Source organism: Mucilaginibacter sp. A5337 (assembly GCF_059690695.1).
Genome location: NZ_JCAWEC010000015.1, coordinates 1 through 57,671 on the forward strand (window position 1 = coordinate 1; position 57,671 = coordinate 57,671).

Here is a 57,671-nt window from a genome sequence, read left to right on the forward strand (position 1 = left end):
GGGTAATGTCGATGTTCTTTAATAATGATCTTTTCCACTGTGTTTACTTTAATGTAAACCCATTTCCGGACAAGACATGCTCTTTGCCCCAGAGGGGCATAACACGACGTCTTACCGTTAAGCGACAAGTAATTTTGCGAGTTAACTTAAATCTGCGAGAGACCCTGATGGGACAAAAATTACTACTCGCCGGGAAGCGAATGGCGGCGGGGGGGGGGTTAACAGGGTTAACAGAAATCGGGGCTATTTGCACATATTATACTGACAATCAGTTATATAAACTAAAAATAGTGTTAACCCCCAAAAGCTGCCATCCGGCCGGAGCCCAATGGCGGCAAAATGATTTTTATTGTCCTATTAAAACAAAAATCCGAAAGCTGAATTTCAACTTTCGGACTTACGGACATCGGACTTTCCGACTAAAATAAAAACTTAATTCTTCGAATATCCACCATCATCCTGCACATTGGCAGCAACTTCACCGGCCGATACTTTTAACATGGCCCCTACCGGCGCGCGGTTAGTTTTAAGATGGTTCCAAACTTTTAGATCAGATACCTCACAACCGAACATATCAGCTATAGAAGCAAGTGTTTCTCCTCTTTTCACTTTATGATGGGTGGGCATTCTGCGCTCAGACTTAGCCGGAGAATATTGGACAGCAGCGTATGTAGCGGGCCTTGCTGCAACGGGCGATACAGGGGCATCACCACCATTCAATACATTATACAATGCAGCATAATTATCTTTCGCTGTTTGTGGAATAATAAGCCTGCGTGGTGTTTTAGGGCTGCCGTTAACCACCGCCATCCTGTACGATGGATTAAGAATGGTGATCTCCCTCAAACTCACATCAAGCGCCTGGGCAACATTGCTTAGCGGTACTACCCTTTTTACCATCACTGTATCGGTACGGGTAGAAAAATTACAGGCCTGCGCAACGATGTTATACTTATTAAAATAATGCATCACGTAATTCATTGCGATGAAAGCGGGTACGTAACCGCGGGTTTCAACAGGCAGATATTGGCGGATGCTCCAGAAATCAGTTACACCACCGGCTTTTTCAACCGCACGCTCCACATTGCTTTTACCGCAATTGTATGAAGCAATGGCCAGCAGCCAGTCGCCAAATTCCTGGTAGGCATCTTTTAAATAGGCGGCAGCAGCATAGCTCGACTGGATAGGATCACGGCGCTCATCAATATAGTTATCCATATTTAAACCGTAGGTTTTAGCAGTGGTACCCATAAACTGCCACAAACCAGTTGCCCCTACTCTCGAAACCGCATTAGGATCAAGCTTTGATTCAACTATCGACAGGAATTTTATTTCTTCAGGGATGCCCGCTTCGCGGAAAGCTTTTTCGTAAATAGGAAAGTAATATTTGGTTAAACCTGCAACCTGGCCCATTTCATCACGATTGTGCATATACAGGTCAATGTAAGCCTGCACATACTCATTATAATCAAGCTGGATATCTTTACGGATAGAATCTAACCTGCGTTTGTATAAACCGCCGTACGTACTTAACGGCAACGACTGATTAAGTACCGGCAGAATAGTAGTGTCGGCATTAACAGCATCGGGGTTAAATTTGGTTACCCGGTTTATTTGCTTGAATGATTTTGCCGAAGTTATTGTTGTTTCGGCTTGTAAAAGTTGGAGTGATAAGAGGCAAATGGTCAGCGTAAATAATCTCTTCATTTATTAAGGGATTTGATTAATTTATAATGCCCAAAGCATCAGCATATTTACTAAAATATCATTTTTATTACAGATCGAGAAAATATTTGGCAAAATCTAACAGTTGCTGCTCGCCAAAGTGCTTTGTTAATAACTGTAAACCTAACGGCAAACCGTTGCTGTTATTGCCCGTAGGTATTGATATAGCCGGAACACCGGTTAGTGAGGCTTGTACGGTAAAAATATCAGAAAGATACATTACTACCGGATCTTTCTCTTCTTTACCTATTTCAAAAGCCGGTTCGGGCGCCGATGGCACCAGTATAAAATCATACTCTTCCAGTATTTCATTAGTTTTTTCCTGGATCAGCCTTCGTACCTTTTGCGCTTTAGCGTAGTAAGCGTCATAGTAGCCTGCGCTTAAAACAAAGGTACCGGTCATGATACGGCGCTTTACTTCCTTACCAAACCCTTCAGAGCGGGAACGTTTATAGGTTGATTGCAGATCGGTAGCCAGCGGGCTGCGATAGCCATAATGCACACCATCATACCTTGCCAGGTTTGATGAAGCTTCGGCCATAGCCAGGATATAATAAGTTGGCACCAGATATTCCAGCAGCTCAAAAGCTATTGGGGTAACTGTATGCCCATCGGCACGCAGTTTATCAATATATTGTACAAGATTATCTTTTACTTCGTTATCAACGCCGGGACTTGATATCGCTTCCTGAAGATAGGCTATCTTCTTTTTCCCCGGCTTTTGAAGGTTAGTGTATGATGCAGGCGGCGGAGTTTGTGACAGTGTGCTGTCGAAATCATCCGGACCGGCGAGTACTTCAAGCAATAATGCCGCATCTTCAACCGACTTGGTAATGGGCCCTACCTGGTCAAACGATGAAGCATAAGCAATAATGCCATGCCTTGAAATTGTTCCGTAAGTTGGCTTTAAACCTACAACACCGCAAAAAGAGGCCGGTTGCCTTACCGAACCGCCGGTATCAGTACCCAGCGCGGCATGGCACATTCCGGCCTGCACAGCTACAGCCGAACCACCTGACGAACCACCGGCTACCTTAGTTTCATCAGCATGATTTTTCACCGGGCCAAAATATGACGACTCATTCGTGGCGCCCATAGCAAACTCATCGCAATTGCAACGCCCAATGATCACCGCGTCTTCCGCCAGCAGGCGTTCAACTACGGTTGACGAAAAAATGGAAGTGAAACCGGTTAAAATTTTTGATGAGGCACTAACCCGGTGCCCTTTATAGCAAATATTATCTTTAATTCCGATAACCATACCGGCTAATTTACCGGCAGTACCATTTTTTATTTTGTTATCAACATTTTGTGCGGCAATCAATGCTTCATTAGCAAACACTTCATTAAAAGCGTTTAAATGAGCATTTTTTTCAATCTCGATCAAATAGCCTTTTACAAGACCTTCAACAGTAATTTCTGCACGTTGCAACCCACTCTTTATTTCGGTTAAAGAGGAATAAATATTAGCCATGGGGCTAAAATAAAAAACTTATCCGTTGAAATAAGAAATAAATCAACAGATAAGTTCATATACTAAATAAAAATGGCACTAAAACCTAATCCCCGTTAGGGTATTAAGCTTTTTTTTCTTCAGATGATGAAGAAGATGAGCCTTCGCCGTTTTGCGCGTCTTTAAATTCCTTAACGCCTTTTCCTAAGCCTCTCATTAGTTCAGGGATTTTTTTACCGCCGAATAATAAAAGTATCGCAATGATGATCAGAATAATTTCTGGTGCGCCTAATCCACCCATGATTTTAAGTTTTTATGTATGATTAAATTATATTAAGATTTGTATTCTTCGTGTTTTTCGGTTTCTGAATGATTTTCAGTAGTACCTTTATCTAAATTGATATGGCTATGATGTTCCGGCTCCGTAGGAGTATTTACATGATAACCACTCATTGGCATTGTATTTGGAACTGTATTTTCAATAACCGGCGTTTCATGCTCCGTTGTTGCTTCAGGAGCTTCTGAGGCTTTTTCATCTAAAAGAGGGGTTTCTTCCTTTTTAGGCTCCGGTTTTCTATCATCGTAATTATTGATCTGGTTGTTGATCTCACGTTTAACGTCTTCCGAGGCATCTTTAAAGTCGCGGATGCCTTTACCTAAGGTTTTGGCAAGTCCGGGTAACTTTTCGCCTCCAAATAGCATCAATGCTGCAAAAAGTATCAGTACCATCTCGCCCGTACCAATATTTAAAAATAACAAAACTGAACTTAACATAGCATTCTGTTTAAGGATACAAATATATACAATTAAAATTTCTTATAGTTCATAACTAATTAGTTAGGCGCCAGCCATATCTTAGGGTTAACCGGTGTTGTTCCCTTATAAATTTCAAAATGCGCCTCGGTTTCACCGGTTGACGGATCGGTAGCTACCGTGCCGATGGCTTGTTTGGTAGTTACTTTTTGACCACGCGCAACAGTTACCGACCGTAAATTACTGTATGCAGTAAAGTACTCTCCATGCAATATAATTACCAGGTATGTACCGCTCACATCTCCAACCTTCACAACCGTGCCATCAAATACAGCCCTTACAGTGCTGCCCTGGTTAGTACGGATATCAACACCGGTACTTTCGCTCCTTATGCCTTCAGGCGTAGTATAAGTACCAAAGCCCTGGGTAATTATTCCGTTAGATACCGGCCATGGCAAACCGCCACGGTTACCCAAAAAGTCGTTCGACAGCTTGGCGGCTTCAGGTGTAGCATTCAACACACTTGAATTACTGCGCGTTGCAACCGGTTTAGCGGGAGCCGGCGCAGCAGGTGCAGGCTTATTTTCGGCTTTTGCACGTGCAGCAGCCAGCCTTGCGGCTTCTTCAGCCCTGCGTCGTTCCTCTTCTTCCGCCCTTCGCCTGGCTTCCTCAATTTCCCTACGGATAGCTTCGTTAATGGCACGGGTGGTTTTAACAATCTTGGCCTGAAGGTCTTTTTGTTGTTTCTTCAAAATCCCCTCATGCTGTGACAGATCGCTTACTACTTTAACCTGGTTATTACGCTCATTACCCAGTGTTTCCTTTTCTTTTTGCTGATCCTTCAAAAGGTCATTCTTTTCGTCTTTTGTCCGGTCGAGCTCATTAATTTTAATATGCAGCTCTTTTTGCGTGCCCTGAATATAGCTTGCCTGCCGCTCGCGGTAGGTGCCAAACTGTTGTAAATATTTTAAACGCTTGTAGGCCTGGTTAAAGTCTTTTGATGCAAAAAGGAACATCATTTTATTGTAGGCACTCTGGTTGCGGTATGCAAACAGGATCATGGCCGCGTATTCCTTTTTTAGCTGGTCTAACTGTGACTGTAAACTACGTACGTTATTATTGCTCTCCGAGATTTGGTTATCCAAAAGCCTCACTTCCGAATTGATGTTTTCTATTTTTTCCTGCCTCAGGTTTATCTGCGCCTTAAGTATGCTTAATTGTTTTAATGAAGCTTTCTTGTTGTTTAAAGTTTCCTGGTAATCCTGGTTTAACTGTTCAAGCTCTTTGTTTAGCTGAGCTTTACGACGTTTCAGTTCGTCACTGCTTTGTGCGTGTACATTAACTGCTGCCAGTACCAATAGTAAAAAGAAAACTGCTTTTATAAACTTCATCAAGTAAACATATTAATTATTTGCCAGGCTCGTACCCATCAGGAATGCTGAACGGATAGTTTTGCTCTATTTCAAAATCGGCCTTAGTATAATGCAAATTAACTTGTATTTTTTTATCTTTTACTACTGATGCTATATCTATTTGTGATGGCAGTACCCGGTTTGTTGCCTGGATAAAGGTATTATTGGTAACCTGTAATGATTGTGCCTGGCTTTGGTTATCTAAATTAGTTTGTGTAACCTTATTATCCGGACCAAGTATTAGCTTGTAAACCAGATCATTCAGAACCCCGCTCAGGGTTGTATTACCATCGGCATGATCAAAGGTCGACTGTTCATTCAACAGTTCGGGCACCGCGTTGCCAATCAACAATGATTCAAGCGTTTTATAATTCACCTGTTTGCTGGCATAAGTATATATATAGCTGAACGGTTTTTTAATATAAACGCTTTGCAGGCGATTGATGATCATGATGCTATCGGGTGTTATTACTGCGCGCGCGGCTTCAATACCTAATACCGCGGTGATTGAAACCCAGATCCTCTTATCTTTAGCTATCCTGATATTGAGCGTAACATCATTACTGTTGTTATTAATGCTAAGCTTGGTTTTTGCCTTGCCTGCAAATGTTGTAAAGTTTACCTGGCTTGACCGTATGGCTGCCAGCTTACTTACGACATCATTGGTTTTTACCGTCGAATCGGCCTTACGGGCAACTAAAACCTGTTTACGCGCCTTACAGCTCACCATTACCAGCAGGCAGCAAGCTATAAGTAAACTATTCGCTATATTTTTTTTCATTTATCTTACGATCTAAAACCGGTGATTGTTCACCAAAGCCTTTCGCCTTTTTCCAGTTAGTTACAGCGGCGTCGGTGTTCCCAATAAAGAACAATATATCGCCATAATGTTCGTACTTAACGCCACTATTATCTTTATCATGCGCCAGGGCTTTCTCCATCCACTCCTTTGCCTGGGCATATTTTTTTTGTTTAAACAGTATCCAGGCATAAGTATCCTCAAACGATGCTGTATTAGGCTGCAACTCGTTGGAATGCGCCGACATTGCTGCCGCCTTTTCCAATTGCTCATTCCTTAACGATAAATAATAAGCATAATTGTTTAAAGTGAATGCATTATCCGGATTGTAGCTCAGCGCCTTCTCATAGCTCTCATCAGAACTTTTAATATTCTTCAGCTCATGATAGCAATCGCCCAATAATGAAAAACTTAACGAAAGTAGCTCCTTATCCTGAAGTTCTAATGAAGTAGCATTTTTCACATAACCAACCGCTTTATTATTATCCTTTTTTTGCGCCCAGGCAACGCCCACAAGGTAGTTCATCCAGGCCTGGTTGGGGAATAACGACAATGCGTTTTCGCCATCCTTAATAGCAGCATCAAGGTCATTGTCGCCTAATTCCAGCCGCACGAGTTGTTCCTGAACATTGTATACCTGGTTATTAAGCTGGGCCGATTTTTTAAGCACCGGCTTTGCCTCTTTGTATTTGGTATTCTGGATAAGCATATCGCCATAAATGGCATAAGCCCTGGCATCATTAGGATGGGCAACAGTTAAAATACGGCTCAGCTCAAGTGCACTCGCTTTGGCGTTGGCATCCGGGAACTTTGGAAAGTAACCCGATATAATATTGATTTTTTGATCGATGCCGATATCAGGAATGGCAAATCCCTGGGTAAGTTCATTGAAGCTGGCTTCGTTATTTTTTTTATCGCGATAGATATCGGCCAGTGCAAAATGCACCATGCCATTACGCGGATCAAGCTTTTCAGCCTGTTGCAAAGTCTTAAGGGCCTTATCTGCAAATCCGTTTGAGTTGTATATTTCGCCAAGGGCAAGGTAATAACGAATTTCGCCCGGATTAGCAGCTATCTGCTTTTCCAGTTCGGACGCAGCCTGATCAATTTTGCCCTGCTTTAGATAGATCTTTTGACGGTTGGCTAAAAGATCATCGCTTGGGCCGTTAACCTTTTCAAGCTCATCATATACTTTTAGCGCATCATCATATTTTTTTAAGATGGTGAAAGCATTGGCTTTATCAAAGTAATATTCCGACTTATCAGGGTTAAGCCTGATCAACTGGTTAAAAACATTCTCAAGCTTATCAATGGTATTTGTTTTTTCGTAGCTATCGGCCAACGCGCCCCAATACCATTCATTATCTTTATTTATAGCTACAGCCTGCTCCAAAAGGGGCTCGGAACCTGCAAAGTCATTTTGTTGACGTTTAAGGTTCGCCAGCTCATACATGGAGGCGTCATTTGCAGGGTCGGCCTGTAAAATGCGCTCAAACATTTCGGTAGCAAGCTTGTAGTTTTCAATCGTTTTTTCGCGCAGGGCCGAAAAGAAAAGCTGTTTCACTAAGGCACTGTCCTGGTAGGACATCACTTTACCTGCCGATGAAACAGTTTTATTATCGCTATTCTTTTTATGCTGAGCCTGAGAGCTTAGAGGCAAGATTTCAAGAAGCAAGAATAAAGACACAAGAAAAGCCGCTGAAAACAGATGGATTTTCAGTGTACTATCTAATTCAATATTGCTTTTTTCAATCTTCATTCGTCTTGTCTCTTGACTCTTGTAGTCTTCTTTTGCTTTCTTGCTTCCTGACTCTTATAGTCTTGATTCTAAACCTTCCCTGTGTGTCCGTAGCCGCCTTCTCCCCTTTGAGTTTCATTCAGCACCTCTACCTGTTCCCAGTCAACACGTTCGTGCTTGGCAACCACCATCTGGGCTATCCTGTCGCCGGCGTTAATCTCAAAATCGTCTGTCGAAAAATTGATCAGCAATACTTTGATCTCACCGCGATAATCGGCATCAATGGTACCCGGCGAATTAACAATGCCGATACCATGTTTAAAGGCCAGTCCGCTTCTCGGACGAATCTGCGCTTCAAAGCCTTCGGGCAATTCAATGTATAAACCTGTTGGAATCAATTTACGCTCCATTGGGTTAAGCACTATAGTAGTTTCTACGTCTGCACGCAGGTCCATACCGGCCGCATGAGCGGTTTCGTAGGCCGGTAAATTATTTTTTGATTTGTTAATTATGCGGATGATCATCGTTTAAATATAGCTTTTAACTCCTTGCGTTCAAAGTAATAAGCTCCGGCTGCAAATAACAATAAAAGCCCGTTACCAACAAAAATATTACGTTTAAATACCGTAAACGACAAAAAAACAAACAATACCGAGACAATTATATACGCAAGGTTCTTCTTTAAGTTGTAAGGGATTGGGTAATTTTTTTGTCCCCACAGATAAGATAAGATCATCATGGTAGCGTAGGCGGCAAATGAGATCCAGGCCGAAGCCATGTAGCTGTATTTAGGGATCAACAGCCAGTTTAATACAATTGTAAGTACTGCTCCTATGCCCGATATATATAAGCCATACCTGGTTTGATCAGACAATTTGTACCATACCGAGAGATTCATGTAAATACCGAGGCTCAGGTAACCAAACAATAACGGCGGCACAACACCCAGGCCCCGCCAAAAGGGATTGTAAACTATATGATGTTTTACCTCATGTGTTTCCTTCCCTACAATAAAAGTGGCAAGGATATCAACATTGGCAATAAGTGCTACGCATATAACGGCCACCATAATTACAAAGTATGTCATGATGCGGGCATAGGTTTCGCCCGAGTTTTTGTTTTTTGCATGGCTGAAGAAAAACGGCTCGGCACCTAACCTGAAAGCCTGCACAAAAAGGCTCAGGAATAACGCTATTTTGGCGCAGGTGCCATAAATGCCAACATGCGTATCGGCAATATTTTGAGGCAGCATCTGTTTCAACATCACCTTATCTAATGACTCATTGATGATGAACGATATATTGGCTATCAATACAGGCCAGCTGTATGCAAACATTTCCTTTAACATGGTGCTGTCAAACTTCAACTTCATCTGCAGCACCTCGGGCAATAGCAATAGTATGGTAAGCCCGCTTGCTATGGCGTTAGCTAAAAATACATACCCTACCCAATTGGGCCTGTACCAGCCGGCCATCCAGGCAGCGCCCGCTAAATGATGATTTATTATATACGGAACACCAAACAGGAAAAACAAATTGAGCGCCATTACCAAACCGATGTTTGAGCATTTGATAACGGCGTATTTTATCGGGCGCCCCTCGGCACGGATACGCGCAAACGGAATTACACAAAAGGCATCCAGCACCAAAATTACAAGGAAGCATTTTACATAAAATGTATAGTCGGCATGGTCTTTGGCAACACCAGCCTGCATGTAATTTACTATGGGATCTAAAAACAGTAAGCAAAAAACCAGAAAGATTAATGATACCATTATAACTACGCCAAACGCGTTATTATAAACCTGTTGTTTGTTATCTGAACGTTTTTGCAGGTACCTGAAATAGGTGGTTTCCATACCAAAGGCCAAAATAGCATTAATGATTGAGGCACTTCCGTATACAGACGTAAAAACACCATTAGCATTTACCGGTAAGGTGCGGGTATAAATAGGCGTTAAAACAAAGTAGATCATCCGGGAAATGATGGTACTTAAACCATATATGGCAGTTTGCCCGGCAAATTTTTTTATAGTAGACAATGATGATATTTATTTATGAGCGTCTTTTAACAACCTCAAAATTACGATAGTTTTTCAATTCGCCTTCATGGCTTTCAACAGCATTTACCTCGGCATCCTGGGGACCTTCGTTACACCATTCAAGAAACATATCGAGAAAAGTGTCGTCAGCCTCGGCTTCAATATACACATCGCCGTTAGGTTCATTTACTACAAAACCGCGTACACCAAGCTGGTCGGCAACGGCCTTGGTTGATTTACGGTAAAAAACGCCCTGCACTTTGCCTTTAACTGTAATATTGAGATGTTTTATCATTAGATTGACAGGTATTAATTAAGAGCTGAAAGCGGAATACACGAAGCCTAAAGCTAACAACCCTACTGGTACAAAGTTAACTTTTTTCCGGCTAAGCAACCTGCTTTACTTAATAAGCGTAATTACTACAAAATGTATAGCAGTTTAATTGATTGATAAACACCAAAATTCTGTTCTATGAAAAAAATTATTTTTTCGGCACTCATACTTGCTTTCACAGCCTTCTCGGCATTCACAATTTGGGGCAACTGGAAAGTTAAAGGAGATGAAGCGCAGGTAACCTTCGAGGGGCATAGGGTAAGCGGTTCATTCAGCGGTTTAAAGGCCGAGATCAATTTTGACAAGGACCATCCTGAGGCCGCCAAAATATCGGCTACCATTGATGTAACTACGGCAGCTACCGGTTTCTTTATTAAAACCAGTCACGTAAAGTCGGCATTAGGTGCTGATGATTACCCGACCATTAAATTTGAATCAACCTCAGTATCAAAAAATGGCAACGGTTATGTTGCCAACGGCAAGCTAACCATGAAAGGCAAAACCAACCCCGAAAGCATCCATTTTACTTTTGATGACAAAGGCAACGAAGGAGTATTTAAAGGCGATTTTAAAGTACTGCCCCCTAAATATGGCATTGACAGGAGTGGAACACCCCCCGAGGTTACTATTCATTTGACAGTGCCGGTGAGTAAAAGCTGATTAGAATTGAGCAGGAGGGATTGTCAGTCTGAGCCTGTCGAAGACTCGCGCGCAGAGGCCTGCCCACCATGCTTCGACAAGCTCAGCATGACACCCTTTTATTTACCATAGAGAATAAGAAGCAACACATTTATTCAGTAAAAGAGAAAAACCGGCTATTAGTCGGTTTTTCTCTTTTATATCAATTTCTTTACTTTAGTTTCGGGAGTGATCTTAAACCCGTCGAGGCCACTGATCAGGTTCAGGCCTGGGGTTTTACCTACATCAAGCGTGCCCTTTTCATCATTGATGCCCAGGTATTCGGCACCGTTACGGGTACCCCATTCAATAAGGCGCGGTAAATTTATGGATGGAAATTTTTGCTGAATGGCGCGCATCTCGCTCAGGATACATAGCTTATTGTTTGATGCAAGGCTATCTGTACCCAATGTGATATTAAAACCCTGATCAACAAACAGATCTATTTTAGGCAAACGCCCTTCAATATAAAGGTTAGCATTGGGGCAAAAACACCAGTTTATCAACCTGTCAAACCGTTTAATGAAGTAAATATCTTTAAGGTTGGTACAGGTATTGTGTACCAGCAAAACTTTTTGCTTGTTAGACAGTAAAGGAATAATAGATTGTACCGAGTTACGTGCCTGTGGCTTGAAGTAGGATATATCCATGCCAAAATGCTCATATAGCTCTAAAAACGCACCAAGCTTATAGCGGTAAAATTTATTCTCGTCCTCACACTCCTGGTTGTGGATGCTGATAAGGTTATTATCGGCAGTATCACTATGTTTTTTGATGAGTTTGAACAACTCTTTTGATACCGAATAAGGGGCATGGGGGGTTACCGAACATGAACCTGGCTTAAATTCATTGAGCAGGGCCAGCGCCTTTTCAAAAACTTCGGTTGCCTTTTCGGGCAAAAAGCCGAAAGTTTCAACAAAAGTATGATAGTATAATTTGCTTTGCTTTTTCATCGCAACACTGTTATTAGTGTTGGAGATATCACCAACGGCTACAATGCCATTATCGTACATTTCCTGATCGGCCCTGGCAATAGCATCAAGAACTTGTTGCTGATCGGTATTGCGTAATGATTGTACGTCTTTTATAAAATTTACCAGGCCGCCTTTAGGTTTTACTTTATCTTTTAAGTGGGAAAGTTCGGTGTGGCAATGCGTGTTAATAAATCCGGGACAAATAACTCCGCTTACCTGTTGTACTTGCCCGTTTGGAGGCTTATTGCTATCGGTAACGGTGATGATCTTACCCTGATCATCAACAGTTACTATACCATTTTTAATCGGATCGGCATAAACAGGAAAAACGTAATCGGCTCTAAAACTTTTCATTAAAATTTAAACTTGGTATCGTAACACATAACGTTTTTCAAAACAAACTGTCCTGCAAAATAAGTACAATTAACTTTTAGTTATTGTTTTTTATTGAGCCAAAAAGAATGACTTTAAAAAAAGATAGATTTTTTTAAATTTAAGTACTTTTGCATTGTGAACAATACAAAACATAAAATTGACATCCGTAGCCTGAGCCTGAATGCATTACAGGAGCATTTTATCCGTATGGATGAAAAAGGCTTCAGGGCAAAACAGGTGTATGAATGGCTTTGGAAAAAATCTTGCTTTTCTTTCAACGAGATGAGCAATATTTCAAAAGAACTCCGTGCTAAACTGGATGCAAATTTTGTAATTAATAACGTAAAAATTAATTCTTCACAGGTTAGTGCTGATAAAACTATAAAAAATTCTTTTATTTTACATGATAACCATCTAATTGAGGGCGTATTAATACCTACTCCCGGCCGTATGACAGCCTGTGTATCATCGCAGGTGGGTTGCAGCCTTACCTGTAAATTTTGCGCTACCGGTTATATGGAGCGCAAAAGGAACCTCAACCCCGATGAAATTTACGATCAGGTAGTTTTGATTGATCAGCAAGCCCGCGAAAATTACGGTCAGCCTTTATCAAATATTGTTTACATGGGTATGGGCGAGCCATTGCTTAATTATGCCAACATGATGAAATCAATTGAGCGCATCACCTCCGAAGATGGGCTTAATATGGCAGCCAAACGTATTACCGTATCAACCGCCGGCATTGCCAAAATGATCAAAAAACTGGGCGACGACCAGGTGAAATTTAACCTCGCCCTTTCCCTGCATGCGGCAAACGATGAAAAGCGTAATACCATTATGCCCATCAACGAGCAAAACTCGTTAAAGGCATTGGCCGAGGCGTTGAAATATTACTATGCCAAAACCAAAAACCCGGTAACTTACGAGTACATTATTTTTGATGGTGTAAACGATGGTATCCAGGACGCTATGGAACTGGCTAAATTTTGCAAGCACCTGCCCTGCAAGGTAAATATCATTGAATATAACCCCATTGCCTTTGCCAGCTACATCAACGCAGGCGAAGATAAAGTTGAGGCATTTGCAGATTACCTTACTAAACAGGGCATCAACACACACCTTCGCCGCAGCCGTGGTAAGGATATTGATGCAGCTTGTGGCCAACTTGCTATCAAAGAAAAAGATAAACTGGCCGAAGTTTAAAAAATCCGTATTAAATTGAGGGCATGAATATACTGCGTGCCTATCTTGCCGATTTTGCGGCCCTGCTGTTCCCGGAACTTTGCCCGGCCTGCCAGGCAAGTTTAGTAGCCGGTGAACACATCATTTGTAGTGATTGCCGTTTCAATTTGCCTTTTACTAATTTTCACCAGCAGCCTGCCAACATTGTAGCCCAGCAGTTTTGGGGTAAAATCAATATCGAAGCAGCTTATGCACTTTATTATTTCCATAAGGGCGGCAAAATCCAGAACCTGATGCACCACTTTAAATACAAGGGCATGCAGCAAATAGGCAACATGCTTGGCAATATAGCCGGGGTTCAGCTGACTGAAAATGATATTTTCAATACCGCAGATGTAATAATCCCCGTTCCGCTACATAAACGCCGCCTGCGCGAACGCGGCTACAACCAAAGCGCCTGCTTTGCTTACGGCCTTGCCGAAAAACTAAATGCTGTTGTTGATGAGCATAGCCTCGTACGTACAGTGGCTACAAAAACGCAAACCCAACGATCACGCTTTGCCCGGTTCGAAAACATGCAGAATGTTTTTGCCGTTAAAGATCCTGCGACACTTGCAGGCAAACATGTTTTGCTTGTTGATGATATAGTAACCACCGGCTCAACCCTCGAAGCCTGCGGTGCTGAATTATTGAAAGTACCGGGATTGAAGTTGAGTATAGCTGCGATAGCTTACGCGGTGTAAACCCGTTAATATTTTAACCTATGTCATTGTTGTAAGGAGCGAAACAGGAATAAATTTGAGGGTAACGAGCCAAATCGCATGCTATACAGAAGATCTGCTTCCGTGCGATTGTCGCGCTATTACCTATAATGACATGATCGTAAACCGTTGATTATAAGGAATATTTCGATTAATTTTATAATATGGGCGTTGCCTGCGGCCCGGGCTGTACGCTCATACTGCACAAGGCATTAGCCACAGGCCGGTATCCGCTCCCATCCCTAACGCTGCCCCATGCGCCATTAGAAGAACAAGAAAACGCAAATCAAAACTCCCCCTTCAGGGGGTTGGGAGGCTACTGTTGCTGATACCTGCTTAGTTTATCGTAAAGCACCCTTGGATCGAAAGGCTTAAGGATGTAATCATTCATGCCGGCGTCGTTGATCTCACCCATTTGATTACTGAGCATAGAAGCCGTAAGAGCAATAATTGGCAATTGCTGGAAATAAGTATCTGTTTTAGAACGAATGATACCGGCAGCTTCCAAACCGCCCATTTCTGGCATATGGATATCCATCAGTACCACGTTATAGTTGCGGTTTACTTCAACCTTTTCAATAGCCTCAATGCCGTTTTCGGCAAAATCAGCATTGGCACCCCACTTCTTCAATATTTTATTAATGAGCAGGCGGTTTATCTGGTTGTCATCCACTACCAAAACATTTATTTTAAGTCCTTCTTCCACGTTATTGCTATTTCTGTTTAACTGGTAATCACCCTTTTTAAAACCTATGGTAAACCAAAAGGTTGAACCTTGTCCCGGCACGCTGTCAACATTTATGCGCGAGTCATGCAGCTCGATTAATCGCTTGCTGATAGCCAGGCCAAGGCCTGTGCCTCCATATTTACGCGTGGTATCCATTTCGGCCTGCTTAAACTGCTCAAATATGGTGCCCAGTTTATTGGCCGCAATGCCTATGCCCGTATCAATTACAGCAAACCGTATACGCACATCCTGTTCGGTCTCTTGTATCACCCGCAGGTCGATAGTGACACCACCTTTATTGGTAAATTTAATAGCATTACCAACCAGGTTTAATAATATCTGGATCAGCCGGGTGCGGTCGCCCAAAACAACTTTGGGTATGGCCTCATCGATGCTTTTGCTAATATATATATTTTTTTCGCCGGCTTTATATTGCATCGAACTTGTTATGCTTTGAACAAGCTCCGTTAAATCAACCCGCGCCTTTTCAAGCTCCACATTTCCGGTTTCGATCTTGGCAAAATCCAGCACATCGTTAATCAGTGTCATCAGGTTTTCGGCCGAAAACTTCAGGATATTCAAATTTTCCTTCTGCCCTTCAGGCGGATCATCCTCCAGTAACAAATGCGACATGCCAATTACAGCATTCAGCGGCGTACGGATTTCGTGGCTCATCACCGATATGAACATATCTTTGGCGCGACTTAGCTGTATGGCTTCTTCGCGGGCAGTGATCAGTTCAATTTCGGCCTTCTTTTTAGCAGTTATGTCGATGATAACCTCTATATATTTATCAACTTCGCCCTTGCTGTTAATGATTACCGAGTTGATAACCGAGATCCATAAAGGCTGCCTGTCCTTTCGGTAAACCAACAGATCCACCTCAAATGATTGTTTGTTGCGGGACAGTTCGCGCGCCTTTTGAATAATGGATACATCCGTAAGCTCGCCTTTAAGCACATCACCAAGATGGTTGTTCTCTACATCAAGCAAAGTATAGCCTGTAATCTGTTCAAAGGCTTTATTCACCCATTCAACCTTGCCATCGCTATTGTTAATTACAACACCGCTGGCCGTACTGCTGGCCACCAACGAAAGCATGGTTACCTGCTCTTCGGTTTTCTTGCGCTCTGTAATATCAACCATGACAGCTATCTGCCTTTCAACATTGCCTATTTCATTAAACAGCGGACTATTCGACAAAAACACCCAGATTGGTGTCTTATCTTTTTTATATATTTTTATTTCAATCTCATAGCCCCGTTTTTCCTCTACAGCTTTTACCGCCGCATTAAATACATTAAGGTCGGTATCTTCGCCCAGTAACATGGTACCAAACATTTTACCCTGCATTTCATTAAAGGTATAGCCGATTATGTTCTCGAGGGCTTCGTTCATCCAGACCACTTCGCCGGTATTACTGCGGATCAAAATACCGCTTGGCGATTTGCGGGCAGCAAACGAAAGGATCTCCAGGTCTTGCTCAATTTTTTTTCGCTGGGTTATATCAATGATAACCCTGATAAATTTATCAGTTTGCCCGGCACTATCGCGGATCACCGAATTAAATACCGAGATCCAAACAGGTTCGCCATCTTTTTTATCTATCAACAAGTCAACCTCATAAGATACCTGTTTACGGATGGCTTCATCAAGCCGTTTTACTGCTTCGGCATCCAGCGGCACGCCTTTAAGCACATCGCGCAAGCGCCGGTTTTCAACATCGGCCTGATTATAGCCCGTTATTTGCTCAAAAGCTTCATTGGTCCACATCACTTCATCGGCCGCATTGCTGATCACCACACCGCTGGTAACTTTACTTGCTACCAGCGATAATAACGCCAGTTCATCGGCCACCTTCTTCTGATAGCTGATATCGCGCCCACCGGCAAACCATTTATCATTTTTAAAACTTACCGTCCAACTAATGCATTTGATATCGCCGGATGGCGTTATAATATGTGCTTCTATTTCAAAATAGCGCTGCTGCCTGCTTAAGCCATTTTTTATTATCGACAATGATTTAGCCCGCTCTTCTTCCTGAAAAAAGCTCCAGATAGGTTTACCTATAACCTCGACAGGCGAATAACCTAAAACATTTTTGACAGAACGGTTGATTTGCTCGATATTAAAATCCCTGTCCATTATACAATGAACATCAGGAGAGCTATCAAAGAGATTGTGAAATTCCTGGTGGCTTTTGAGCGTTTGCTCCAGCTCCAATTTTTGCTTACGGAGCAGCAGGTGCGACATTACTTCATCTGCTAATGTGCGGAGTGCATCACGTTGTTCGGCAGTGAGTTTTCGGGGTTTTGTATCAATCACACATAACGAGCCAAGCCTGTGACCATCCGGGTCTATTAATGGTGCGCCGGCATAAAAGCGAACGCCCATTTCATTGGCTATGGGGTTATCCTTAAACTCCTCATCCTGTTTGGAATCGGTTATTTCAAGAATGGTGTCTGATTGGATAGTGCGGTTACAAAAAGCGTCGGCGCGGGGTGTTTCCCCCACGTCGACGCCGTATGTTGATTTAAACCATTGCCTTTCGGCATCAAGCAGCGATATCAGCGCTACCGGTACCTGGCATATATAAGAAGCTAAACGCGTGATAGCATCGTACTCCTTTTCGGGCATGGTATCCAAAACATTATATGATTTAAGCGCGGCCAAACGCTTATTTTCTATGTTTGATGGATCTTCCTGCCTTGGTGTCATTTTTTTACTCTGTGTCCTTATCTCTGTACAACGGAAAGTCGTACATTAACTTGTGAACCCTTTTACGGATTTTCTTGATAGAATGTTCATTTTCAGGATCAGTAATTACAGCATCTATCAATTCAACAATATGTTCCATATGTTTTTCCTTCATGCCGCGGGTAGTGATAGCCGCAGTACCCACACGGATACCTGAAGTTACAAATGGTGATTTATCATCATATGGCACCATGTTTTTGTTCACAGTGATATCGGCAGTTACCAATGCGTTTTCGGCAGCTTTACCGGTGATATTTTTGTTACGAAGATCGATTAGCATTAGGTGGTTATCGGTACCGCCAGATATGATCTGGTAGCCCAGTTTCACAAATGCTTCGGCCATAGCGTCGGCATTCTTTTTAACCTGTACAATATATTTCATGTAGTTTTCGCTCAAAGCTTCGCCAAAAGCAACAGCTTTAGCGGCAATGATATGCTCCAACGGACCACCCTGTGTACCTGGGAATACAGCCATATCCAACAATGACGACATCATCCTGATCTCGCCTTTTGGAGTTTTGATACCGAATGGGTTTTCAAAATCCTTACCCATCATAATTAAACCACCACGCGGACCACGTAAAGTTTTGTGGGTAGTGGTAGTAACAATGTGGCAATGCGGCAGTGGATCGGTCAATAAACCGCGGGCAATTAAACCTGCAGGGTGTGAAATATCAGCCAGAACCAAAGCACCAACTTCATCAGCTACCTTACGGATAAATTCATAATCCCAATCGCGCGAGTATGCCGAAGCACCTGCGATGATCAGTTTTGGTTTTTCGCGCAGGGCTACTTCTTTTAACTGATCATAGTCAACCAAACCGGTTTCTTTATTTACACCATAAAAATGGGGCTCATACAACTTACCCGAAAAGTTAACAGGCGAACCATGTGTTAAGTGACCACCATGAGAAAGGTCAAAACCTAATATTTTATCGCCCGGCTGCAATACAGCAAGCATAACTGCCGCGTTTGCCTGTGCACCTGAATGCGGTTGTACGTTAACCCACTCGGCATTAAACAATTGCTTAGCGCGCTCGATAGCTATGGTTTCAATTTCGTCAACCACCTGGCAGCCGCCATAATAGCGCTTGCCCGGTAAACCTTCGGCATATTTGTTGGTTGCAACAGAACCTGCAGCTTCCATAACCTGCCTGCTTACAAAATTCTCAGATGCTATAAGTTCAATGCCTTCTTCCTGGCGTTGCTGCTCTTCATCCAATAGCTTAAATATCAGTTTGTCTCTTTTCATTGTGTGTTTTTAACGGCGCTAAGTTAAGCAATTGATATAGATTTGAGATGTGAGATGTGAGATTTGAGACAGGGCAATGTTAGATTTTACTTAATCAAAAGCAAACGCAATATTATTTGCCAATCAGGTATTTACGGCGAATAAATTACCAGAATTTTATGATATCATGCTATTGAATAGCAAACAACTTCACCCATTGAGAAATCTTGACTTTATTTTTTCCATCACTTGATAATGAACAATGCCTTCACCCCCGATCAAGTTGTTCTTTAGCTTTTTGAATAGCCTGCTTGATTTCTTTGGGAACATCAGTCCAAAAATCAGCCTATGATAAACTAACCGGTGGCTTTAGCTTTTGTAAAACACCCGACTTTTTTTGTCTCAAATCTAATATCTCATATCTCTTTAGGCGAGATCCAAAAATTATTATATCCCAATCCTATCTGAATATCAATTAAATCCTGTTGCAGCATTTCCAGCACAGCTAAAAAATTGTACACAAAATGCACCTTATTTTCAGATTCTTTTGCGATGGCTTTAAAATCGAGCATTTTGTTGATCCTGAGTAAATCGGCAACTGCTTTCTTTTGTTTTTCGATGGTATAGGGATATTGCACAACCGTATGTTTCACTTCTTCGCTGCGCCGGGTAAAATTGCGGAGCATCCGTTCGTAAACAACCATGAGGCGGTAAAGGGTTAGTTCGGATAGTTCTTCGCCGGGAATGGCAACTTTTTCAACCAGCTCAAGGTCATGTATAATATTGCCCCGCTTTTCCTGCTTAAAGCGCTCGTCCTCCATCGGCCTGATCTCTTCACACACCTCCTTGAATTTTTTGTATTCGATGAGTTTCCTGATCAGGTTTTCTTTGGTGTCCGGGTCATCGGCCGCTTCTTCGGTACCGTAGCGCGGCAGCAACATTTTGGCCTTGATACGCATAAGCGTCGCCGCAACGAAAATAAATTCGCTGGCAATTTCCATGTTGAGGCTTGACATCTGGTGCAGGTAGTTCAGAAAATCATCGGCAATTTTGGCTATCGGGATATCGTGGATATCCAGCTCATCGCGTTCAATGAAAAACAGCAGCAGATCAAACGGGCCTTCAAACTGGGGTAACCTAATGGCAAAACTATCTTCGGTCATAAAGGGTCAAAAATAAGCATTTTACAACATCAAGTGATTACCAATAAGTTGTTAGTCGAAAGTCTTAAGTTCTAAGTCAAAAAAGAACAATTTTAACTTTTGACTTAAGACTTAGTACTATTAACTTTACACTACTTGTTATAAGGATATTCATTTACCCAATGAAAGCCGCGGTTAATGAGCCTGAAATTTTTCATGTCGAATTTCTTCATGCTGATCTTAATCGAATCCAGACCAAGCTTTCCTTTCAGTATCAGGCTGTCTTTCGCAGGTTCAAAATAAGTAAAATGATACTTGGCAGATGTATCAGCATCAGTAAACATCACTATGGTATGTGCCTTAATGTCCTCTCTGAAAGTATAATTCTGCGTGCTGTCGTTCATTTTTTTAACAGTTGAGCGGCCGAAGTTCCCTACTATCAGTTTACGCCATCGTTCTGCATTGGTAGTTAGCGGCGCAATGGTGTCTTTATTCACAACATAGCTTTGAATATCATAAATACCGTAAAAGTGCGGCTTCACAGCAGCCTCTCCGTATTGGGCAGCGGCTTTTATATCGCCATCAATGTTTGATATCAGCAGGTAAACAAGCAAAACATATTTAACAACAGAAAGCGTAATATTTTTCCATTTCCGCCTAAACCTGTGCGGTTCAATTTCGGATGGATGTGCAGTTTTGTTAAGGAAAAAGAAATTGACAAGCCGGTGGGCATCCTTTGCAAGCAAAAACAGCGACATAAGCACCAGTGTGGTCGACAATAACTTAACCGGCACATCAAAACAATAATTTATAGCCATAATATTACCCGCAACTACTAAGCCCAGCACTGCGCCCAGCGTTGTGGTTTTACGAAAAAACAAGAACAAACCACAAGAAACCTCCGCTATGCCGGTGAAATAGTTAAAGCCGGTTGAGTAGCCCATGTATGTCCAGGCCAGGCCCATGGGCGAAGCATTACCAAATGATTGCAGTAATCGCCCGGGCGACGGAGAGGGAAACTGTAGTTTAATAATCTTTACAAAACCATAGCTAAGCATGGTTATCCCCACGTAATACCGCAAAATCACACAAAGCCAATAAAATAACTTGTTATAATTTCGGGCTTTTCGGTCAAGTGCCGACCATATTACTGTCGCTATTGCAGATACGGTTGCTATGAATAAAATAACAAGATAATCATACGTAGTATCGCCGCTGCCATTTGTAAAAGTGGTAATGGGTTGCGGCATGTGCAATAAATTTTTAGACAGCCAGGGAATAATGATGTGGAAAGGCTGGATAAGATATTCGGCGATAACATCGGTGTAAGGCAATACTCCATTGGGATTAAAAAAGATGTATAATATGAATAATAAGAGGAAAAATCTCAATGCTATTTTTTGCAGGGCCGACCAATAAAGCGGGGCTACGGTAGTCTCGGTCATATGATAACAAGGTTGACGGTTTGGATAAGGCTAAATATAATAAATTACGCTAACCCAGGCAGATAAATATTTTACCTACTTTAAACTAACCGGGTACTATTGCACTTTATCCTGTATCTGGCAGGCCTGCAAAACAATTAATACATTTATATGTCCTTATTTTAACAATAATTAGTTTATTTTGCAGGTTAAATATCCTTACGAATGTCAATGCAGGTACCGGCCGGGAATTTATTACAAAAAATAAATTATCCATCTGATTTAAAGCTACTTAATGAAACAGAGCTTGAACAGGTATGCAAAGAGCTACGCCAGTATATTATTGACGTAGTATCTGTTAATGGCGGGCACTTTGCCGCCAGCCTGGGAGTGGTTGAACTTACGGTAGCTTTACAATATATACTCAATACACCTTACGATCAGTTAGTTTGGGACGTTGGCCACCAGGCTTACGGCCACAAAATACTTACCGGCCGCCGGGATGAGTTTCACACCAACCGTATCCACGGCGGTATCAGCGGCTTTCCAAAACGTTCGGAAAGTGAATATGACACTTTCGGTGTAGGCCATTCATCAACTTCTATATCTGCAGCATTGGGTATGGCTGTCGCTTCGCATTATAAAGGCGAAACCGACAGGCAACATGTAGCCGTAATTGGCGATGGTGCGATGACCGCGGGTATGGCTTTTGAAGCGCTTAACCATGCAGGTATTGAAAACTCCAACCTGCTGGTGATCCTGAATGATAATAATATGGCCATCGACCCTAACGTTGGTGCATTGAAAGAATACCTGACTGATATTACCATCTCAAAGCCATATAACCGCTTCAGAGACGATATTGCCCATGTACTGGCCAAATTATCATCAATTGGCCCGGATGCCTTTAAGATAGCCCAAAAGCTTGAAAAGAGCATCAAAGGCACCTTACTTAAACGCAGCAACTTTTTTGAGGCGCTTAAGTTCCGTTATTTTGGCCCTATTGACGGTCACGATGTCAACCATCTGGTAAAAGTATTAAAGGACCTGCGCGATATTCCGGGCCCTAAATTATTGCATTGCATCACTGTAAAAGGTAAAGGCTATGCCCTTGCCGAAAAGGATCAAACCAAATGGCATGCTCCCGGTTTATTCGACAAAATCACCGGTGAGATCAAAAAAGCCAAATATGACAAGCCACAGCCTCCTAAATACCAGGATGTGTTTGGGCACAGTATCATTGAACTGGCCGAGCAAAACCCCAAGATCATGGGTATTACTCCGGCCATGCCATCAGGCTGTTCATTAAACCTCATGATGAAGGCCATGCCAAACCGTGCGTTTGACGTGGGCATTGCCGAACAGCATGCGGTAACTTTCTCTGCCGGTTTAGCGACACAAGGGCTTGTTCCGTTTTGTAATATATATTCCAGCTTTATGCAACGGGCTTATGACCAGGTGATCCATGACGTGGCCATACAAAAGCTCAATGTAGTATTTTGCCTTGACCGTGCCGGATTTGCCGGAGCTGACGGCGCTACACACCACGGTGCTTATGACATGGCATATATGCGTTGTATCCCTAACATGGTTGTATCTGCCCCAATGAACGAGGAAGAACTGCGAAACCTGATGTTTACCGCACAGCAGGAAAACATGGGACCATTCGTGATCAGATATCCACGCGGTAATGGCGTTATGGTTGACTGGCAACGTCCGTTCAAGGTTATCCCTGTAGGCAAAGGCCGTAAGGTTTGTGATGGCGATGATGTGGCGATCCTATCTATAGGTGCCATCGGTAACGAAGTTGTTAAAGCCATCGCCGAACTTAATGCCGAAGGTTATAACCCGGCTCATTACGATTTACGTTTTGTAAAACCGCTTGATGAAGCTTTATTGCATGACGTGTTCAAAAACTTTAGTAAAGTAATTACCGTTGAGGATGGTTGCATTGAAGGCGGTGCAGGCAGCGCAGTGCTTGAATTTATGGCTGATAATGGCTACACCAATATCCAGGTTAAACGCCTGGGGATCCCTGATAAGTTCATTGAACACGGCGACCAACCCGAACTTTGGGCCGACTGCGGCTTTGATGCCAACGGCATAGCCCGGCAAGTGAGGAATATGGCCGAAAAGCGGAATGTGAATAATATAGCGTCATAATAAAATATGATGACATTATAACATAAAAAAAGCGACTGACAGTCGCTTTTTTTATGTTCATTAATTTCTCAAATTAAATAATTCCTAATATCGGGAATATCATCAATGAACCTTATAGCTCACCAGATCATTATATACAGCCCGGAATGAACTGCGGATACCAAATGTCAGCATCGATGTTTTATCATTAAACTGGTTGTTCTTATCCCGGCGCACCAAGCCTCCAAGCTCAAACCTTAAATTATACTTTGGATTAATTAAATAAGCTACTTTTCCTTCCAGGTAAACCATATTGGTGGTTAAGCCCTGTCCTGTATAGTTACCATTCTGTCGCGCCGGGTCCTGGTATGCAAGGTAAAGGTCTTTGCCATAGTTAAGGCCATTGATATTTAAACCATAATGGCCGTAGTCAACCTCGCCGGTAAAATCGAACCGTTTATATGAGTAGTTCAGCAAAGCAACCGCTTCGCGGAAATTGGCCCCCCAGGGATGCCCAAGCGGCTCACCATTTTCGGCATAATTAAGTACGGATGCACGTTCTGAGTAGGTATATGGCTTTACATTATTAGTTTCGAGCAAATAGTTTAAGCCTTTAACGTTAAACAGGTTTGCTCCTCTTATGCCCAACTGAAAACCGTATTTATTGCGTGAGCTGCCCTTACTTGAAAAAAAGCTTGATGATTCAAATTCATCAAGTGCAAACTGACCATAAGCCGTAATACCATCTGTTAGCTTATACTTTCCTGTAAAGCCAATCAAAGCGTTATCAGGTGAGCCATTTGAGGCCTCAACAGGCCTTAAAAATATTACAGGGTTTATGTAAGTAAAGTCAAATCCGCGTTTATGGCCCTGATCATCTTTGGCCGCCCATATTACTGCGTCAAAGAAACCGAATGATAACCTGTCAGATACATTCCAGTCTAAATAATGAAATACACCAAATTTTTTTCTATCTCCATTATCCACTTTTACCGATAGCGGATCATTGAAATAAGCCCACATAGCCATATAACGTACATTGCCCAGCGTAGCTGTTAACTTAAAAAATGGATATGGCGATGCATAATCAGATAATAACAATGAACGATAGCCGTCGCCAACAAAAGTTTTATCGCGGCCGGCGCTGATGTTCAAAAACTTTATCGGGGTGTAGGATACATTAGCCGTAATGTATGACCAGCGGTATTCGTTACCATAAATACCCGCGAATGCCTGCCCGGGAGCTATCCCAACCTGGTTAACATAAGTTTGCAGGTAATTGGGCAATACCGCGCGGTTTTCATAACCGGCCACATTATATGAAAAGTTTTTACCAACGGTTCCGCCAAACTGAATACCCAGCGTACCAAAATTGGTATTCTTTTTCCCCGAGAAATCGCGGCTCAAATTAAAGTCGGGCAACAGATCGGCATAAAAAGTGGAATTATTGCTTTTAACATCAATTTGATGCTCGTTAAAAAAACGCCCTTTAAGTCCGTTAAGGTTCATTAACGAATCGTAATGAGTTTTCAAAAGCGAATCATCAACCATAAATGGCTTCAATGAGCTATGCACACGTGTTTTGGTCGAATAAACATCTTCATTAAGCTTTTGGTAAAACTGGTAATTATAAGGCTGATAGTCGGATTGGGCCTTCGCAAATCCACTTATCAAAAACAGGAAAGTAATGCTTGTAAATATTTTCTTCATATATAGTTGATATGGTATTTATCGTTGTTTATTCAAAATAATTAAGCGTATTAAAACCACCTTTTTTCAGATATTCATCTTTCTTAACCAAATGCAGATCTGCAAGTACCATATCGGTTACCAGTGCCTGCAGGTCATACTTAGGTTTCCATCCAAGTTTAGTATAAGCTTTTGTAGCGTCGCCAATTAGCAGATCAACCTCCGTTGGCCTGAAATACCTCGGATCTACCTTTACAACTGTTTGCCCAAATCTTAGGGCGTCCAAATTCAATCCAAGCGAAATGGCTCTTTCCTCGTCAATATCAATGATCACACCACGTTCATTTTCGTCCTTTCCGCTAAATTCAACTTCAACACCCAACTCCAGGAACGCCATTCTGATAAAATCACGTACGGTAGTGGTCACCCCGGTTGCTATCACAAAGTCTTCGGCAGTTTCCTGCTGCAGCATCAGCCACATCGCTTCAATATAATCTTTGGCATGCCCCCAATCGCGCTGCGCCGAAAGGTTACCTACATACAGGCAATTTTGCAGGCCGAGAGCTATCTTTGACGCTGCCCGTGTAATTTTACGGGTAACAAAAGTTTCGCCCCTTACCGGGCTTTCATGGTTAAACAAAATCCCGTTGCAGGCATACATACCATAAGCTTCGCGATAGTTAACTACAATCCAGTAGCCATATAGTTTTGCTACAGCGTAAGGCGAGCGCGGATAAAAAGGAGTAGTTTCATTTTGCGGCACAGCCTGTACCAAACCATAAAGCTCGGATGTGGAGGCCTGATAGATGCGTGTCTTTTTAGAGAGGTCAAGAAGCCTTACTGCTTCAAGAATACGCAGCACGCCAACCCCATCGGCATTGGCGGTATACTCCGGCGTTTCAAAACTCACTTTTACATGGCTTTGAGCTGCCAGGTTATAAATTTCGTCGGGCTGAACTTCCTGGATAAGCCTGATGAGGTTAGTTGAATCTGTAAGGTCGCCGTAATGAAGCCTGAACTTTACACCAGGCTCATGCGGATCATGGTATAAATGGTCTATCCTGTCGGTATTTAATAACGATGAACGGCGTTTAACCCCATGTACCTCATAGCCCTTCTTCAGCAAAAACTCTGCTAAATAAGCACCATCCTGACCCGTTATTCCTGTAATTAAAGCCTTTTTCATTAGTAGTAACCGTACAGATATTATGTAGTACAATAATATCCAATTTTATTGTAATTACCTCTATGACACTCAATATATAGGCTTGGGCTGGTGTTTATGCAACGGTTAAATGAATAAGGATATTTGCCCGTAAATATGGTGAGGATTAAATCCCGGCTACGGTATCCTCCAATTCACGATACCAATCTGCCCCGTACTTGCGGATAAGCGGGTCTTTCAAAAATTCATGAACGTGTACTTTCAGCTCATCGCCAAATGAACATGCGGGGCTGCAAATATTCCAACGATCGTAGTTTAAAACATCAAACTCAGGGTATGAGGTAATGCGGATCGGGTACAAATGACATGAGATAGGTTTTTTCCAGTTAACGGCGCCTTCTTCATATGCCTTTTCGATACCGCATTTGGTGATGCCGTTTTCCCATATCACATAGGCACATTCTTTATTGGTATCAACGCATGGCGTAGTATAATCACCTTCAAAATCGGTAACGTAAACGCCATCCTTCTCAATGGTTTTGATGCCTTTTGCAGTAAGATAAGGTTTTACTTTGGGGTAAATCTCTTTCAGGATATCAAGTTCATCGGCATTAAGCGGAGCCCCCGAATCGCCTTCAAGACAGCATGCCCCCTTGCACTTATTTAAATTACATACAAAATTTTCCTTTACCACATCTTCATGCAGTAATACATTGCCAACCTCAATCATCTTTTTAAAATCAATCTTTAATAGGGTTCAAAGGATATTTAAGTCCGGCTGCCGATTTCAGCTCCATAGATACGCTGCCAATCAGCACTTCAACATGCGCCTTTACCGGGATCCTGTTTTTATCATTAGTAACCCAAAGGTATAATTTACTGTTTTTCCGGAAAATACGACCCGGAATAATTGCCGGGCTAAATTTAAGACAATTAAATTTACCAAGCGAACATTCAACCGTTTCAGTACCTACATAGGTTATCTGCATACTGTGAAAACCATCTTCCAGGAAGTATTGCAAATCAAATGTATCGCCCTCGTGCAGCTTTGAAACGTCAATGGCCCGCGCAAAATAATAAGCCGATACAAAATCAAAGGATTCGCCTTTGTAGGCAAAGGTTCCTTTATTGGCTGTTACCTTTTTATCTTTCTGATCAAAGGTAACATTGTCTGTATGCCTGTACTTGCCTTCACGCCTGTTTTCGGTATAAAAATAAGGCATCAGCGTTGTTTGGTCAACGTACGACTCATACCGGTTACGAACCTTATAAAACAGATCGAAAGAGCCGGCGGTTTTACCTTCGGCAACCAGGTGAAACGTAGGGCGGCCGTCATATTTTTTATCGCTTGCTTCTACTTTAATCGTAGCTTCAGCAGCGGTAAAAAAGCCGTATTTCATCTTGTAATCCAATTGTTCGCCCGCCTTAAAAATCGATTCGTTGATCTTTTTAAGCTCCTGGGCATATGCACCGGTACAACAGGCTATAAAAAGCAGTACAGTAAAAAAGTATTTATTAATCAGCAGTTTTTTCATTGATTAAGAGCCTCTATTGCGAAGCTTGTGATATGACAACTGCTATTATAAATGGTTTAAACTTGTTTTTATTGCATACAGCCACTTAAATACTTAGTCCTTACGCTTATAAATAGGCACCGTTGAGCACGGCTCGCCAAACATAAGGCTTTTAACTACCGCAGTTAGCCTTTTGGTTATTTCAACATAAGCAGATACAGGCACTTCGGTATCGCCGCAGCCTTTAAGTACAATGCGCTGCCCGCGATATTGTTCAAAATCGGCTTTAGCTATTTCCTTTTCAAAAAGTACGGTTTCAAGCACTTCTTTATTCCCAAATACAATTTCGCGGGCGTAAGGGGCCATGCGGTTGGCTAACAGCATATATGCCCATGCAGGTACAATAGCATCGGCAGTACAGGTTATACCTACATTCTTGCCTTCATATTGCGCCCAGTCATGTTCTTTTATAAACTCTCTGAAATCCTTCTCTTTTAAAATAAGACCGTGGAAAAGATTATCTTTTATATCGTATATAACGCGCTCCCCTGCCGGATAAAAATCTGCCGGGTCTAAGGTAACCAAACCACTCTGGGCTACCTTATTTACTATGTTTTCCTGGATATCCATATCAGTTATATCTATTAAAGCTAAAAGCGGAATGCACAAAGCCTAAAGCTGCTTAGCCTGATGTTCAGTATTGTATAATTACTTTATATAAACAAGCAGTATATAAAACAAAAAATCCGGGAACGGCTTAATGCCATTCCCGGATGTAAATTTACTTTAAATTTTGTTTAGAAAAATTTAGCCCTGTTATCTTTTACAATTGCATTATCTTTTAATGCATCCAGAACCTGACCCTGTGAGCGCTGTAAAAGCACCTGGTTAATTTGTTCTTTTTGTTTAATGGCGTTAGCAAGTGCCGGCGGGTTAGTGAAACCGTTAACTACATATACGTAAACACCTTGCGCACCATCAACAGGTTTTGAAATTTTGTTGATAGCCGAACCAAAGATTGAACCGATAACTTTATACTCTGCCGACTGGCCAGGGATGATAGGGTTAGCAAACACAATGTTTTCAACCGGAACTACCTTGCTGCCTACTTTTTGCGCAACCTGGTCAATTGAAGCACCACCGCTAAGGGCTGAGTCAAATTTCTCTTTTAGTTGTTTAGCTTTAACCTCATTGCGTACCATTGGCTCAATTTGTTTTTTAACAGCTTCAAGCGTTAAAGTACCTTTTGGTTTAATTTCGGTAAGGCGGGTAATTATATATTGATCACCTACAGTAAATACTTTATCAGTGATATCACCTTTTCCGGCTTTGTAAGCCCATCTAACCACGTCACGTGCGTTATCCAAACCTGGCAAGCCAGAAGCTATTGCAGTAACATCTTCGGCAGTGCGTGATTTTAAACCTTCTTTTTTTGCTTCTGCATCAAAATTATCAGATGTTAATGAAGCTAAGAATGCTTGTGCCTTGCTGTAAGCTACAGTTTGAGTTTTGCTGCTCGCTGTTAAAGGTTTATCAACTACACCAACTTTAACCAGTTTCACTGAGCCTTTTTGATCTTCAATCTGGATAACGTGGTAGCCAAATTGTGATTTCACTACAATGATATCACCTTTACCTGCTTTGAAAGCAGCGTTGTAATATTCAGGAACCAAATTACCCTGACCTGCCATTGAGCCATTGGCGTCAAATGAAGGGATTTCACCGCCTTTTACAGCGCTGCCTTTATCAGCAGAAAAAGTGGTAGCCAGCTCGGCAAATGATTTACCGCCCTGGATCAATTTCTTTATTGAATCGGCTTTAGCTTTAGCTTTATCATCGCCGCCTGCAGATGCAAGGTCGATTAAGATATGCCTGGTTTTAACCGAATCAAAAGTAGTTTTGGTATCAACCAGTTTAGCTATTTTGTAGCTGCCATTTTCAAGATATGGACCATAAACAAATCCTTTAGCCGCGTTAAACATGGTAGTATCCAGTTTTGGATCGAGGCTACCTTTACGCTGATAAGTTAAAGGAGCTTTTGTTTCGGCATTGATCTGTACAAAAAGCGAATCGTTAGGAGTAGTTTTAAATTCGTTCGCTAATTTTTGAGCTTGCTCTTTAACAGCTGTTGAATCTTCTTTCGAAGGCGCAGCATTAAAGCTTACGTACTCAAAGTTCCTTAACTCCTGCGGAGTTTTAAATGAAGCTTTGTGCGCGTCATAATATGCACTGTAGTCAGCATCGGTCAAAGTAACTTTAGCATCAGGGATTGAGGCATAATCAAGCGATACATATTTAAAATTAGCCAACTTGTTTTTTGCTTCGTAATCATCTGTAGCTTCAAGCGAGTTTACATAAAGGCCATTGGTAACCAAAGTCATGTATTTGGTAGCTTTTTTAGCTTCAATCAGGTCGATAACAAAATCGCTCCAGGCTTTTTTCTGAGCCGGATCTGCTTTACCTGATTGCAGGTAAGCTTTGAACTGGTTAAACCTGCTACGGTCAAACTGACCGGTTTGCTGATCAGCAAACTGACGGGCTATCTGCGGGTCGGGATTGTTATCGCCGATCATTACGTTCATTTCATCGTCACCAACAGTAAGGCCAAGCTTCTCAATCTCTTTGCCTATCAGCAACTGGCTTAAATACTGGTTCCAGGTAGTTTCCTGCAGGTAGCTGGCTATCTGCGGAGAAATACTTTGTCCCTGTTGTTTAAACTGTGCAGAGTTTTGCTCCAGCTTTTCGTTGAATTTGTCATAGGGCACTTTTTCGCCGTTAACAACGGCAAGCTCGTTACTATCGTCCCTAAAAAAGGAACCGCCCGATCTTACAACTTCGCTCACAATAAATGCAAGCAGCGCGAAACCAATAAAGAATGCGAGAATCTTCCCCATCCTTTCGCGCAAAAAACCCATTATACCCATATTACATTTATAATTATTCTAATTCTTTTTTAAGAGGGCGCAAGATACAATTTTTGTTAAAATTCTATAACACAAATTTTTCGTTAAAAAAAGTCATTATTGTGTATCTTTTTCATCAACGTGAAACAGCCCGGTGCTGCTTTTAAAGGTAGGGTTTAAAAGCTTATCATCGCTTTCAAAGGTATTGCCGTTCATAACATTACCACCGCTAAGTGTGGCCTGAACAGGTTTATTGGAATAAACGCGCTTGGTAACCTGATCCCAAAATAATTCGTTTGATTTAAAGGTTTCGCCTTTGGCATTGGTTGCAACCACATTACCATGAAACTCAATCAGTTTTTCCTGTTCACGCTGAATACCTGTATCTGCAACTATATCACCCGCAAATTGGCCTGTTGCCCGGTCATAATAATCAATCTTTACGCCTTTAGGCATAATTTTATAAGGCTTCTTGATCTGGTATTCGATCATCAGCGGCGCAGTAAGGTGGATCTCTACTTTGGTCGAATCGCTCATGATGAGGTCGAGCCCCATAGTACGCTGAGCTACGGTATCTACTTCGTTTGCCGAAATTTCCCTAACCTTTTTCAGGTCATTTTCGCACGAAGACAGCAAAGCCGCCATTGGCAACAGCAACAGGCACAAAGCCGGTATGTTAACTGCAAGGCGGCTCATGATGGCTGATTAATCAAATTTATACTTGGTAAACCACTTATCGTTAAGTGTGAAGCCAAGGTGGATATTAACGTAGTTTTCTTTAACTAAGCCGTTAACCAATGATCCGCGCTGACCAACTTCGGCCGCGATATTGATTTTATAGTAACTGCCATTGTTTGAGCGTAAAGGCAAGCCTACCCCTACGGTACCTGCATACCTTTTAATGGTAGTACCGTTAATGTGCATATAGGTTTGATCATAGATAGCGCCTATGCGGTAATCGACAGTGGCAAGATAGTTTCTGATGGTTGATATGTTTGGTGTATACGAACCACCAATGTTAAATGTCTTGCTATCCTGTAAGCCCTGATTTACACCCGCAATTGATAAGTCGGACCATTTGCCCATAGAGTAATCGGCACCCACCAAAAATTTACCGTCGCTTTGAAAAGAGATCCCGAACCTGTTGATCTGTGGTAACTTCAATTTTGATTTAGGGCCGGTTGTGCTAACCACGCTATCGGCAGCTATATCCTGGTTGCCATTTGCATCATTAAAATACTGGCTGACAACAAAACTGCTTTGCGTATGCAGTTTTGTGCCGGCCGATGCCGAATAGCCCAAAACAAGGTGCTTTGTTTCTGAAAAATCAAATGAATACTGCACGCCGTAGTCATAGTTTATACCACCGATGGCATTACTCGACTGGATTTTTGAGTTGATTGCACCTGCCAGGTCGGGGATTTCGGTGGTGGCAATATCTTTGATGTTACCAAATATGTACGATACGTTAGCGCCTAACAATAAGTGTTTGCCTAAGCCAAAACCATAACCAAAATATGCTTTTGATAAGCTACCATCGCCACTGTAGCTGTAATTTGTTACGTTGGTATCGGCAGGTGAACCTGAAGTACCTAATTTACTTACCGATTTTTTATAGTTGTAACCACGCTCGCTGTATGGCAATAAACCAAAGCTCAAGGCCGAACGCTTTGAGGTAGGGATAGCGAATGCGATGTGGCTAAGCCTGAAATTGCTATTTTTTTGACTTGCAGAACCGGTTTGCGAAAGCGTTAAAAAGTTTGCATACAAACCAACATCAATAGTTGTAAGGTTGATTGCACCGTAGGATGCCGGGTTTACAACGTTGATGTTATTAAAAAAACCAATTTTATTGGTAGCTACACTAATGCCGCCCATACCTATATTTTGCCCCATTAACTGAGGGTCAATATCGCCGATACCGTAACGTGAATATGGAGAGCTTGAGGTTGCCGTTGATTGTGCATGTACTGAAAAAGCGGCAACAGCCAGTAAAAGTGTTATAAAAAACCGGGTATATTTAATCATTATGCTTTTGTATAGCTGCGTTTAAACCTTTTAAAACCAAATATGGTTCAATTTTTATGTAGCGGGCAAAGATGCTATTTTTCAATAGAGTATCAAAAAAAATGCTGTCGCCCCCGCTTAGTATAATGTTCAGTTGTTCGCCCATGGTTTTATAGCTTTCAATAAAACCGGTAAGCTCATATTTCACTCCGTTTTGTACTCCCGAACGGATAGCGGTTGTTGTATTATTCCCGTATGGCGAATCAAAATCTTCATCGGCTTCAATAAGCGGCAAACCTGCCGTATAATTATTTAAAGCCTTATAACGCATATTTAAGCCCGGCGATATACTGCCACCAAAATAATTTCCTCCGGCGTTAACACCATCATAAGTAATGGCGGTACCGCCTGTTATTACCAGGCTGTTTTGCCCCGGAAACATGTTATATGCACCAATAACAGCTGCTAACCTGTCGGGGCCAAGGGTTTCGGGGGTTAAATAATGGTTATTTATCCCGCTGGTCATTAAAGTATTAAAATGAATCAGCGAAATTTTTTGCCCCAGTTCGGCCTGCCATGCTTCTGTATTTTTTTTTACCGAGGATATGATTGCCCTAACCGGATCGTATTTGTTAAGCAAGACATCCAGTACCGGCATATCAATAGTTTCATACTGGTTAACATCAAGCATCTCATCCAGTTTAAAAACTGCAATTTTGATGAGGGTATTACCAATATCGATAACCAAACTGGTCATCAGGCCCTAACTATTGATAATATTGATTCAAAAATAGCTAAACCATCCTCATTGGCTAACAAGCCATCGGCGGCACGCTCCGGGTGTGGCATTAAGCCAAATACATTCCTGGTTAAGTTTGTAACACCTGCTATGTTTTCCAATGATCCGTTAGGGTTTGCATCAGCAGTGATATTACCGGCCTCATCACAATACCTGAACATTACCTGGTCATTATCATTAAGGGCTTTGATTACATCGGCATCAGCAAAATAGTTGCCTTCGCCGTGTGCAATCGGGATCCTTAATGCCTGTTGCGGATCAAGCTGCGCAGTAAGTAACGAATTTGATGTTTGCGGCTTTAAGTAAATGTTGCGGCAAATAAATTTGCGGTTGGTGTTGTGCAATAACGCTCCGGGCAACAAGCCAGCCTCGGTAAGGATCTGGAAGCCATTGCAAATACCCATTACGTATCCACCTTTTGCAGCAAACTGAATAACCTCCTGCATAATTGGCGAAAAACGGGAAATGGCGCCAGAGCGCAGGTAATCACCAAATGAAAAACCACCGGGTAAAACAACAAAGTCAACACCTTGCAGGTCATGATCTTTGTGCCATAACCTTACCACCTGCTGACCCAGTACTTTTTCTAATACGTATATGATATCCTCATCACAATTAGAACCAGGAAATATAACTACTCCAAACTTCATCAGTTCTTTTTTAAATTGGGGTTGAACCTAAATAGTTTATTATTATAGTTTCAGGCTACAAAACTAACATAACCGCCGAAATAAGGACGAATGTAAAAGTTAAAATTTGTTAAACTGAAAGTAAATGATGCTGATAAACAACAGCAAATACAATACTTCATAAAACCAGCGCTTTGTTGCATACAAAAAATAATAGGCAAAAAACACCGTTGCCGGCACTGCACAAAGCAAAAAATGGCTCAGGCGAAACTCCGAATTAAGATAAAATGAAAGCGCCGTGATCAGAAAAATAAAAAACAGCAGCTGAAATGTTTTACGGATCTGCACATAACTTTTAAAGAAATTTTGCTGCAGCTTAAAAAAACAAAGCACCAATATTAAGATAACAGGAGCAAGCAACAGGTAGTTGTAAGAATTTATACTGATGTGATCCGGAAACTTTTTGCCCAGGGGCGACCAGATATGGGTGAACCGGGGCAGCATATCGTTCATAAAATAAATAACCGCCAGGAAAAAAAACACAGTTACATACCCTAATATCGAAATAACCCACTCCCTCCAGTTAAATGGCCTGTATACAGTAAGCGCTACCCATATAGCTAAAAACAGATAAATAAACGGGAAATAAATAAGTGATCCCACCGCTACTATCATACCCACGTCATAAGTAGCCGATTTAACATCATCCCCTTTATAAAGGTTAAATAATTTATACAGCATCCATATGAGCAAAAAGTTACAGATAAGCGGGGCACTTAATGTTAGAAAAGGTGTGAACAAACCAGCAAGCGTGATGTACATCAGCGCAGGCAAAAAAGTGGGTTTACCTAATAAATTATGATGATTAATTAACGAATTAAGCAGCAGGGCCTGGGCAAATACGAGTGCGCCGGCCAGGATCACATTCAACAGTGGTGAAAAAGCGTATTCATATTTTACAGGCACCAGCAGCCGGGCAAATGGTTCAACAAAAATAAACTCAACCTTTTCGGGAATTTGTACTATGTAGCCAATCCGGAGTACGAGCAGCAAAACAGCCAGCCATAAGATGTTAAGAGGATTGTAGTTCCGAAAAATATTGATCATAATGTGCGGGCCGTATTTGCGGTTGCAAAATTAACAGAAAAACCGCTTACGTTGCAATGCTTTAAGCTCTTGCATATTGCTTTACCAAATTATCAACAATAGCAGCCGTTTCGTCAGGAAAATCTACCACAATCTTTTTGCTGTCGTTCACCCAGTTATTTAAGTGCCCGGTAAATTTATCGTTTATTTCGCTTACTACCGGTACTCCCAGTTTAGAGGCCGAAAGCGCATTACACTGCTGTTCGTACTGCCCTTTCATGGGGATCATCATTACCTTTTTCTTTAAAAACAAGGCTTCGGCAGGGCCTTCAAAGCCGCCGCCAGTAAGCAGGCCGGTGCAGCTTGCCAAACTTTTATTAAAAGCTTCATTGTTTACCGGAAAAATTTCCACATTGCCCGATTGGTAAGCCTGCTTTTGCCGTTTTGAAAATACCTGCCATTTAACATCTTTTTGGGCACCCAAATATTTAAGCAAGGTTTTATCATCATATGCCGGCAAATAAACGGTATAATGCCCAAGGTCGGAAGTTTCCATTTGCCTGATTTCACTGCGGATTACGGGCGTGTTGATAAAGGTATCATAACGCTCAAAATGGAACCCCACATGATAAGTGGTGGGCGAATAATTTTTTAAAAGCCACTGGGCAAAGGGGTCCTTCTTTTCGGGGCGCGGAGTATTGGGAGATACAAATGAACACTGGTGGCTGAGTGATACCGACGGCACTCCACGTAGTTTACAAGCCCAGGCGCTCACAGGTTCAAAATCGTTTATAATGAGATCATATTGCTTTAATGGCAGGCTCCGCAAATCGCGCTGAAACTGGCGCAGGTTCATAATTTTCCAGGTGGCCCAGTTATCCACCCCGCCATTGGTGCCAAATACAAAACTAACGCCATGAAAGCGATATTTCAGAGGTTGTGATAATGATACTTCGGCTTCAGTGCCACTTATCAGCAAATCTACCTCGCCGTATTGCTGCAGCAAGGGCACAATTTCTCTTGCCCGGCTTATATGCCCGTTACCTGTTCCCTGTATACCAAACAGTATCTTCATTAAAATAAATTCTTTTCAAAAGGATGATGATTGCGCCACGCAGGTACAACAGGTTCGCTGATTTGCCTGCAACAATATTCAGGGGCTTAATTTAGCAAAGAAAATGTTTTCGGTGAGTAATTTAATCGTGTTCGTGCTTAAAGCGCTCCAATAAGTTTTTAACATCAAGCATGGCGTTCAAATCTTCAGAGTCGGTTTTATCATCTTCATCCGCATCGGTATTGAAATCATCAGGCTTGTATTTAAACACTTCCCATTTACCATCATGATATTCCAACGAGCTTAAACTTTCTACCCAGTCGCCCGAGTTCAGGTAAAGTACCGATCCTGTGTTTTGGGTTGATGTAATTTCCCTGATCTCGGCATGATGAATATGACCGCAAATTACGTAGCCATACTGTTTATCCACGGCCAGGTCGGCCGCAGTTTGTTCAAATTGATTGATGAATTTTACCGCCTCTTTAAAACTGGCTTTCACTTTTTGCGAAAAGCTCATTTTTTGGCGGCCGATAGCAGTAAGGAACCAGTTTACAAAGCTATTGATCAAAATGAGTGTATCATAGCCAACGGCGCCCAGTTTGGCCAGCCATTTAGAGTGCTGCATGGTAACGTCAAATACATCCCCGTGAAAAATCCAGGCCTTTTTGCCGTCGATATTGAGCACCAGCTTATCAAGCAGCTGAAAAGTACCCATGTTAAAATCTGTAAACTTACGCAGCATCTCGTCATGGTTGCCGGTTAAATAATAAACCGGGATGCCATCGGTAACAAACTTAAGGATCCGGCGTACTACCTTCATGTGGGCTTCCGGCCAGTACGATTTACTAAACTGCCAAATATCGATAATATCGCCGTTAAGGATAAGGATTTTGGGCTTTATGCTTTTTAAATATTTAAGCAATTCTTTTGCGTGACAGCCGTAAGTACCAAGGTGCACATCAGATATTACTACAATATCAACTTCGCGTTTTGCCATTAAATTAAAGGGGCTATTTTACAGGCCGGCATGATTTGGTTAGCCGGAAAAAACAATATTTTATTAATAAAGCAACGATTACTCGTCGTCTTCATCTTCGTTAACTGTCAATTCATATGGACTTGCGTAGAAGCAGCCGACCAATATCAGCAACCCTATAACTACCAAATAAGCATACTCAAAATTCATTACAAAGATTTTTACAAATGTCTGAAATCTAACATTATCCTACTGTTAAGACTACATTAAATGTAAAAGGTTACTTTGCCAAACGAAATTTATTTTTGATCCTGTCAAGTTGCTTTAAGTGGTGCTGTAAATGGATCCGGATAAACTTAAACCACTGTTTGGCATTCAGCATTCCCAAACGCGGGTGTTTGTATTTATTTGCCGGTAAAGAAGCGGCAATGAGTGGCATGGTGGTTTCAACCCGTTTGCGGCATTTAATGATCAGGTTTTTGGCATCTTCCTTACTGATTTTATTGGCAGCCATTTTATCATTTACCGCATTAGGCACTGTTGTTTGAACCGGCGGAAATTTGCCTAACAACAACAGGATCCGCCCTTCCCAGTTAATGCCTTTTTTGGAGGGCTCGCAATTACCGTGGGTACAACGTTCAAGCGCTATCGATGAACCCAACGTAGCCTGCATAATATGACTGTACACTTCAGCAAAGGACCAGCCACCCTCGTCGGGAGTAACATCAAACAATTCATCCGGGATTAGATCCAGTTGTTTGCGGTATTCATCAAGGGCAGCATCAATAGCTTTACGTTCTTTGGCGATACTCATAAAAGTAAAGTTAACTCTTTTAAATGAGCAATCTGTACGGTTACATCATGAGGTTTTTCTGCATTAAAAGGGTTAAAATAAATGGCGTCCATCCCAAAATTAAGTGCCCCGCGAATATCGGCTTCAATGCTATCCCCTATCATCACACTTTCTTCTTTCAATGCTCCGGCCAAATCAAGCGCATGCTGAAATATGGCTTTATCAGGCTTGTTAACACCTACATCTTCGGAGATGATAATATTTTGAAAATATTTGGCCAGATCTGTTCCGGCTATTTTTATGCGGGTTGAATCTTTAAACCCGTTCGAGATCAGGTGCAGGGTATATTTCGATTGCAGATACTGCAAGGTTTCGTGCGCGTGCGGAAACAGGTTGGTTTTGGTGGGGCAAAGTTTTACGTAAGCATCCTCAAAATCAACCGGCATTAAATCAGGATGCAGGCCAAGATCAATAAAAGTTGATTTGAAACGGGCCTCGCGCAACTCATCTTTGGTGATCTCGCCAATATGGTATTGCGCCCAAAGGCGGTGATTGTTACGGGTATAGGTTTCGATAAACAATTCGGCAGAGTGCAGTCCTATTTCACCGAGCTGGTGAATAACATATAATTCGTGCAGGGCCTCCTCGGCATTTTTATCAAAATCCCAAATGGTATGGTCGAGATCAAAGAAAATGTGTTTATACTTTATATCGGATTTCGGATTTTCGATTTCGGAATTATTCATTTTCGGATTTTCGATTTCGGAATTTTTTATTCCCTGATTAAAAATTCAAAATTAAGAAATTCAATCCTACTAAATCCGAAATCGAACATCCGAAATCCGAAATCAAGCTACGCTTTCTCGCCAAATGCCAGATCCCCGGCATCGCCCAAGCCAGGTACGATATACGATTTGCTGGTCATTTCATCATCAACAGCGCAGAGCCACAATTTTGCTTTAGGAAGGTTAGCCTTTACGTGGGCCACACCTTCGGTACTGGCAATCACGGCGGCAATGTGCAGCTCTTTTATTTTGTATTGCGCCGTCAACTCTTTACAAACAGCTACGATACTTTGGCCGGTTGCCAGCATGGTATCGCACAAAATAAAGATCTTATCATCAAGATTAGGCGTGGCGATATGATCAACCTGGATTAAAAAGCTGCCGTTACGTTTTATTTTACGGTATGCAGTGATGAACGCAGAGGAAGACCGGTCAAAAAACTGCATAAAGCCATGGTGAAAGGGAAGGCCGGCACGTAATATTATGCCCAGCACCGGCTCATCGGCAGGCATATTGACGCTGGCAGTGCCCAGCGGGGTTTGAATTTCTTTGGTTTCGTAATGTAATGATTTGCTTAACTCATAAGCCAGTATGCCACCCAGCCGCTCCTGGTTTCGCCTGAAACGTTCCTTATCCTGCTGGATAACTGCATCCCGCAATTCGGCCAGAAACTGGTTGGCAATGGTATCGGTTTTATTGAGGATGAAAATCATGCTTAAATTTAAACGTTTTTTGGCAATAGCATCATTATTTGTTTACTAAATGTCATATCGCCTGGCTAAAAAGAAATTGAATTTTGAATATATGTAGTTAACTACGTAGATTTGTACATAAATATTATAGTCATGAATACTACACCGGTTATCAGCCCATTAAACAACACCTATTGCCAGCAGGTCATTGATATCATTTTGCCGATTCAGCAAATAGAATTTAATGTACCCGTTACGCTTGAAGATCAACCCGACCTGCTTGACATTGAAACAAACTACCATCAAACCGGCGGCAATTTTTGGGGAGCTACCTATAATGAGCAGCTTGTTGGCACCATAGCACTTATTGCTTTTGAAAAAAATGCAGCCGCCATACGCAAAATGTTTGTGCGTAAAGAATATCGCGGCAAAGAGCTGGGCATTGCGCAGCTGTTGCTTGATAATCTTATTGCTTACTGCAGACAAAACAATATCACCTCCATTTATTTAGGTACGGTTGAAGTGCTGAAAGCGGCTCATCGCTTTTATGAAAGAAATGGGTTTACGCGCCTTGCTAAACATGATTTGCCGAAATCATTCCCACTTATGGCTGCAGATACTATCTTTTATGAATTACATTTGAACAACTAACAGCAGTATAATGAATGTTATTGACGAATCGGGAATTTTAGCAATTTCAACAAGGCTGCAGCGCCTGGCCGAGCAGTTACGCAAAGAGGGTGTGCTCATATATAAAGCCAACAATATTGAATTTGAACCCAAATGGTTCCCGGTTATTTACACTTTACATTTTAAGCCCCTTTTAAGCGTGGTGGAAATCGCAGCAGAAATTGGCTATACACACCCCTCTACCATAAGTCTGTTAAAAGAGCTTGAAAAACAGAAATTGATCCGCTCAAAAAAAGACAAAGCCGACGAAAGGAAGCGGCTTATCATGCTAACAACAAAGGGGCAGGAACTTATTGTGCGTATGAAACCCGTTTGGGAAATTATGAAAGCCGCTGCCGCCGAAATTACTGACACTCAAAACAACCTGATGAAAGCGATTATAGAAGCAGAAGAAAAATTAAAACAACAAAGCTTTTTGGATAGAGCGTTGCGCTTGAAAGCGGAGATGTAGTTGATTTTAGCTTACAGTGGTTATTACTTTCATCGATATTTAGAAGAAATAAAAAAACGCCGCCGCTCGGCTTGAGCCGAGCGGCAGCATGTGTTATCACCGCACCATTTTGCCTATCATCATTCTTCAATTAGCAATACATCATGCAAATCATATGGTACGGTGATAACACCGCACCACAGGCTCCAACTTGCAATTATTGATTGTAAATTATTGCCCACATCCCAACAATGTTGACATACGGTTGTCATTACCATGTACTTATTTTGATTTGCAAACCCTGTTCCTGGATTATTTGTATTTTTACATAACAACATGGATTTTCAATTAACATCTCAATATAAACCCACCGGCGATCAGCCCGAAGCTATACGGCAGCTGGTGGAAGGTATCAACAATGGCGACCCATATCAAACCCTTTTAGGGGTTACCGGGTCGGGCAAAACGTTTACGGTTGCCAATATTATAGCGCAAACGCAAAAGCCAACACTCATACTGAGCCATAACAAAACATTGGCAGCTCAGTTGTATGGTGAGTTCAAGCAGTTCTTCCCAGAAAACGCGGTGAACTATTTTGTGTCGTACTACGATTATTATCAACCTGAGGCATTCATCCCTACTACAAATACATACATTGAAAAGGATTTGCAGATAAACGAGGAGATAGAAAAACTTCGTTTACGCACAACATCTGCTTTAATGTCGGGCAGGCGCGATGTTATCGTGGTATCATCCATATCCTGCATTTATGGTATGGGTAACCCGGACGACTTTGCCGATTCGGTTTTTAAGTTTGCTGTAGGTACGCGCATCAGCAGGAACGCTTTTTTACATCGCCTGGTGGAGATTTTATACGCCCGCACCACCGCCGATTTTAAACGAGGAACATTCAGGGTGAAGGGTGATACCGTAGACATTTTCCCGGCTTACCTGGATTATGCTTACCGTATTTCCTTTTTTGGCGATGATATTGAAGAGCTAAGTGCCTTTGACATCGGCACAGGCAAAACCATCGAAAAAATGACGCATATGGTAGTTTATCCTGCCAACCTCTATGTTGCTCCACGCGAGCGCTTCCTGCAATCTATCTGGGCAATACAGGAAGAACTGGAAATGCGGAAAAAGCAATTTATTGATGACGGCCGTTTCCTGGAAGCCAAACGCCTGGAAGAAAGGGTCAACTACGATCTGGAAATGATCCGCGAATTGGGCTATTGCTCTGGTATCGAAAACTACTCCCGCTTTTTTGACGGACGCAAGCCGGGCGCAAGGCCATTCTGTTTGCTTGACTATTTCCCGGAAGACTATTTGATGGTGATTGATGAAAGCCACGTAACTGTTCCGCAGATCAGGGCCATGTATGGTGGTGACAGGTCACGCAAAATTTCGCTGGTTGATTATGGCTTCCGCCTGCCGGCAGCATTGGATAACCGTCCGCTTAATTTCCAGGAGTTTGAAAATCTGGCACCGCAAACTGTTTATGTAAGTGCGACCCCGGGCGATTTCGAATTGGAAAAATCAGGCGGTGTAGTGGTTGAACAGGTGATTCGCCCTACAGGACTGCTTGACCCTGTTATTGACGTTCGGCCGGTGATAAACCAGGTGGATGACATGCTTGATGAAGTAGATAAAACCATTAAAAAGGGCGACCGCGTACTGGTAACCACCCTGACCAAACGCATGGCCGAAGAACTGGCTAAATACATGGACAGGCTCGGCATTAAATGCCGTTACATTCACTCGGAGGTAAAAACTCTGCAGCGTGTGGAAATTTTACGGGGATTACGACTTGGTGAGTTTGACGTATTGATAGGTATCAACTTATTGCGCGAAGGCCTTGATTTACCCGAAGTATCATTAGTAGCCATTTTAGATGCTGATAAAGAAGGCTTTTTAAGATCGGAGCGTTCATTGATCCAAACCATCGGTCGCGCTGCCCGTAATGACCGTGGCCGGGTGATCATGTATGCAGATACCATAACCGATTCGATGCAGATCACGATGGATGAAACCAATCGACGCCGCGAAATCCAGATTGCATACAACACGCAACATGGTATTACACCGTTAACCGTTGGCAAATCGCGCGAGGAAATTATGGAACAAACATCGGTGGTTGACTTTAAGGGCGGCGTACAACAAGCCTATGTGGAAACTGATGTTGTTACCCTTGCCGCCGATCCTATTGTTCAGTACATGACCAAAGCCGATCTGAAAAAATCGATCGACAATACCAAAAAGGATATGCTTGCTGCTGCGAAAAATATGGACTTTTTGCTGGCTGCCAAGCTGCGCGACGAAATGTTTGCTTTGGAAAAAATGATGGAGGAGAAATTTTAATTTGAAAATTTATTGATTTGAAGATTTGAAAACGACAATCTCACATTTTCAAATCTTCAAATTGCTTCATTTTCAAATTAAAACAGCATCAGCTATCCTCAAATCATAATAAAACAATTTTACCGTTATATACCTTATATTTGTAAGCTCAAAATTAACAGTATGATTCTTATTCGTTTCCTGATCATATCTATCTGTATATTATACATTATCCGCAGCCTGGCTCGTTACCTGCTGCCATTTCTTTTTGAAAGCGTTGTGAATAAAGCCCAGCAACAATATCAGCAGCAGCAACGTAATTACAACGAAGGCCCCAAATCTGATGGAAAAATCAGGATAGACCATATTCCGCAGCCAAAAAAAGGCAGCGTGCCCGACAGTGAAGGTGAATTTGTTGATTACGAAGAAGTAAAATAAACCTAATCAATAAATCATGGACACCAACCCGGTATTTAGAAGGCGCCAAAATCATAATAACACGCCTGAATCTTTTACACTGATTATTACCAACGTAATAGTATTTATTGTTGCTACTCAAATTTTTGCCAATTGCACTAAGATCAGTACCTTTTACTGGGTTGTTATGGGCGCATTGGGTGTTTATAACTTTTATAATATCCGCAAATTCCGCGAGGACTATGGCAAGGCGCAGGTTATTGCCTATGTAATATCTATCATTGTGTTGATAGCCATGTTTTTCCTGCTGCGCAGCCGTGCGCAAACCTGTTAAGTTATTCCTTAACAAAACTTATAATTCCTATTCTCATTGTAATTTCTATTTTTGAGGAATATAATATCCATTTCAAAAAATTTAAATGAATAACTGGTTTAAGCGTAACGGCATTCATTTTGCCATAGCTGCAATTTTCTTAGTGATCTGCTTTATCTATTTAACCCCGGCATTTCAGGGTAAAACTTTAGGGCAAAATGACGTTACAAGGGCGCAATCAACCCAAAAAGAAATTAACGATTACAAAGCTAAAGACACCACCATACTCTGGACGAACCAGATCTACGGCGGTATGCCAACTTACCAGATATGGGCACCCTACAAGGCCAATTTGACCAGTCACATCGTAGATGGTATTAATCACACCTTTCCGGCACCTATAGGTACAGTATTGCTGTTTTTACTAGGCACATACTTTTTATTCATTGTATTAAAGGTAAATCCATGGCTTTCTGCAGCGGGAGCGGTGGCATTCACGTTTTCATCGTATAACATCATTCTTTTGGTAGCAGGTCACTCAAATCAGGCATTTGCTATAGCCTTTTTTGGGCCCATACTTGCGGGTATTATTCTCACGCTACGCGGCAAACATCTGTTAGGTTTTTCAGTTACCGCGTTGTTTTTAGCTATGGAAATCAGGGCCAACCACGTACAAATGACATATTACCTGATGCTGGCCCTATTGATCATGCTGGGGATTGAGCTTTACCACGCTATTAAGAATAAAACTTTAAACAGTTTCATCAAATCTGTTGGATACATAGCAGCGGCCCTTGCTTTGGCGGTGGCAGTAAACGCATCTATATTGTGGAGCACCGCCGATTATGGAAGCGAAAGTATCCGTGGTAAATCAAACCTTACCAAGCAAACATCAGAGCCAAATAACGGTTTACCAAAAGACTACGCTTACGAGTGGAGCCAAGGCGTGGGCGAATGTCTTACATTCTTAATCCCTAATGCTTATGGCGGCAGCAGTCAGGGTTCAATTGATCCGGATTCGCACGTAATCAAGGCACTAAGCGGTACTGGTGTTGACCCTAATCAAGTAATTGGAATTTCGGCCCGATATTTACCGCTTTATTGGGGAGACAAACAATTTACAGAGGGCCCGTTTTATTTTGGTGCTGTAATTTGCCTGTTGTTTGTGTGGGGCTTAATGATTGTTAAAAACCGTATCAAATGGTGGCTATTAGGCGCCGTTGTTTTAACCATGTTACTATCTTTTGGTAGAAACTGGCCTTACCTGTCTGATCTGTTCTTTAATTATTTCCCACTTTACAATAAATTCCGCGCCGTAGAGTCAATATTGGCCGTTGCAGGTTTCTGCTTCCCTATACTTGCAGTATTAGCAGTGAACGAAGCCATAGTGAATGAAGACAAAGCAAACTTGTTTAAAAAACTCAAAATAGCTTTTTACATCACCGGCGGTATTACACTTATTGTTGCAGTTGTGCCTTCATTACTCCTATCGTTCAGCGTCCGTGAACAAACTGCCGGTATTATCTCTCAAATAGCTCAGCAATTTAAAATCGATGGCGCATCCGTTACCCGCGCTTTAATTTCAGATCGGGAATCTATAGCACAAGCCGATGCTGTTCGTTCACTTATCTTTATAGCTATCGCTTTCGGTCTTGCCTGGGCATTTCTTAAAAACAAGATCAAACCGGGCGTCCTGTCAATTGGCTTCCTGGCGCTTATCTTAATTGATCTGTGGGCTATTGATAAAAGGTATCTGAATCAAGATAGTTTTGCACCTAAACAGGATAACGAAACCCCGCAAGCGCGTGAGGTAGATCAGTTTATCATGAAAGATAAAGATCCTGACTTCCATGTGTTTGACGCAACCCAATACCTTCCGGGTGATGGCTTTACACCATTTTTCTACAAATCATTAGGTGGCTATTCTGCAGCAAGGTTAAAACGCTGGCAAGAACTATTTGATAACCAGTTAACCAAAAGCATTAACCAGGATGTTTTGGACATGATGAATGTTAAATACATCATCAATTCTGATCCAAAAACACAAAACGTAGGTATGCAGGTAAACCAAACCGCCTGCGGTCATGCATGGTTTGTTAAAAGCATTAAATATGCTGACAATGCAGATCAGGAAATGGTAGCCATCAGCAGCTTTACACCAAAAGATGAAGCTATTGTTGATAAACAATACAAAAGCGTTATTGATGAAAAAACTTTAGGAGCAGGTGCCGGCGAGGGTAAAATTGAGCTAACCAGTTACTCTCCCGATCATATGATTTATAAAAGCGGTTCAACTGCTTCGCAAATCGCGGTATTCTCTGAAGTATACTATAACAAAGGCTGGAAAATGTATATCGACGGCGTTGAAAAACCTTACTTCCGTGCTGATTACCTTTTGCGTGCTGCACAAATTCCTGTTGGCAATCATACAATTGAATTTAAATTCGAGCCGGCTTCTTATTACACAGGAGAAAAAATATCATTAGCAGGTTCAATCCTATTGGTGCTTGCCTTAGGCGGTGCTGCTTATACCGAAAACAAAAAGAAAGCCCCGGCTGCAAAGCCTGCTGATAAGAAAAAAGCATAAACAGCTTTGTCTTTAAAAGAAAAGCGACGGGTTGATACTCGTCGCTTTTTTTGTGAGATTTATTCAATCAGTTATTCCTTACGTTAGCGCAAGTCTTGAGCAGAGAGATGTGCGATTGCTGACTTGTGCTTTCCGATACACGCAGCCACAAGTGGGCCTTGCTCAGCCAACCACGCAACACTTGCGCCAGAGAAGAACATATTCTCGCATTCGATTAATCATTCGTCCTTCTGTTCCTTAACCAATACCAGCCTAAATTAAAGGCAATAACAAAATGGTTAAAAACGGTTGGTATCAAGCCATAATTGCGCTTCATGATGTCAAAGCGCTCCATCAAACTCTGTCGGTGCTTTTTCTTCGACATGCCGCCTACCAGGTATTTGGCCACGTAACGGTTAACGTTGACGATCTTCTTGGCTTTTTTTGCTGCGCGGATTATCCAGTCGATATCTGAGCTTAATTGATAACGGCGGTCATAAGGTTCGGCTAATGAACGCCTGATATAAATAGCCTGGTGACTGATGCTCATGCCATATTTAAAACCACGCCAGGTAAACTTAGCGGGGGCGTTATGCCGGCGTTGACCTAAACTATGTCCATCATCGTCAATCATTTCGGTTTCACCATAATAAATATCGGCGTCATGTGCCGAAGCAAAAACAGCGGCAACGGTTTCGTGATCATAAAACTCGTCTCCCGAGTTCATGAAGATCACATAATCGCCGGTTGCCAGGGTAAGGCCTTTATTCATGGCATCATAAATACCCTCGTCCTTCTCGCTGATGAATTTGGTTACCTTGCTTTTGTACTTGTCAATTACCTGTAGGGTACCATCGTTAGATAAACCATCGACAATAACATATTCAATATTGGTATATGTCTGATTAATCACCGAGCGGATAGTCCGCTCAATATCCCTCACATTATTATAAACAATGGTGATAACGCTTAACCGGGGGTTAACCATTGTTACCTCCCGTGTTTAGTAATTGTTGATATACTTCGATATGTTTTTTGGCGATCACTTCTTCCGAAAATCTATCCATTATGGTTTGCCGTGCCTGCCTATTCAACTTGTCCTTTTCAGGATGTTTAATGATCCATTCCATTCCATCAGTAAAACTTTCGGACGAACGATAGGTAGCTAAGTAACCGCTGTATTGATGCTGCACCATGTCGGGGATACCGCCGGTAGTAAACGCTATTACCGGTGTGCCGCAACTCAGGCTTTCCATCACGGTGTAAGGCAAATTATCCTCAAGCGAGGGGATTAAAAAAGCATCGGCAGCAGCGTAATGCAAGGCCAGCTTTTCATCGTTATTGATGGTTCCTAAAAAACTGGTTTTAAAAGGGAAGTCGGGCAGGTTTTCTGTGCCGCGGTTCCCAAATACAACCAGTTCTACCTGATCTGTATTTGCACCTAAACGTTGCTTAAGTAATTCCATACTTTCCAGCAGGTATTGGGTCCCTTTATGCAGATCTTTGCGCGATGGCATGAAACCGCTTAGAAAAATGAACTTATCTGTTGGCAACCCGGCTTTTGCTTTTGCCTCCCATTTATCCATCGGCTTAAAAACATCGGTTTCCAGCGTATTCGGAATATTACATGTAGCTATATCCCGCATCAAACTGCTTTTCTTTACAGAAGCCTGCATCCACAAACTTGGCGCTATAATGTTAAAGCCCAGCTGCTGGTAAGCTTCATTTTTTTGCTGCCAGATGCGGTGCGAAATATCATTATCTCCTGCGTTGATCAGCAATGGACAATTGCCGCATTGTTGTTGGTAATGATCGCAGGTATAGCGCACATGGCATCCTCCGGTAAAGGCATTGCTGTCATGAAAAGTCCACACTACAGGCTTACCCAGCTTTCTAATTTCGGCTATATGCTTGGGATCTAAAAAGCCATGATTGATCCAATGCAAGTGAATAATATCGGCATTTTTAACATCGGGGTGTTTAATTACCGAACGACCAAACCAGGTAAAGGAAAATGGTGTGCGGCTATCGGGTTTTAAAAAGCGTTTAGCCAGTATGCGCTCCAAAATAATGGTTGCCGCCGTGTATGATTTTTGGATAACATTACGGTTAAAAGTCTTGATATCAGGATTATTTCCAAATTTATAATGTACTATAATTTTAGAATCGATATTTTGGCTTAGTAATGCCCGGTTAAGGCGCATGCAGGCCCTGCCCGCCCCGCCATTGCCGTCATACGTATTGAGGTGCACCACTTTTAACATGGCTCAAAAATACATTTATTCATAAAACTTAAACCATATGAAGAAACTATACATTGTATTGTTTTCGGCAGTATTGTGTCAAACAAATCTTAAAGCTCAAACAACCAGCAACTATTTTACTTCAAATCCTACCCTTACTCCCGACGGCAAAACCGTAATTTTTACTTATGAAGGCGACCTTTGGAAAGCCGATATTAACAGCCCGGCAGCAACAAGGTTAACAGCTATGCAGGGAGAAGAAACCAGTCCGCGGGTGTCGCCCGACGGGCAATGGCTTGCCTTTTCGTCAAACCAGTTTGGCAACAATGATGTGTACGTGATGCCCCTTGCCGGCGGTGACATCAAACAGCTTACCTATAACGATGCCGGCGATAATGTTGATTCGTGGACCTGGGACTCGAAATCCATCTACTTCAACTCGTCCCGTTATAATGGTTTCAGCGAGTATAAGGTAGCAGCAACCGGAGGCACGCCTGTAAGGTTGTTCGGGCATTATTTCAATACCATACACGGCGTTGTTGAGCATCCGCAAACCGGCGAATTGTTTTTCAGCAATACATGGGAAAGTATCTATTTCCCAACCCGCAAGCACTATAAAGGTGCTTATAATCCCGATATCCAATCGTACAATCCTAAAACCAAGGCGTATAAAAAATATACCGACTGGCAGGGCAAGGATTTCTGGACAACCATAGATCAAAAAGGGAATATCTATTTCATATCCGATGAGGGCAATGAGGAATATAACCTGTACACATTTATCGATGGCAAAAAAACGGCTTTAACCCAGTTCCCAACCTCGATCAAACGCCCGCAGGTGAGTGCCGATGGTAGCAAAATTGTTTTTGAAAAAGATTACCAGATTTTTGTTTACGATGTTGCTTCAAAACAAACACAAAAGTTAAACTTAAACCTGTTCCGCAATAATGTATTGCCTAAGGATCAATCGTTTGAAACAGGCGGCAAAATTGAGTCGGCAGCATTATCACCCGATGGCAAGAAACTGGCTTTTGTATCCCGCGGCGAATTATTTGTAAGTGATGCCGAAGGTAAATTCGGCAAAAAACTGGAGCGTAATACCAGCGAGCGGGTTACCGAAGTTAGCTGGATGAGCGATAATAAAACCTTGATTTTTGGTCAAACTTTAGGCGGCTTCCCTAACTGGTATACGATAGCAGCCGACGGCACAGGTTCTGAAAAACAACTTACCGGCGATAAAGGCAGCGACCGCCTGCTGAGCATGAACAAAGACAGGTCAAAAGCTATTTACCTGAGCGGTCGCAATGAGTTGAAATTATTGGATCTGAATGCGCTTACTTCAAAAACTATTGTTACCGACGAGTTTTGGGGCTTTTATAATCCGCAGCCTCGCTTTTCACCAAACGGTGAATATGTGGTTTACAATGCCTACCGCAATTTTGAAATGGATATTTTTGTTTATGAGATAAAAACCGGAAAGATCACTAATCTCACCAACAGCGGTGTTACTGAGGCTGCGCCGTTTTGGTCGCCGGATGGAAAGTATATTTATTTCACATCATCGCGCACACAGCCGGAATATCCTTATGGCTCAAAAGATGCCCATATTTACCGGATGCCGCTGCAAAAGTATGACGATCCTTTTAAGATGGATAAGTTTACCGCTTTGTTTAAAGAGGAGAAAAAAGATTCGGACGATAAAGACAAAAAGGATAAGGACAAAAAAGCGTCTAACAAAAAGAAACCTTTATCTGAGCAGCCTACACCAAAGGCACCCGATGATATTACCATAGATACCGAAGAACTGATGAAACGCCTGGAGCGGATCAGTCCGGAGTTTGGACAGGCACAGGGTTCATATGTAATTCAAAAGGGAGATAAAACGCTGATATATTATGCATCCAACCACAGCGAGGGCAAAGCAGCACTTTACCGCACCACCCTCGAAAACTTTGAACAGCCTAAAACAGAAAAAGTTGGCGGCGGCGATTTTGGCAACTTTGATATTTTTGGCAATGGCGATAAATATTTTATAACGGCGGGTGGCAATATCTATACATTAAACATTGATGCCAACAAAGTTGATAAAGTAGAGATCAATTACAGTTTCACCCGTAACATGGCAGGCGAGTTTGCACAGATGTTTGACGAAACCTGGGCCGGTCTGGATGAAAATTACTACGATGGTAATTTCCACGGTGCCGACTGGAAAAAGGTGCATGATACCTATAAAGCCTTTGTGCCATACATTACAAACCGTGCAGACCTTCGCCTGTTGCTGAATGATATGCTTGGCGAGCTCAACTCATCGCACCAGGGCTTTTACTCAAACGGCAGCGAGGAGAAAAAAACCATCTCCTACCGTACCATGGAAACCGGGATCATTTTTGATAATGAATCGCCATATAAAGTGAGCAGTATTGCCATCCATAGTAATGCGGATAAAGCAGGTATCGATGTGAAACCGGGCGATATACTAAAAGCAGTAAATGGTGTTGCCGTTGATGAAAAACAAGACCGCAACTATTACTTCAGTAAGCCATCGCTTGATAAGGAAATTGAGCTAACCTTTAACCGTGGCGGCAAGGATATTAAAGTAAAACTTCATCCCGAATCAACCGGCGATCTGTCGGGCAATCTTTACGACGACTGGATCAAGACCAACGCTAAAACTGTTGCCGAGAAAAGTAAAAACCGTATTGCTTACTCATATATGAAAAATATGGGCGACGGCGCTTTGCAAGATTTTCTGGAAGATATGGTTGACGATGCTTATAATAAAGATGCGCTGATCCTCGACCTGAGGTATAATACCGGCGGTAACGTGCATGATAATGTTTTAAAATTCCTGTCGCAAAAGCCATACCTGCAATGGGCTTACCGCGATGGCAAAAAAGCGCAGCAATCAAACTTTGCACCGGCAGCTAAACCAATTATCCTGCTAATGAACGAGCAAACCCTAAGCGATGGCGAAATGACCTCACAAGGCTTTAAGCAATTGGGTCTGGGTAAGATCATCGGCACCGAAACCTACCGCTGGATCATTTTCACCAGCGGCAAAGGCCTCGTTGACGGCTCCTTTTACCGTATCCCGGCATGGGGCTGCTACACCCTTGATGGTAAAGACATCGAAAAAACAGGCGTAACTCCGGATATCTATGTAAAAACAGATTTTGCAGACAGGATTGAAAATAAAGACCCGCAGTTGGATAGGGCTATTGAGGAGATTTTGAAGCAGTTGAAGTAGCAGTGGCAGGTTTTGTTGCAGTGGCGGTTTGGTTAGCAATAGTTTGCGGTTATCAACTGCCACTGCCATAAAAACTGGTAATTATATGTCAATAGTCCTTAATTATATTTTCAAATTGCACCGTTTTCAGCTTGATTTCAGCTGTTTTTGCGGTAGGAATTTTATTAAATGACCATTCTCCCGTATAAGCCTGGCCAGGATTTACTAACTCGTCTCCGATACCACGTTGATCTTTATCATAACGTAGCTCCTTCCCATCTTTGTCAAAAATTCGCCAAACAAATTCGATGTGTGATATGGATTCTTTGGATTTATTTTTAAATTTTATGACCATATGGGTCATCAACTCTGACTGTGTGAGTTTATAACTTACGATTGGGATTTGTGGATCAGGGTTTATACCCTTTTGGTGTTTATAACGACTCTCAATATCTTTCATGGCTTGCGTCGCCAGTTCTAAGTCGTGATCTATCTGCTTGTTCTTTTCTGCCTCCTGATCTTCGGGATTTTTTTGTTGAACCACAGTAATGCAGGACGAGAGAAAAATGATGGTTATAAAAAAGAAAAATAAATTGCGCATAGTGAAAAGGTTAAACGAAGATAATTTTTTGCACAAAAGAATTATATATTTTCTTTACCTATCATCCCAATCACTTATTTAGAACATATCCAAATAACATTTGTATAAACCACTAACCGCTTTCAAATGTTATTTTTTGTAAATTCGCCGCTCTAAGGCCAGTTAATGGGCTTAACGTCAATTTCTTTTACTTTTCACCTAAAAATCAAATACAAATGGCTTTTGATTTAGATATGATCAAAAAGGTTTACGACCGCTACAGCACCCGCGTTGAGGCTGCCCGTAAAGCGACCGGTAAACCCCTAACTTTAACCGAAAAGATTTTATATGCCCACCTTAGCGAAGGCGATGCTCAAAAAGCATTCGGTCGCGGGGTAGATTATGTTGACTTTGCACCAGACCGCGTAGCCATGCAGGATGCTACTGCGCAGATGGCCCTTTTGCAGTTTATGCAAGCTGGTCGCCCGCAGGTTGCTGTTCCGTCTACCGTACATTGCGATCACCTGATCCAGGCTAAAATTGGCGCTGTTGAAGATTTAAGTACTGCTGTTGACGTTAACCGTGAAGTTTACGATTTCCTGGCTTCAGTATCTGATAAATATGGTATCGGTTTCTGGAAAGCCGGTGCAGGTATCATTCACCAGGTAGTGTTGGAAAACTACGCTTTCCCTGGCGGTATGATGATCGGTACCGACTCACATACACCTAATGCCGGTGGTTTAGGTATGATTGCTATTGGTGTTGGTGGCGCTGATGCCTGCGACGTAATGGCCGGCTTACCATGGGAGCTTAAATTCCCTAAACTAATCGGTGTTAAATTAACTGGTAAACTTTCTGGCTGGACTTCAGCAAAAGACGTTATCCTGCGTGTTGCTGGTATCCTTACCGTAAAAGGTGGTACCGGTGCTATTGTTGAATACTTTGGTGAAGGCGCACGCTCAATGTCGGCAACTGGTAAAGGTACCATCTGTAACATGGGTGCCGAAATCGGTGCTACTACCTCTATCTTCGGTTACGACGAAAAAGCTGCTGCTTACTTAAAAGGTACTAAACGTGCCGATATCGCTGACTTAGCCGACACTATTGCAGAACACTTAACCGGCGACGAAGAAGTTTACGCTAACCCTGAGCAATATTTCGACCAGGTTATCGAGATCAACCTGAGCGAGCTTGAACCACACGTAAACGGTCCGTTCACTCCGGATCTGGCTTGGCCTATCTCTAAATTTGCTACCGCTGTTAAAGAAAACGGCTGGCCTACCAAATTAGAGGTTGGTTTGATTGGTTCATGTACCAATTCATCTTACGAAGACATTACCCGTTCAGCTTCTATCGCTAAACAGGCTATCGATAAAAAATTAAAAACCCAGGCCGAGTTTACCATCACTCCGGGCTCTGAGCAGGTGCGCTACACTGTTGACCGTGACGGTTACCTTGCTACTTTTGCCGAAATGGGCGGTGTGGTATTGGCTAACGCCTGCGGACCATGTATTGGCCAGTGGGCCCGTCATACTGACGACCCTACCCGCAAAAACTCTATCATCACTTCGTTTAACCGTAACTTCGCTAAACGCCAGGATGGTAACCCTAACACACACGCTTTCGTAGCGTCACCGGAAATTGTTACTGCTTTCGCTATCGCGGGTGATTTAACTTTTAACCCGCTTACTGATACTTTAACTAACGAAGCCGGTGAGCAGGTTAAATTTGACGAGCCACAAGGTATCGAGTTACCGGTAAAAGGCTTCGCGGTTGAAGATGCAGGCTACCAGGCGCCAGCCGAAGATGGCAGCAAAGTTGAAGTTATCGTTTCTCCAACTTCATCACGCTTACAATTGCTTGAGCCATTCAAAGCATGGGAAGGTACCGACATTACAGGCCTGAAATTGCTGATCAAAGCTAAAGGTAAATGTACTACCGACCACATTTCGATGGCCGGCCCATGGTTGAAATTCCGTGGTCACCTGGATAACATTTCAAACAACATGCTGATCGGTGCTATCAACTACTTTAACCTTACTGCCGATAGCGTTAAAAACGAATTAACCGGCGAGTATGGTCCTGTTCCGGCTACTCAGCGTGCTTACAAAGCAGCAGGTATCGGTTCAATCGTAGTAGGCGACGAAAACTATGGCGAAGGTTCATCACGTGAGCACGCGGCTATGGAGCCACGTCACCTTGGTGTACGTGCTATATTGGTAAAATCATTTGCCCGTATCCACGAAACCAACCTTAAAAAACAAGGTATGCTTGGTATCACTTTCGCTGATCCTAACGATTACGAAAAGATCCAGGAAGATGATAACATCGATATCACCGGCTTAACAACTTTTGCTCCAGGCAAACAGTTAACCGTTGTATTACACCACAAAGATGGTTCAACCGAATCATTCCCTGTAAACCACACCTACAATGCGCAGCAAATTGAGTGGTTTAAAGCAGGTGGTGCGTTAAACATCATCCGCAAGCAAATGGCATCTTAATTTCGGATATCGGAATTTTGATTTCGGATTTAATATTTGAAAGCCTTCCCTATTGGGGAGGCTTTTTTTGTTGGTCAAAACGTTAAAAAAAGCGTTATTGAGAAACATACAATCTTCGTTGGAATCCAAAGATTAGTCCCAAAACTATAAAGATTATACCAAGCAAGATAAAGACGAAAATGACTATTCTATCCGATTGTTGGTCCGTCTTCGTTTCTTCTGCTACTGCTTTTTCAACAGTAACCTTTTTTAAATCTATTGATTTAACTTTTGTTAACCTTGCCCTCATTACTTATAAATGTATTAATTTTTCATAAAAAAACGGCCGTATGGTAAACCGTACGGCCGTTACAAAATGTAAGGACTTCTTGATAGCTGTAAGACTTACGAAGTTTTAAAAACTTCGTAAATCTGGCTTTTCGTTAAGATCTTTAACTTAAAACTTATATCTTACAAACGCTTCCATAGCTTCATATTCGGCAAGGCCAAGGCGGTCGTAGCGTTGAGCAGTGTCGCGCGTGCGGTCTTCTGCCCTTACCCAGAACTCCCTCGCATCATCGCCAGGAAATACCGGTGTATCTTTTTGCGACTGATGTTTGAAGATCGCGTTACGCTTGCGGATCACCTCCTGTGGAGAAAGTGGCACAGCCATTTCTATCTCGTAAGTTTCAAACTCATGCCATGCGCCGCGGTACATCCATAACCAGCAATCCTCTACCCAGGCTTCTTTGCCTTTAAGCCTGTCTAATGCAGCTAAGATGATTTTAAAGCACACGAGGTGGGTTCCGTTAGGATCGGCAAAATCACCTGCCGCAAAGATTTGTTGTGGTTTTATTTTCTGCAGCAAATCGATAGTCAGCTGGATATCTTCCTCGCCTACTGAATTCTTTTTGGTTTTGCCTGTTTCATAGAAGGGTAGGGCCATGAAGTGAATATGATCGTCCTGTAAACCTGCATATCTTGCACCTGAAATAGCTTCTGTTTTCCTGATAAAGCCTTTTACATTGCGGATCTCCTGGGTGTCAATTTCGTTTGGTTGTTTGGTTGGGAAAAAGGCACGCATATCTTCATATGATTTCTGAAGATGAGTAGTGTCTTCGCCAATACTGTTGGTAAAGTCAATGGCAAATTCCATGTACCTCAACACATCATCATCCCATACCGCGGTATTACCCGAGGTTTGGTAAGCTACGTGTACATCATGGCCCTGGTCTACCAAACGGATAAAGGTGCCCCCCATTGAGATCACGTCATCATCAGGGTGCGGCGAAAAAATGATTGAACGTTTTTTGGCCGGCAATGCTCTTTCCGGTCTTTGTGAATCATCAGCATCCGGTTTACCTCCCGGCCAGCCTGTGATAGTATGCTGAATTTGATTAAAGATATCAATGTTGATATTGTATACCGGGCCTTGCTCTACAGCAAGCTGTGCCATGCCGTGGTTATTGTAATCTTCTTCAGTTAGTTTCAGTACCGGTTTGTTAACCTCATTAGCTAACCAAATTACAGCCTTTTTCTTTAACTGGTTATCCCATACACAGTCTTTTACCAACCATGGGGTATCAAACCTTGTTAGCTCTGATGCAGCATCTGCATCCAGCACAAATTCTACATGCTGTGATAATTGCAGATAGGTTGCAGGTACTTCGCCCGAAATCTCCCCTTCTACCGCTTTTTTGATGATCGGAGCCTTCTTTTTGTTCCAGGCCATCAATATGATTTCCCTTGCTTTGAAGATAGTACCGATACCCATGGTAATAGCTTTGGTTGGCACATCAGCTTTACCACCGAAATCACGGGCGGCGTCACGCCTGGTCAGGTCGTCAAGCGTTACCATCCTGGTACCGGAGTTTGGTGCCGAGCCCGGCTCGTTAAAACCGATGTGACCTGTACGGCCGATGCCCAGGATCTGTAAGTCTAATCCGCCCAGTTCTTCTATCTGCTTTTCGTATTGTAAGCAGAATGCTACAACTTCGTCTTTATCCAGTGTACCGTCAGGGATATGAACGTTCTCCTTTTCAATATCAATATGGCTGAACAAATTATCGTACATGAATGTCACATAGCTTTGCGCTGCTGTGGGTTTCATCGGGTAGTACTCATCCAGGTTGAAAGTGATCACATTTTTAAAGCTTAAACCTGCTTCTTTGTGCTGCCTTACCAGTTCGGCATATACTCCGATAGGAGTTACACCTGTAGCAAGCCCTAATACCGCTTTTTCGCCTTTGGCTTGTTTTGCGCGGATCAGGTCTGCTATCCGGTTCGCTACTGCCACCGAGGCTTCTTGCTGGTTGCTGTATACGCTCACAGGTAACTTCTCGTAACGCGTCTCTTCCAATAAATTTAATCGTGCCATAATTTGTTCAAAACCTATATGTTATATGTTAAAGTTTAAAAAAGTCGCTATACAAAAAACCCCCGCCATGGGCGAGGATTTTTATCAAACCAATTAACAAAAATGTTTATCCTCACCGACATGAGAATAAAGTAAAGTGCGTATAATAATATGCTGTGCATTATCAATACAAACTTACTAAAACAAAATCTGAATCAAAAGAACTTTTTAAATTTTTTTAATAAGTATTTTATCCTGAAAGGTGTTGTTTGATGGGAAGTTTGGTT

Annotated in this window: 47 protein-coding genes; 12 read left to right on the top strand and 35 right to left on the bottom strand. The window is 42.2% G+C overall.

Annotated features, from left to right (window positions below):
* Positions 1-432: 432 nt before the first annotated feature.
* From AC59JO_RS28620 to AC59JO_RS28665, 10 genes are all read right to left on the bottom strand, one after another.
* Entirely contained in the window at positions 433-1,707 is a 1,275-nt protein-coding gene (locus AC59JO_RS28620; RefSeq protein ID WP_497309763.1) for a lytic transglycosylase domain-containing protein, read from the bottom strand.
* Between the two features lie 67 nt (positions 1,708-1,774).
* Positions 1,775-3,199 (bottom strand): Asp-tRNA(Asn)/Glu-tRNA(Gln) amidotransferase subunit GatA, encoded by a 1,425-nt coding sequence (gene gatA / locus AC59JO_RS28625; RefSeq protein WP_413665974.1) that lies wholly within the window; start codon positions 3,197-3,199, stop codon positions 1,775-1,777.
* Between the two features lie 103 nt (positions 3,200-3,302).
* On the bottom strand, positions 3,303-3,479 hold the full coding sequence (locus AC59JO_RS28630; protein WP_091219083.1) for a Sec-independent protein translocase subunit TatA/TatB: 177 nt from the start codon (positions 3,477-3,479) through the stop codon (positions 3,303-3,305).
* A gap of 32 nt (positions 3,480-3,511) precedes the next feature.
* A complete protein-coding gene (locus AC59JO_RS28635) occupies positions 3,512-3,952 on the bottom strand; it encodes a Sec-independent protein translocase subunit TatA/TatB (RefSeq protein WP_497309765.1) in 441 nt (146 codons plus the stop codon).
* A gap of 59 nt (positions 3,953-4,011) precedes the next feature.
* A complete protein-coding gene (locus AC59JO_RS28640; protein ID WP_413665972.1) occupies positions 4,012-5,322 on the bottom strand; it encodes a murein hydrolase activator EnvC family protein in 1,311 nt (436 codons plus the stop codon).
* A 16-nt stretch (positions 5,323-5,338) separates the two neighbouring features.
* Positions 5,339-6,124, bottom strand: coding sequence for a lipoprotein insertase outer membrane protein LolB1 (gene lolB1 / locus AC59JO_RS28645; protein ID WP_497309767.1), 786 nt, complete (start codon positions 6,122-6,124; stop codon positions 5,339-5,341).
* On the bottom strand, positions 6,102-7,802 hold the full coding sequence (locus tag AC59JO_RS28650) for a tetratricopeptide repeat protein (protein WP_497309769.1): 1,701 nt from the start codon (positions 7,800-7,802) through the stop codon (positions 6,102-6,104). Before AC59JO_RS28650 ends, lolB1 begins: the two co-directional genes overlap by 23 nt.
* 167 nt (positions 7,803-7,969) lie before the next feature.
* Entirely contained in the window at positions 7,970-8,404 is a 435-nt protein-coding gene (dut, locus tag AC59JO_RS28655; protein ID WP_497309771.1) for a dUTP diphosphatase, read from the bottom strand.
* Positions 8,401-9,921: an oligosaccharide flippase family protein gene (locus AC59JO_RS28660; RefSeq protein ID WP_497309773.1), complete on the bottom strand. Its 1,521-nt coding sequence runs from the start codon at positions 9,919-9,921 to the stop codon at positions 8,401-8,403. The genes dut and AC59JO_RS28660 overlap by 4 nt, the downstream gene beginning before the upstream one ends.
* Positions 9,922-9,934: 13 nt before the next feature.
* The gene (locus AC59JO_RS28665) at positions 9,935-10,213 is read right to left on the bottom strand and encodes an acylphosphatase (protein ID WP_497309830.1); all 279 of its coding nucleotides are present in this window, start codon (positions 10,211-10,213) and stop codon (positions 9,935-9,937) included.
* Positions 10,214-10,393: 180 nt separating this feature from the next.
* Here AC59JO_RS28665 and AC59JO_RS28670 point away from each other — a divergent pair, with 180 nt between their 5' ends.
* Complete coding sequence (locus AC59JO_RS28670) at positions 10,394-10,915, top strand: YceI family protein (RefSeq protein ID WP_497309775.1); 522 nt, start codon at positions 10,394-10,396, stop codon at positions 10,913-10,915.
* A gap of 176 nt (positions 10,916-11,091) precedes the next feature.
* On the opposite strand, the gene AC59JO_RS28675 is transcribed toward AC59JO_RS28670, so the two are convergent.
* Entirely contained in the window at positions 11,092-12,261 is a 1,170-nt protein-coding gene (locus tag AC59JO_RS28675) for an amidohydrolase family protein (RefSeq protein ID WP_497309777.1), read from the bottom strand.
* 156 nt (positions 12,262-12,417) lie between these two features.
* Between AC59JO_RS28675 and rlmN the strand changes: the two genes are divergently transcribed.
* A complete protein-coding gene (rlmN, locus tag AC59JO_RS28680) occupies positions 12,418-13,485 on the top strand; it encodes a dual-specificity RNA methyltransferase RlmN (RefSeq protein ID WP_497309779.1) in 1,068 nt (355 codons plus the stop codon).
* Between the two features lie 23 nt (positions 13,486-13,508).
* Positions 13,509-14,207 carry a ComF family protein gene (locus AC59JO_RS28685; RefSeq protein WP_497309781.1) on the top strand — a complete coding sequence of 233 codons (699 nt, stop codon included), beginning with the start codon at positions 13,509-13,511 and terminating at the stop codon, positions 14,205-14,207.
* A gap of 334 nt (positions 14,208-14,541) precedes the next feature.
* Here AC59JO_RS28685 and AC59JO_RS28690 read toward each other — a convergent pair whose 3' ends face one another.
* The 4 genes from AC59JO_RS28690 to AC59JO_RS28705 all read right to left on the bottom strand — a co-directional run bounded on the left by AC59JO_RS28690 (position 14,542) and on the right by AC59JO_RS28705 (position 21,527).
* Complete coding sequence (locus AC59JO_RS28690; protein WP_497309783.1) at positions 14,542-17,670, bottom strand: PAS domain S-box protein; 3,129 nt, start codon at positions 17,668-17,670, stop codon at positions 14,542-14,544.
* Positions 17,671-17,674: 4 nt separating this feature from the next.
* Positions 17,675-18,961, bottom strand: coding sequence for a serine hydroxymethyltransferase (gene glyA, locus AC59JO_RS28695; RefSeq protein WP_413665961.1), 1,287 nt, complete (start codon positions 18,959-18,961; stop codon positions 17,675-17,677).
* Positions 18,962-19,356: 395 nt separating this feature from the next.
* A complete protein-coding gene (locus tag AC59JO_RS28700; RefSeq protein WP_497309785.1) occupies positions 19,357-20,103 on the bottom strand; it encodes a segregation and condensation protein A in 747 nt (248 codons plus the stop codon).
* Positions 20,104-20,234: 131 nt separating this feature from the next.
* Positions 20,235-21,527: a hypothetical protein gene (locus AC59JO_RS28705; RefSeq protein ID WP_497309787.1), complete on the bottom strand. Its 1,293-nt coding sequence runs from the start codon at positions 21,525-21,527 to the stop codon at positions 20,235-20,237.
* A 210-nt stretch (positions 21,528-21,737) separates the two neighbouring features.
* On the opposite strand from AC59JO_RS28705, the gene dxs reads away from it, so the two are divergent.
* Positions 21,738-23,669, top strand: coding sequence for a 1-deoxy-D-xylulose-5-phosphate synthase (gene dxs / locus AC59JO_RS28710; RefSeq protein ID WP_413671141.1), 1,932 nt, complete (start codon positions 21,738-21,740; stop codon positions 23,667-23,669).
* 102 nt (positions 23,670-23,771) lie between these two features.
* Here the strand turns inward: dxs and AC59JO_RS28715 are convergent, their stop codons facing one another.
* From AC59JO_RS28715 to upp, 16 genes are all read right to left on the bottom strand, one after another.
* Positions 23,772-25,358: a gliding motility protein RemB gene (locus AC59JO_RS28715; RefSeq protein ID WP_413665958.1), complete on the bottom strand. Its 1,587-nt coding sequence runs from the start codon at positions 25,356-25,358 to the stop codon at positions 23,772-23,774.
* A 28-nt stretch (positions 25,359-25,386) separates the two neighbouring features.
* A complete protein-coding gene (gene gmd, locus AC59JO_RS28720; RefSeq protein ID WP_497309789.1) occupies positions 25,387-26,523 on the bottom strand; it encodes a GDP-mannose 4,6-dehydratase in 1,137 nt (378 codons plus the stop codon).
* A 145-nt stretch (positions 26,524-26,668) separates the two neighbouring features.
* Positions 26,669-27,232 (bottom strand): DUF3109 family protein, encoded by a 564-nt coding sequence (locus AC59JO_RS28725; RefSeq protein ID WP_413665956.1) that lies wholly within the window; start codon positions 27,230-27,232, stop codon positions 26,669-26,671.
* A gap of 10 nt (positions 27,233-27,242) precedes the next feature.
* A complete protein-coding gene (locus AC59JO_RS28730) occupies positions 27,243-28,037 on the bottom strand; it encodes a DUF3108 domain-containing protein (protein WP_497309791.1) in 795 nt (264 codons plus the stop codon).
* Positions 28,038-28,130: 93 nt separating this feature from the next.
* Complete coding sequence (locus AC59JO_RS28735; protein WP_413665954.1) at positions 28,131-28,646, bottom strand: DUF2480 family protein; 516 nt, start codon at positions 28,644-28,646, stop codon at positions 28,131-28,133.
* Positions 28,647-28,813: 167 nt separating this feature from the next.
* Positions 28,814-30,940, bottom strand: a complete 2,127-nt coding sequence (locus AC59JO_RS28740; RefSeq protein WP_497309793.1) for a peptidylprolyl isomerase — start codon at positions 30,938-30,940, stop codon at positions 28,814-28,816.
* Positions 30,941-31,036: 96 nt separating this feature from the next.
* Positions 31,037-31,615, bottom strand: a complete 579-nt coding sequence (gene lptC / locus AC59JO_RS28745; protein ID WP_413665952.1) for an LPS export ABC transporter periplasmic protein LptC — start codon at positions 31,613-31,615, stop codon at positions 31,037-31,039.
* Positions 31,616-31,624: 9 nt separating this feature from the next.
* Positions 31,625-32,947 (bottom strand): BamG family beta-barrel-assembly machinery protein, encoded by a 1,323-nt coding sequence (bamG, locus tag AC59JO_RS28750; RefSeq protein ID WP_413665951.1) that lies wholly within the window; start codon positions 32,945-32,947, stop codon positions 31,625-31,627.
* The gene (locus AC59JO_RS28755) at positions 32,940-33,683 is read right to left on the bottom strand and encodes a type III pantothenate kinase (RefSeq protein ID WP_497309796.1); all 744 of its coding nucleotides are present in this window, start codon (positions 33,681-33,683) and stop codon (positions 32,940-32,942) included. Before AC59JO_RS28755 ends, bamG begins: the two co-directional genes overlap by 8 nt.
* Positions 33,683-34,375: a phosphoribosylformylglycinamidine synthase subunit PurQ gene (purQ, locus tag AC59JO_RS28760; protein WP_497309797.1), complete on the bottom strand. Its 693-nt coding sequence runs from the start codon at positions 34,373-34,375 to the stop codon at positions 33,683-33,685. Before purQ ends, AC59JO_RS28755 begins: the two co-directional genes overlap by 1 nt.
* Before the next feature lie 99 nt (positions 34,376-34,474).
* Complete coding sequence (locus tag AC59JO_RS28765) at positions 34,475-35,461, bottom strand: DUF6427 family protein (RefSeq protein WP_413665948.1); 987 nt, start codon at positions 35,459-35,461, stop codon at positions 34,475-34,477.
* A 61-nt stretch (positions 35,462-35,522) separates the two neighbouring features.
* Positions 35,523-36,515: a glycosyltransferase family protein gene (locus tag AC59JO_RS28770; RefSeq protein WP_497309799.1), complete on the bottom strand. Its 993-nt coding sequence runs from the start codon at positions 36,513-36,515 to the stop codon at positions 35,523-35,525.
* Positions 36,516-36,636: 121 nt separating this feature from the next.
* Positions 36,637-37,491, bottom strand: coding sequence for a UDP-2,3-diacylglucosamine diphosphatase (locus AC59JO_RS28775; protein ID WP_413665946.1), 855 nt, complete (start codon positions 37,489-37,491; stop codon positions 36,637-36,639).
* Between the two features lie 259 nt (positions 37,492-37,750).
* On the bottom strand, positions 37,751-38,284 hold the full coding sequence (locus tag AC59JO_RS28780) for a DinB family protein (RefSeq protein WP_413665945.1): 534 nt from the start codon (positions 38,282-38,284) through the stop codon (positions 37,751-37,753).
* On the bottom strand, positions 38,281-39,009 hold the full coding sequence (locus AC59JO_RS28785; RefSeq protein ID WP_497309802.1) for a YjjG family noncanonical pyrimidine nucleotidase: 729 nt from the start codon (positions 39,007-39,009) through the stop codon (positions 38,281-38,283). The genes AC59JO_RS28780 and AC59JO_RS28785 overlap by 4 nt, the downstream gene beginning before the upstream one ends.
* A gap of 107 nt (positions 39,010-39,116) precedes the next feature.
* A complete protein-coding gene (gene upp, locus AC59JO_RS28790) occupies positions 39,117-39,761 on the bottom strand; it encodes a uracil phosphoribosyltransferase (RefSeq protein ID WP_497309804.1) in 645 nt (214 codons plus the stop codon).
* Between the two features lie 132 nt (positions 39,762-39,893).
* Here upp and AC59JO_RS28795 point away from each other — a divergent pair, with 132 nt between their 5' ends.
* The 6 genes from AC59JO_RS28795 to AC59JO_RS28820 all read left to right on the top strand — a co-directional run bounded on the left by AC59JO_RS28795 (position 39,894) and on the right by AC59JO_RS28820 (position 46,517).
* On the top strand, positions 39,894-40,391 hold the full coding sequence (locus tag AC59JO_RS28795) for a GNAT family N-acetyltransferase (RefSeq protein ID WP_413665942.1): 498 nt from the start codon (positions 39,894-39,896) through the stop codon (positions 40,389-40,391).
* Positions 40,392-40,401: 10 nt separating this feature from the next.
* A complete protein-coding gene (locus AC59JO_RS28800) occupies positions 40,402-40,881 on the top strand; it encodes a MarR family winged helix-turn-helix transcriptional regulator (RefSeq protein ID WP_413665941.1) in 480 nt (159 codons plus the stop codon).
* Positions 40,882-41,196: 315 nt separating this feature from the next.
* Complete coding sequence (gene uvrB / locus AC59JO_RS28805) at positions 41,197-43,221, top strand: excinuclease ABC subunit UvrB (protein ID WP_497309807.1); 2,025 nt, start codon at positions 41,197-41,199, stop codon at positions 43,219-43,221.
* Between the two features lie 162 nt (positions 43,222-43,383).
* The gene (locus tag AC59JO_RS28810) at positions 43,384-43,638 is read left to right on the top strand and encodes a DUF4834 family protein (protein ID WP_413665939.1); all 255 of its coding nucleotides are present in this window, start codon (positions 43,384-43,386) and stop codon (positions 43,636-43,638) included.
* 16 nt (positions 43,639-43,654) lie between these two features.
* Positions 43,655-43,951, top strand: coding sequence for a hypothetical protein (locus AC59JO_RS28815; RefSeq protein ID WP_497309809.1), 297 nt, complete (start codon positions 43,655-43,657; stop codon positions 43,949-43,951).
* Between the two features lie 85 nt (positions 43,952-44,036).
* Positions 44,037-46,517 carry a hypothetical protein gene (locus AC59JO_RS28820; protein ID WP_413665937.1) on the top strand — a complete coding sequence of 827 codons (2,481 nt, stop codon included), beginning with the start codon at positions 44,037-44,039 and terminating at the stop codon, positions 46,515-46,517.
* Between the two features lie 214 nt (positions 46,518-46,731).
* Here AC59JO_RS28820 and AC59JO_RS28825 read toward each other — a convergent pair whose 3' ends face one another.
* Together AC59JO_RS28825 and AC59JO_RS28830 are read right to left on the bottom strand one after the other, a co-directional pair.
* Complete coding sequence (locus AC59JO_RS28825; RefSeq protein WP_497309811.1) at positions 46,732-47,484, bottom strand: glycosyltransferase family 2 protein; 753 nt, start codon at positions 47,482-47,484, stop codon at positions 46,732-46,734.
* On the bottom strand, positions 47,477-48,760 hold the full coding sequence (locus AC59JO_RS28830) for a glycosyltransferase (protein WP_497309813.1): 1,284 nt from the start codon (positions 48,758-48,760) through the stop codon (positions 47,477-47,479). The genes AC59JO_RS28825 and AC59JO_RS28830 overlap by 8 nt, the downstream gene beginning before the upstream one ends.
* Positions 48,761-48,797: 37 nt before the next feature.
* On the opposite strand from AC59JO_RS28830, the gene AC59JO_RS28835 reads away from it, so the two are divergent.
* Positions 48,798-51,986: a S41 family peptidase gene (locus AC59JO_RS28835; RefSeq protein WP_497309815.1), complete on the top strand. Its 3,189-nt coding sequence runs from the start codon at positions 48,798-48,800 to the stop codon at positions 51,984-51,986.
* 88 nt (positions 51,987-52,074) lie between these two features.
* Here AC59JO_RS28835 and AC59JO_RS28840 read toward each other — a convergent pair whose 3' ends face one another.
* Complete coding sequence (locus tag AC59JO_RS28840) at positions 52,075-52,566, bottom strand: hypothetical protein (protein WP_413665933.1); 492 nt, start codon at positions 52,564-52,566, stop codon at positions 52,075-52,077.
* Positions 52,567-52,781: 215 nt separating this feature from the next.
* On the opposite strand from AC59JO_RS28840, the gene AC59JO_RS28845 reads away from it, so the two are divergent.
* The gene (locus AC59JO_RS28845) at positions 52,782-55,049 is read left to right on the top strand and encodes an aconitate hydratase (RefSeq protein ID WP_497309817.1); all 2,268 of its coding nucleotides are present in this window, start codon (positions 52,782-52,784) and stop codon (positions 55,047-55,049) included.
* A gap of 436 nt (positions 55,050-55,485) precedes the next feature.
* On the opposite strand, the gene nagB is transcribed toward AC59JO_RS28845, so the two are convergent.
* Positions 55,486-57,405: a glucosamine-6-phosphate deaminase gene (gene nagB / locus AC59JO_RS28850; RefSeq protein ID WP_413665931.1), complete on the bottom strand. Its 1,920-nt coding sequence runs from the start codon at positions 57,403-57,405 to the stop codon at positions 55,486-55,488.
* Positions 57,406-57,671: the final 266 nt, after the last annotated feature.

What these genes read in the sequence shown, in the direction of transcription:
- AC59JO_RS28840 (WP_413665933.1), bottom strand. Translation starts at nt 52,566, where the DNA reads ATGCGCAATTTATTTTTCTTTTTTATAACCATCATTTTTCTCTCGTCC.
- AC59JO_RS28725 (WP_413665956.1), bottom strand. Translation starts at nt 27,232, where the DNA reads ATGATTGAGGTTGGCAATGTATTACTGCATGAAGATGTGGTAAAGGAA.
- AC59JO_RS28825 (WP_497309811.1), bottom strand. Translation starts at nt 47,484, where the DNA reads ATGGTTAACCCCCGGTTAAGCGTTATCACCATTGTTTATAATAATGTG.
- AC59JO_RS28735 (WP_413665954.1), bottom strand. Translation starts at nt 28,646, where the DNA reads ATGGATATCCAGGAAAACATAGTAAATAAGGTAGCCCAGAGTGGTTTG.
- AC59JO_RS28740 (WP_497309793.1), bottom strand. Translation starts at nt 30,940, where the DNA reads ATGGGTATAATGGGTTTTTTGCGCGAAAGGATGGGGAAGATTCTCGCA.
- bamG (WP_413665951.1), bottom strand. Translation starts at nt 32,947, where the DNA reads ATGATTAAATATACCCGGTTTTTTATAACACTTTTACTGGCTGTTGCC.
- AC59JO_RS28845 (WP_497309817.1), top strand. Translation starts at nt 52,782, where the DNA reads ATGGCTTTTGATTTAGATATGATCAAAAAGGTTTACGACCGCTACAGC.
- lolB1 (WP_497309767.1), bottom strand. Translation starts at nt 6,124, where the DNA reads ATGAAAAAAAATATAGCGAATAGTTTACTTATAGCTTGCTGCCTGCTG.
- glyA (WP_413665961.1), bottom strand. Translation starts at nt 18,961, where the DNA reads ATGAAAAGAGACAAACTGATATTTAAGCTATTGGATGAAGAGCAGCAA.
- AC59JO_RS28690 (WP_497309783.1), bottom strand. Translation starts at nt 17,670, where the DNA reads ATGACACCAAGGCAGGAAGATCCATCAAACATAGAAAATAAGCGTTTG.
- AC59JO_RS28730 (WP_497309791.1), bottom strand. Translation starts at nt 28,037, where the DNA reads ATGAAAAAACTGCTGATTAATAAATACTTTTTTACTGTACTGCTTTTT.
- AC59JO_RS28630 (WP_091219083.1), bottom strand. Translation starts at nt 3,479, where the DNA reads ATGGGTGGATTAGGCGCACCAGAAATTATTCTGATCATCATTGCGATA.
- AC59JO_RS28700 (WP_497309785.1), bottom strand. Translation starts at nt 20,103, where the DNA reads ATGACCGAAGATAGTTTTGCCATTAGGTTACCCCAGTTTGAAGGCCCG.
- AC59JO_RS28685 (WP_497309781.1), top strand. Translation starts at nt 13,509, where the DNA reads ATGAATATACTGCGTGCCTATCTTGCCGATTTTGCGGCCCTGCTGTTC.
- AC59JO_RS28670 (WP_497309775.1), top strand. Translation starts at nt 10,394, where the DNA reads ATGAAAAAAATTATTTTTTCGGCACTCATACTTGCTTTCACAGCCTTC.
- dxs (WP_413671141.1), top strand. Translation starts at nt 21,738, where the DNA reads ATGCAGGTACCGGCCGGGAATTTATTACAAAAAATAAATTATCCATCT.
- AC59JO_RS28675 (WP_497309777.1), bottom strand. Translation starts at nt 12,261, where the DNA reads ATGAAAAGTTTTAGAGCCGATTACGTTTTTCCTGTTTATGCCGATCCG.
- dut (WP_497309771.1), bottom strand. Translation starts at nt 8,404, where the DNA reads ATGATCATCCGCATAATTAACAAATCAAAAAATAATTTACCGGCCTAC.
- purQ (WP_497309797.1), bottom strand. Translation starts at nt 34,375, where the DNA reads ATGAAGTTTGGAGTAGTTATATTTCCTGGTTCTAATTGTGATGAGGAT.
- AC59JO_RS28800 (WP_413665941.1), top strand. Translation starts at nt 40,402, where the DNA reads ATGAATGTTATTGACGAATCGGGAATTTTAGCAATTTCAACAAGGCTG.
- AC59JO_RS28765 (WP_413665948.1), bottom strand. Translation starts at nt 35,461, where the DNA reads ATGATCAATATTTTTCGGAACTACAATCCTCTTAACATCTTATGGCTG.
- AC59JO_RS28785 (WP_497309802.1), bottom strand. Translation starts at nt 39,009, where the DNA reads ATGAATAATTCCGAAATCGAAAATCCGAAATCCGATATAAAGTATAAA.
- AC59JO_RS28780 (WP_413665945.1), bottom strand. Translation starts at nt 38,284, where the DNA reads ATGAGTATCGCCAAAGAACGTAAAGCTATTGATGCTGCCCTTGATGAA.
- upp (WP_497309804.1), bottom strand. Translation starts at nt 39,761, where the DNA reads ATGATTTTCATCCTCAATAAAACCGATACCATTGCCAACCAGTTTCTG.
- gatA (WP_413665974.1), bottom strand. Translation starts at nt 3,199, where the DNA reads ATGGCTAATATTTATTCCTCTTTAACCGAAATAAAGAGTGGGTTGCAA.
- AC59JO_RS28835 (WP_497309815.1), top strand. Translation starts at nt 48,798, where the DNA reads ATGAAGAAACTATACATTGTATTGTTTTCGGCAGTATTGTGTCAAACA.
- AC59JO_RS28770 (WP_497309799.1), bottom strand. Translation starts at nt 36,515, where the DNA reads ATGAAGATACTGTTTGGTATACAGGGAACAGGTAACGGGCATATAAGC.
- AC59JO_RS28755 (WP_497309796.1), bottom strand. Translation starts at nt 33,683, where the DNA reads ATGACCAGTTTGGTTATCGATATTGGTAATACCCTCATCAAAATTGCA.
- lptC (WP_413665952.1), bottom strand. Translation starts at nt 31,615, where the DNA reads ATGAGCCGCCTTGCAGTTAACATACCGGCTTTGTGCCTGTTGCTGTTG.
- AC59JO_RS28795 (WP_413665942.1), top strand. Translation starts at nt 39,894, where the DNA reads ATGAATACTACACCGGTTATCAGCCCATTAAACAACACCTATTGCCAG.
- AC59JO_RS28620 (WP_497309763.1), bottom strand. Translation starts at nt 1,707, where the DNA reads ATGAAGAGATTATTTACGCTGACCATTTGCCTCTTATCACTCCAACTT.
- AC59JO_RS28715 (WP_413665958.1), bottom strand. Translation starts at nt 25,358, where the DNA reads ATGAAGAAAATATTTACAAGCATTACTTTCCTGTTTTTGATAAGTGGA.
- gmd (WP_497309789.1), bottom strand. Translation starts at nt 26,523, where the DNA reads ATGAAAAAGGCTTTAATTACAGGAATAACGGGTCAGGATGGTGCTTAT.
- uvrB (WP_497309807.1), top strand. Translation starts at nt 41,197, where the DNA reads ATGGATTTTCAATTAACATCTCAATATAAACCCACCGGCGATCAGCCC.
- AC59JO_RS28820 (WP_413665937.1), top strand. Translation starts at nt 44,037, where the DNA reads ATGAATAACTGGTTTAAGCGTAACGGCATTCATTTTGCCATAGCTGCA.
- AC59JO_RS28635 (WP_497309765.1), bottom strand. Translation starts at nt 3,952, where the DNA reads ATGTTAAGTTCAGTTTTGTTATTTTTAAATATTGGTACGGGCGAGATG.
- nagB (WP_413665931.1), bottom strand. Translation starts at nt 57,405, where the DNA reads ATGGCACGATTAAATTTATTGGAAGAGACGCGTTACGAGAAGTTACCT.
- AC59JO_RS28775 (WP_413665946.1), bottom strand. Translation starts at nt 37,491, where the DNA reads ATGGCAAAACGCGAAGTTGATATTGTAGTAATATCTGATGTGCACCTT.
- AC59JO_RS28810 (WP_413665939.1), top strand. Translation starts at nt 43,384, where the DNA reads ATGATTCTTATTCGTTTCCTGATCATATCTATCTGTATATTATACATT.
- AC59JO_RS28640 (WP_413665972.1), bottom strand. Translation starts at nt 5,322, where the DNA reads ATGAAGTTTATAAAAGCAGTTTTCTTTTTACTATTGGTACTGGCAGCA.
- AC59JO_RS28830 (WP_497309813.1), bottom strand. Translation starts at nt 48,760, where the DNA reads ATGTTAAAAGTGGTGCACCTCAATACGTATGACGGCAATGGCGGGGCG.
- AC59JO_RS28705 (WP_497309787.1), bottom strand. Translation starts at nt 21,527, where the DNA reads ATGACCGAGACTACCGTAGCCCCGCTTTATTGGTCGGCCCTGCAAAAA.
- AC59JO_RS28815 (WP_497309809.1), top strand. Translation starts at nt 43,655, where the DNA reads ATGGACACCAACCCGGTATTTAGAAGGCGCCAAAATCATAATAACACG.